Source organism: Kitasatospora sp. NPDC052868 (assembly GCF_044547105.1).
Lineage (GTDB): Bacteria > Actinomycetota > Actinomycetes > Streptomycetales > Streptomycetaceae > Kitasatospora.
Genome location: NZ_JBITZW010000023.1, coordinates 55,237 through 109,848, shown reverse-complemented (window position 1 = coordinate 109,848; position 54,612 = coordinate 55,237). Strand labels below are relative to the sequence as shown.

58 protein-coding genes (2 of these 58 cut by a window edge) are annotated in these 54,612 nt (G+C 71.6%); 29 read left to right on the top strand and 29 right to left on the bottom strand.

Features of this window, described 5'->3' with window-relative positions:
- From ACIGZJ_RS29650 to ACIGZJ_RS29625, 6 genes are all read left to right on the top strand, one after another.
- Positions 1–119, top strand: the 3' portion of a protein-coding gene (locus ACIGZJ_RS29650) for a bifunctional methylenetetrahydrofolate dehydrogenase/methenyltetrahydrofolate cyclohydrolase (protein ID WP_396460124.1). The gene continues 736 nt to the left of window position 1, outside the view; the window shows 119 of its 855 coding nt (coding positions 737–855); the start codon falls outside the window, past its left edge; the stop codon is at positions 117–119.
- A gap of 55 nt (positions 120–174) precedes the next feature.
- Positions 175–600: a DUF3017 domain-containing protein gene (locus tag ACIGZJ_RS29645; RefSeq protein ID WP_387948391.1), complete on the top strand. Its 426-nt coding sequence runs from the start codon at positions 175–177 to the stop codon at positions 598–600.
- A gap of 204 nt (positions 601–804) precedes the next feature.
- Entirely contained in the window at positions 805–1,797 is a 993-nt protein-coding gene (locus ACIGZJ_RS29640) for a malate dehydrogenase (RefSeq protein ID WP_396460123.1), read from the top strand.
- 132 nt (positions 1,798–1,929) lie between these two features.
- On the top strand, positions 1,930–3,252 hold the full coding sequence (locus tag ACIGZJ_RS29635; protein WP_396460122.1) for a hemolysin family protein: 1,323 nt from the start codon (positions 1,930–1,932) through the stop codon (positions 3,250–3,252).
- A gap of 30 nt (positions 3,253–3,282) precedes the next feature.
- On the top strand, positions 3,283–4,323 hold the full coding sequence (trpS, locus tag ACIGZJ_RS29630; RefSeq protein ID WP_396460120.1) for a tryptophan--tRNA ligase: 1,041 nt from the start codon (positions 3,283–3,285) through the stop codon (positions 4,321–4,323).
- The gene (locus ACIGZJ_RS29625; protein ID WP_396460119.1) at positions 4,320–4,916 is read left to right on the top strand and encodes a 2'-5' RNA ligase family protein; all 597 of its coding nucleotides are present in this window, start codon (positions 4,320–4,322) and stop codon (positions 4,914–4,916) included. Before trpS ends, ACIGZJ_RS29625 begins: the two co-directional genes overlap by 4 nt.
- 7 nt (positions 4,917–4,923) lie before the next feature.
- Here the strand turns inward: ACIGZJ_RS29625 and ACIGZJ_RS29620 are convergent, their stop codons facing one another.
- Both ACIGZJ_RS29620 and ACIGZJ_RS29615 read right to left on the bottom strand, forming a co-directional pair.
- Positions 4,924–7,422, bottom strand: a complete 2,499-nt coding sequence (locus ACIGZJ_RS29620) for a CDP-glycerol glycerophosphotransferase family protein (protein WP_396460118.1) — start codon at positions 7,420–7,422, stop codon at positions 4,924–4,926.
- Positions 7,423–7,706: 284 nt separating this feature from the next.
- A complete protein-coding gene (locus tag ACIGZJ_RS29615; protein ID WP_396460117.1) occupies positions 7,707–11,279 on the bottom strand; it encodes a CDP-glycerol glycerophosphotransferase family protein in 3,573 nt (1,190 codons plus the stop codon).
- A gap of 176 nt (positions 11,280–11,455) precedes the next feature.
- Here ACIGZJ_RS29615 and ACIGZJ_RS29610 point away from each other — a divergent pair, with 176 nt between their 5' ends.
- Positions 11,456–12,454, top strand: a complete 999-nt coding sequence (locus ACIGZJ_RS29610) for a glycosyltransferase family 2 protein (protein ID WP_392939776.1) — start codon at positions 11,456–11,458, stop codon at positions 12,452–12,454.
- A gap of 109 nt (positions 12,455–12,563) precedes the next feature.
- Positions 12,564–13,499, top strand: coding sequence for a YihY/virulence factor BrkB family protein (locus tag ACIGZJ_RS29605; protein ID WP_396460116.1), 936 nt, complete (start codon positions 12,564–12,566; stop codon positions 13,497–13,499).
- Between the two features lie 33 nt (positions 13,500–13,532).
- Here ACIGZJ_RS29605 and ACIGZJ_RS29600 read toward each other — a convergent pair whose 3' ends face one another.
- Positions 13,533–14,741, bottom strand: coding sequence for a D-alanyl-D-alanine carboxypeptidase family protein (locus tag ACIGZJ_RS29600; protein WP_396460115.1), 1,209 nt, complete (start codon positions 14,739–14,741; stop codon positions 13,533–13,535).
- 145 nt (positions 14,742–14,886) lie between these two features.
- Here ACIGZJ_RS29600 and ACIGZJ_RS29595 point away from each other — a divergent pair, with 145 nt between their 5' ends.
- Complete coding sequence (locus ACIGZJ_RS29595; RefSeq protein WP_392939772.1) at positions 14,887–15,144, top strand: SCO4848 family membrane protein; 258 nt, start codon at positions 14,887–14,889, stop codon at positions 15,142–15,144.
- 115 nt (positions 15,145–15,259) lie between these two features.
- On the opposite strand, the gene ACIGZJ_RS29590 is transcribed toward ACIGZJ_RS29595, so the two are convergent.
- The 4 genes from ACIGZJ_RS29590 to sdhC are packed head-to-tail and all read right to left on the bottom strand — an operon-like array spanning position 15,260 to position 18,710.
- A complete protein-coding gene (locus ACIGZJ_RS29590; RefSeq protein WP_392939770.1) occupies positions 15,260–16,033 on the bottom strand; it encodes a succinate dehydrogenase iron-sulfur subunit in 774 nt (257 codons plus the stop codon).
- Positions 16,033–17,775: a succinate dehydrogenase flavoprotein subunit gene (gene sdhA, locus ACIGZJ_RS29585; protein ID WP_396460114.1), complete on the bottom strand. Its 1,743-nt coding sequence runs from the start codon at positions 17,773–17,775 to the stop codon at positions 16,033–16,035. The genes ACIGZJ_RS29590 and sdhA overlap by 1 nt, the downstream gene beginning before the upstream one ends.
- A 54-nt stretch (positions 17,776–17,829) precedes the next feature.
- On the bottom strand, positions 17,830–18,321 hold the full coding sequence (sdhD, locus tag ACIGZJ_RS29580) for a succinate dehydrogenase, hydrophobic membrane anchor protein (RefSeq protein WP_396460113.1): 492 nt from the start codon (positions 18,319–18,321) through the stop codon (positions 17,830–17,832).
- Positions 18,322–18,329: 8 nt separating this feature from the next.
- Positions 18,330–18,710, bottom strand: coding sequence for a succinate dehydrogenase, cytochrome b556 subunit (gene sdhC, locus ACIGZJ_RS29575; protein ID WP_392939764.1), 381 nt, complete (start codon positions 18,708–18,710; stop codon positions 18,330–18,332).
- A gap of 192 nt (positions 18,711–18,902) precedes the next feature.
- Here sdhC and ACIGZJ_RS29570 point away from each other — a divergent pair, with 192 nt between their 5' ends.
- The gene (locus tag ACIGZJ_RS29570; protein WP_396460112.1) at positions 18,903–19,742 is read left to right on the top strand and encodes a hypothetical protein; all 840 of its coding nucleotides are present in this window, start codon (positions 18,903–18,905) and stop codon (positions 19,740–19,742) included.
- A 6-nt stretch (positions 19,743–19,748) separates the two neighbouring features.
- Here ACIGZJ_RS29570 and ACIGZJ_RS29565 read toward each other — a convergent pair whose 3' ends face one another.
- From ACIGZJ_RS29565 to ACIGZJ_RS29555, 3 genes are all read right to left on the bottom strand, one after another.
- Positions 19,749–20,234 carry a 2-oxo-4-hydroxy-4-carboxy-5-ureidoimidazoline decarboxylase gene (locus ACIGZJ_RS29565; RefSeq protein WP_392939761.1) on the bottom strand — a complete coding sequence of 162 codons (486 nt, stop codon included), beginning with the start codon at positions 20,232–20,234 and terminating at the stop codon, positions 19,749–19,751.
- A gap of 361 nt (positions 20,235–20,595) precedes the next feature.
- The gene (locus tag ACIGZJ_RS29560; RefSeq protein ID WP_396460111.1) at positions 20,596–22,266 is read right to left on the bottom strand and encodes an alpha/beta hydrolase; all 1,671 of its coding nucleotides are present in this window, start codon (positions 22,264–22,266) and stop codon (positions 20,596–20,598) included.
- Positions 22,267–22,333: 67 nt separating this feature from the next.
- On the bottom strand, positions 22,334–23,089 hold the full coding sequence (locus tag ACIGZJ_RS29555) for an SDR family oxidoreductase (RefSeq protein WP_396460110.1): 756 nt from the start codon (positions 23,087–23,089) through the stop codon (positions 22,334–22,336).
- Between the two features lie 179 nt (positions 23,090–23,268).
- On the opposite strand from ACIGZJ_RS29555, the gene ACIGZJ_RS29550 reads away from it, so the two are divergent.
- The 8 genes from ACIGZJ_RS29550 to ACIGZJ_RS29515 all read left to right on the top strand — a co-directional run bounded on the left by ACIGZJ_RS29550 (position 23,269) and on the right by ACIGZJ_RS29515 (position 33,749).
- Positions 23,269–24,858 (top strand): methylmalonyl-CoA mutase, encoded by a 1,590-nt coding sequence (locus ACIGZJ_RS29550; protein ID WP_396460109.1) that lies wholly within the window; start codon positions 23,269–23,271, stop codon positions 24,856–24,858.
- A 226-nt stretch (positions 24,859–25,084) separates the two neighbouring features.
- The gene (locus ACIGZJ_RS29545) at positions 25,085–26,347 is read left to right on the top strand and encodes an amidohydrolase (RefSeq protein ID WP_396460108.1); all 1,263 of its coding nucleotides are present in this window, start codon (positions 25,085–25,087) and stop codon (positions 26,345–26,347) included.
- 269 nt (positions 26,348–26,616) lie between these two features.
- A complete protein-coding gene (locus tag ACIGZJ_RS29540) occupies positions 26,617–27,672 on the top strand; it encodes a BMP family protein (RefSeq protein ID WP_396460107.1) in 1,056 nt (351 codons plus the stop codon).
- Between the two features lie 89 nt (positions 27,673–27,761).
- Positions 27,762–29,552: an ABC transporter ATP-binding protein gene (locus ACIGZJ_RS29535; RefSeq protein ID WP_396460106.1), complete on the top strand. Its 1,791-nt coding sequence runs from the start codon at positions 27,762–27,764 to the stop codon at positions 29,550–29,552.
- A gap of 4 nt (positions 29,553–29,556) precedes the next feature.
- Positions 29,557–30,720, top strand: coding sequence for an ABC transporter permease (locus tag ACIGZJ_RS29530; RefSeq protein ID WP_392939749.1), 1,164 nt, complete (start codon positions 29,557–29,559; stop codon positions 30,718–30,720).
- Complete coding sequence (locus ACIGZJ_RS29525; RefSeq protein WP_396460105.1) at positions 30,717–31,982, top strand: ABC transporter permease; 1,266 nt, start codon at positions 30,717–30,719, stop codon at positions 31,980–31,982. The genes ACIGZJ_RS29530 and ACIGZJ_RS29525 overlap by 4 nt, the downstream gene beginning before the upstream one ends.
- Complete coding sequence (locus ACIGZJ_RS29520; RefSeq protein WP_396460104.1) at positions 31,979–32,374, top strand: cytidine deaminase; 396 nt, start codon at positions 31,979–31,981, stop codon at positions 32,372–32,374. Before ACIGZJ_RS29525 ends, ACIGZJ_RS29520 begins: the two co-directional genes overlap by 4 nt.
- 97 nt (positions 32,375–32,471) lie before the next feature.
- A complete protein-coding gene (locus tag ACIGZJ_RS29515; RefSeq protein ID WP_396460103.1) occupies positions 32,472–33,749 on the top strand; it encodes a thymidine phosphorylase in 1,278 nt (425 codons plus the stop codon).
- A gap of 29 nt (positions 33,750–33,778) precedes the next feature.
- Here the strand turns inward: ACIGZJ_RS29515 and ACIGZJ_RS29510 are convergent, their stop codons facing one another.
- From ACIGZJ_RS29510 to ACIGZJ_RS29490, 5 genes are all read right to left on the bottom strand, one after another.
- Positions 33,779–34,333: a Uma2 family endonuclease gene (locus ACIGZJ_RS29510; RefSeq protein WP_396460102.1), complete on the bottom strand. Its 555-nt coding sequence runs from the start codon at positions 34,331–34,333 to the stop codon at positions 33,779–33,781.
- A gap of 42 nt (positions 34,334–34,375) precedes the next feature.
- On the bottom strand, positions 34,376–35,050 hold the full coding sequence (locus ACIGZJ_RS29505; RefSeq protein ID WP_396460101.1) for an alpha/beta fold hydrolase: 675 nt from the start codon (positions 35,048–35,050) through the stop codon (positions 34,376–34,378).
- Positions 35,051–35,170: 120 nt separating this feature from the next.
- Positions 35,171–35,464: a hypothetical protein gene (locus tag ACIGZJ_RS29500; RefSeq protein WP_396460100.1), complete on the bottom strand. Its 294-nt coding sequence runs from the start codon at positions 35,462–35,464 to the stop codon at positions 35,171–35,173.
- Entirely contained in the window at positions 35,451–35,804 is a 354-nt protein-coding gene (locus ACIGZJ_RS29495) for an AbrB/MazE/SpoVT family DNA-binding domain-containing protein (protein WP_396460099.1), read from the bottom strand. The genes ACIGZJ_RS29500 and ACIGZJ_RS29495 overlap by 14 nt, the downstream gene beginning before the upstream one ends.
- Positions 35,805–35,813: 9 nt before the next feature.
- Positions 35,814–37,115: an MFS transporter gene (locus ACIGZJ_RS29490; RefSeq protein ID WP_396460098.1), complete on the bottom strand. Its 1,302-nt coding sequence runs from the start codon at positions 37,113–37,115 to the stop codon at positions 35,814–35,816.
- A 131-nt stretch (positions 37,116–37,246) separates the two neighbouring features.
- Here ACIGZJ_RS29490 and ACIGZJ_RS29485 point away from each other — a divergent pair, with 131 nt between their 5' ends.
- From ACIGZJ_RS29485 to ACIGZJ_RS29475, 3 genes are all read left to right on the top strand, one after another.
- Positions 37,247–38,194: a LysR family transcriptional regulator gene (locus tag ACIGZJ_RS29485; RefSeq protein ID WP_396460132.1), complete on the top strand. Its 948-nt coding sequence runs from the start codon at positions 37,247–37,249 to the stop codon at positions 38,192–38,194.
- Between the two features lie 108 nt (positions 38,195–38,302).
- Positions 38,303–39,451, top strand: coding sequence for an adenosine deaminase (locus tag ACIGZJ_RS29480; RefSeq protein ID WP_392939740.1), 1,149 nt, complete (start codon positions 38,303–38,305; stop codon positions 39,449–39,451).
- Positions 39,452–39,652: 201 nt separating this feature from the next.
- A complete protein-coding gene (locus ACIGZJ_RS29475; protein ID WP_392939739.1) occupies positions 39,653–40,021 on the top strand; it encodes an ATP-binding protein in 369 nt (122 codons plus the stop codon).
- A gap of 164 nt (positions 40,022–40,185) precedes the next feature.
- On the opposite strand, the gene ACIGZJ_RS29470 is transcribed toward ACIGZJ_RS29475, so the two are convergent.
- Positions 40,186–40,368 carry a PspC domain-containing protein gene (locus tag ACIGZJ_RS29470; RefSeq protein WP_392939737.1) on the bottom strand — a complete coding sequence of 61 codons (183 nt, stop codon included), beginning with the start codon at positions 40,366–40,368 and terminating at the stop codon, positions 40,186–40,188.
- 294 nt (positions 40,369–40,662) lie between these two features.
- On the opposite strand from ACIGZJ_RS29470, the gene ACIGZJ_RS29465 reads away from it, so the two are divergent.
- Positions 40,663–41,502, top strand: coding sequence for a MerR family transcriptional regulator (locus ACIGZJ_RS29465; protein WP_396460097.1), 840 nt, complete (start codon positions 40,663–40,665; stop codon positions 41,500–41,502).
- A gap of 104 nt (positions 41,503–41,606) precedes the next feature.
- Here the strand turns inward: ACIGZJ_RS29465 and ACIGZJ_RS29460 are convergent, their stop codons facing one another.
- From ACIGZJ_RS29460 to ACIGZJ_RS29440, 5 genes are read right to left on the bottom strand one after another with little or no spacing between them, the layout of a single operon-like run.
- Positions 41,607–41,933 carry a hypothetical protein gene (locus ACIGZJ_RS29460; RefSeq protein ID WP_396460096.1) on the bottom strand — a complete coding sequence of 109 codons (327 nt, stop codon included), beginning with the start codon at positions 41,931–41,933 and terminating at the stop codon, positions 41,607–41,609.
- 40 nt (positions 41,934–41,973) lie between these two features.
- A complete protein-coding gene (locus ACIGZJ_RS29455; RefSeq protein ID WP_396460095.1) occupies positions 41,974–42,108 on the bottom strand; it encodes a hypothetical protein in 135 nt (44 codons plus the stop codon).
- On the bottom strand, positions 42,105–42,317 hold the full coding sequence (locus tag ACIGZJ_RS29450; protein ID WP_396460094.1) for a hypothetical protein: 213 nt from the start codon (positions 42,315–42,317) through the stop codon (positions 42,105–42,107). Before ACIGZJ_RS29450 ends, ACIGZJ_RS29455 begins: the two co-directional genes overlap by 4 nt.
- Complete coding sequence (locus tag ACIGZJ_RS29445) at positions 42,314–42,565, bottom strand: hypothetical protein (RefSeq protein ID WP_396460093.1); 252 nt, start codon at positions 42,563–42,565, stop codon at positions 42,314–42,316. Before ACIGZJ_RS29445 ends, ACIGZJ_RS29450 begins: the two co-directional genes overlap by 4 nt.
- A complete protein-coding gene (locus ACIGZJ_RS29440; protein WP_396460092.1) occupies positions 42,562–42,939 on the bottom strand; it encodes an ATP-binding protein in 378 nt (125 codons plus the stop codon). Before ACIGZJ_RS29440 ends, ACIGZJ_RS29445 begins: the two co-directional genes overlap by 4 nt.
- Before the next feature lie 259 nt (positions 42,940–43,198).
- Here ACIGZJ_RS29440 and ACIGZJ_RS29435 point away from each other — a divergent pair, with 259 nt between their 5' ends.
- The 4 genes from ACIGZJ_RS29435 to ACIGZJ_RS29420 are packed head-to-tail and all read left to right on the top strand — an operon-like array spanning position 43,199 to position 44,756.
- Complete coding sequence (locus ACIGZJ_RS29435) at positions 43,199–44,089, top strand: helix-turn-helix domain-containing protein (protein WP_396460091.1); 891 nt, start codon at positions 43,199–43,201, stop codon at positions 44,087–44,089.
- Between the two features lie 10 nt (positions 44,090–44,099).
- Positions 44,100–44,300, top strand: a complete 201-nt coding sequence (locus tag ACIGZJ_RS29430; protein WP_396460090.1) for a DUF397 domain-containing protein — start codon at positions 44,100–44,102, stop codon at positions 44,298–44,300.
- Positions 44,300–44,527, top strand: a complete 228-nt coding sequence (locus ACIGZJ_RS29425) for a DUF397 domain-containing protein (protein WP_396460089.1) — start codon at positions 44,300–44,302, stop codon at positions 44,525–44,527. Before ACIGZJ_RS29430 ends, ACIGZJ_RS29425 begins: the two co-directional genes overlap by 1 nt.
- 28 nt (positions 44,528–44,555) lie before the next feature.
- The gene (locus ACIGZJ_RS29420) at positions 44,556–44,756 is read left to right on the top strand and encodes a DUF397 domain-containing protein (RefSeq protein WP_396460088.1); all 201 of its coding nucleotides are present in this window, start codon (positions 44,556–44,558) and stop codon (positions 44,754–44,756) included.
- A gap of 73 nt (positions 44,757–44,829) precedes the next feature.
- Here ACIGZJ_RS29420 and ACIGZJ_RS29415 read toward each other — a convergent pair whose 3' ends face one another.
- On the bottom strand, positions 44,830–45,267 hold the full coding sequence (locus ACIGZJ_RS29415) for a hypothetical protein (protein ID WP_396460087.1): 438 nt from the start codon (positions 45,265–45,267) through the stop codon (positions 44,830–44,832).
- A gap of 135 nt (positions 45,268–45,402) precedes the next feature.
- On the opposite strand from ACIGZJ_RS29415, the gene ACIGZJ_RS29410 reads away from it, so the two are divergent.
- Complete coding sequence (locus ACIGZJ_RS29410) at positions 45,403–46,050, top strand: PhzF family phenazine biosynthesis protein (RefSeq protein ID WP_396460086.1); 648 nt, start codon at positions 45,403–45,405, stop codon at positions 46,048–46,050.
- A gap of 25 nt (positions 46,051–46,075) precedes the next feature.
- Here ACIGZJ_RS29410 and ACIGZJ_RS29405 read toward each other — a convergent pair whose 3' ends face one another.
- Complete coding sequence (locus ACIGZJ_RS29405) at positions 46,076–46,237, bottom strand: hypothetical protein (protein ID WP_396460085.1); 162 nt, start codon at positions 46,235–46,237, stop codon at positions 46,076–46,078.
- Between the two features lie 215 nt (positions 46,238–46,452).
- Here ACIGZJ_RS29405 and ACIGZJ_RS29400 point away from each other — a divergent pair, with 215 nt between their 5' ends.
- Positions 46,453–48,831 (top strand): tetratricopeptide repeat protein, encoded by a 2,379-nt coding sequence (locus ACIGZJ_RS29400; RefSeq protein ID WP_396460083.1) that lies wholly within the window; start codon positions 46,453–46,455, stop codon positions 48,829–48,831.
- Here the strand turns inward: ACIGZJ_RS29400 and ACIGZJ_RS29395 are convergent.
- From ACIGZJ_RS29395 to ACIGZJ_RS29380, 4 genes are all read right to left on the bottom strand, one after another.
- Positions 48,806–49,348 carry a VanZ family protein gene (locus tag ACIGZJ_RS29395; protein ID WP_396460082.1) on the bottom strand — a complete coding sequence of 181 codons (543 nt, stop codon included), beginning with the start codon at positions 49,346–49,348 and terminating at the stop codon, positions 48,806–48,808. The genes ACIGZJ_RS29400 and ACIGZJ_RS29395 overlap by 26 nt on opposite strands.
- A gap of 139 nt (positions 49,349–49,487) precedes the next feature.
- Positions 49,488–49,871, bottom strand: coding sequence for a hypothetical protein (locus ACIGZJ_RS29390; protein ID WP_396460081.1), 384 nt, complete (start codon positions 49,869–49,871; stop codon positions 49,488–49,490).
- Positions 49,868–51,373 (bottom strand): ATP-binding protein, encoded by a 1,506-nt coding sequence (locus ACIGZJ_RS29385; protein WP_396460080.1) that lies wholly within the window; start codon positions 51,371–51,373, stop codon positions 49,868–49,870. The genes ACIGZJ_RS29390 and ACIGZJ_RS29385 overlap by 4 nt, the downstream gene beginning before the upstream one ends.
- A 39-nt stretch (positions 51,374–51,412) precedes the next feature.
- Entirely contained in the window at positions 51,413–52,090 is a 678-nt protein-coding gene (locus tag ACIGZJ_RS29380; RefSeq protein ID WP_329487983.1) for a response regulator transcription factor, read from the bottom strand.
- A 558-nt stretch (positions 52,091–52,648) separates the two neighbouring features.
- Here ACIGZJ_RS29380 and ACIGZJ_RS29375 point away from each other — a divergent pair.
- Positions 52,649–53,350 (top strand): SigE family RNA polymerase sigma factor, encoded by a 702-nt coding sequence (locus ACIGZJ_RS29375; protein ID WP_396460131.1) that lies wholly within the window; start codon positions 52,649–52,651, stop codon positions 53,348–53,350.
- Between the two features lie 161 nt (positions 53,351–53,511).
- On the opposite strand, the gene ACIGZJ_RS29370 is transcribed toward ACIGZJ_RS29375, so the two are convergent.
- Both ACIGZJ_RS29370 and ACIGZJ_RS29365 read right to left on the bottom strand, forming a co-directional pair.
- A complete protein-coding gene (locus ACIGZJ_RS29370) occupies positions 53,512–54,162 on the bottom strand; it encodes an ATP-binding protein (RefSeq protein WP_396460079.1) in 651 nt (216 codons plus the stop codon).
- Between the two features lie 229 nt (positions 54,163–54,391).
- A protein-coding gene (locus ACIGZJ_RS29365; protein WP_396460078.1) for an aldehyde dehydrogenase family protein crosses the window boundary here: on the bottom strand, positions 54,392–54,612 show its 3' end. 682 nt of this gene lie beyond the right edge of the window; the window shows 221 of its 903 coding nt (coding positions 683–903); its start codon lies off the right edge, out of view; it ends in the stop codon at positions 54,392–54,394.

Sequence of the window (54,612 nt, the reverse complement as noted above, 5' to 3'; positions counted from 1 at the left end):
CGGGCGTGGCCGAGGTGGCCGGCTGGATCTCCCCGAACCCCGGCGGCGTCGGCCCGATGACCCGCGCCATGCTGCTGAACAACATCGTCGAGGCGGCCGAGCGCCGCGTCGGTCTCTGACCCCGGCAGTCCGACCAGAGGGGCGAGCCATGAGCGAGCGGAGCGAGGTGGACGCATGAGCGACCCACGACCGGCGCGATCCCGGCGCAGGCCGGTCAAGACCACCGGGACCCTGCCCCCCGAGGGCTCGGCCGCGGCACTGGGCCGTGACCACACCCTGCCGGTCCGCCAGTGGCCGATAACGCTGGTCCTGCTGGTGGTCGGCGCCGGGCTCGCCGTCACCTGGTTCGCCGACTTCAAGGACGGCTTCAAGTACGGCCTGCTGATCCTCGGCGGCGGGGTGCTGCTCGGCGCGGTGCTGCGCCTGGTGCTGCCCGAGGTCGGCATGCTGGCGGTGCGCAGCCGCTTCACCGACGTGATCGTGCTGACCTTCCTCGGCGTCTCGATCGTGCTGCTCACCCTGGTCGCCCAGCCCAACCCGTGGCTGGAGATCCCGCTGATGGACAACGTGGGCCAGCTGATCGGCCGGCCCCGGCACTGACGGCCCGGCCCCTGCGACGGCCCCCGCCCCGGCTCCCCGGGCGGGGGCCGCCGCCGTCTGTGACCTGTCAGTCACCACCGTCCACGCGGCGTACGCTTCGCTTTGCGATAACCTGACGCCGGTCTCTCGATGTCGAGAGACCATCCTCGGCTCCAGTGCGCCGGTGTGCCTGGGGCACCTGGCGATTTGCTGGAGAAGGTAGAAATGACCCGCACCCCCGTCAACGTCACCATCACCGGAGCGGCCGGCCAGATCGGCTACGCGCTGCTCTTCCGCATCGCCTCGGGCCACCTGCTCGGCGCCGACGTGCCGGTGAACCTGCGCCTCCTGGAGATCCCGCAGGGCCTCAAGGCCGCCGAGGGCACCGCGATGGAGCTCGACGACTGCGCCTTCCCGCTGCTGCGCGGCATCGAGATCACCGACAACCCGAACGTGGCCTTCGCCGGCGCCAACGTCGCCCTGCTGGTCGGCGCCCGCCCGCGCACCGCCGGCATGGAGCGCGGCGACCTGCTGCAGGCCAACGGCGGCATCTTCGGCCCGCAGGGCAAGGCCATCAACGACAACGCCGCGGACGACATCAAGGTCCTGGTGGTCGGCAACCCGGCCAACACCAACGCCCTGATCGCCCAGCGCAACGCCCCGGACGTGCCGGCCGAGCGCTTCACCGCGATGACCCGCCTGGACCACAACCGCGCGGTCGCCCAGCTGGCCCGCAAGACCGGTGCCGCCGTGGCGGACATCAAGAACGTCACCATCTGGGGCAACCACTCCGCGACCCAGTACCCGGACATCTTCCACGCCGAGGTCGCCGGCAAGAACGCCTTCGAGGCGGCCGGCAGCGACCAGGCCTGGCTGGAGGGCGACTTCATCCCGACCGTGGCCAAGCGCGGCGCCGCGATCATCGACGCCCGTGGCGCCTCCTCGGCCGCCTCGGCCGCCAACGCCGCCATCGACCACGTCCACACCTGGGTCAACGGCACCGCCGAGGGCTCCTGGACCTCGATGGGCATCGTCTCCGACGGCTCCTACGGCGTCGAGCCGGGCATCATCTCCTCCTTCCCGGTCACCACCAAGAACGGCTCCTTCGAGATCGTCCAGGGCCTGGAGATCTCCGACTTCTCCCGCGGGCGCATCGACGCCTCGGTCAAGGAGCTGGTCGAGGAGCGCGACGCGGTCCAGGCGCTCAACCTGATCTGAGCACCCGCCCCCTGAGCGCCGCCTCCGAGCGCCGCCGCACCACGGCACCCGGCCCGCCGCCTCCACCCGGAGGCGGCGGGCCGGTCCGTTCCTCCACCACCTGCTCCCCGGCCGGACCTACACTGACCCCCCGTGAGCGAAACCATCGAGGACGCGGCGCTCGTACTCGTCTTCATCATGCTGGGCGGCCTGTTCAACGTCGCCGAGATCTCGCTGATCTCGCTGCGCGAGGGGCAGATCAGGACCCTGGAGTCCCGCGGTACCCGGCGGGCGGCCCGGGCGGCGCACCTCGCGGCCGACCCGAACCGCTTCCTGGCGGCCGTGCAGGTCGGGGTGACCTGCATGGGCTTCCTGTCCGCGGCCTTCGGCGCGGACACCCTGGCGGGCAAGCTGGCCCCGGTGTTCGTCCGGGCGGGGCTCTCGGAGGGCCTGGCCGACGCGGTCGCCCTGGTCGGGCTGACCCTGGTGATCAGCTACGCCTCGCTGGTCCTCGGCGAGCTCACCCCCAAGCGGATCGGCCTGCAGCGCGCCGACTCCATCGCGGTGCTCGCCGCGCCGGTGGTGGACGTCATGTCGGTGGCGCTGCGCCCGGTGATCTGGCTGCTCGGCCACTCCACCGACCTGATGGTCCGGCTGCTCGGCGGCGACCCGGCGGCCGGGCGCGGCTCGATGAGCTCCGAGGAGCTGCGCGGTCTGGTCGCCGCGAACACCGAACTCGGCAGCGACGAGCGGGCACTGATCGCCGACGTGTTCGCGGCCGGCGAGCGCCAGCTGCGCGAGGTGATGGTCCCGCGCACCGAGGTGACCTTCCTGGACGCCGATCGGCTGCTCCCCGAGGTCCGCGAGCAGGCCGACTCCTCGCCGCACTCGCGCTACCCGGTGGTCGAGGGCAGCTACGACGCGGTGACCGGCTTCGTGCACGTCCGCGACCTCTACGGCGCGCGCGGCGAGCAGGCGGTCAAGGTCCGCGACCTGGCCCGCCCGGTCAAGCTGCTGCCGGGCACCAAGCGGGTGCTGGAGGCGATGGGCGAGATGCGCCGCGAGGGCCACCACCTGGCGATCGTGGTGGACGAGTACGGCGGCACCGCCGGCATCGTCACCCTGGAGGACCTGGTGGAGGAGGTGATCGGCGAGATCCGCGACGAGTACGACTCCCAGGAGCCGACCACCACCCGCCGGATGGCCGGCGGCGGCATCGAGCTGGACGGCCTGCTCAACCTCGGCGACTTCACCGAGGAGACGGGTGTCACCCTCCCCGAGGGCCCCTACGAGACGGTGGCCGGCTGCGTGGTGGCGGCGCTCGGGCGGCTGCCGGCCGACGGTGACCAGGTACGGATCGCCGACGGCGCGGACGGCGTGCTGCTGACGGTGGCCAAGCTGGAGGGCCGTCGGATCGCCCGGATCAGGGTGAGTGCCGTCACACTGTCGGAACCTCCGGGGGCGGAGGTTTCCTGAGCGGTCGGTGGAACTGGAACAATGGCCCGCATGGTCAACGCAGCGGTCACTGGTCCGGTCAAGGACCGTCCCCGGGTGCTCTCCGGCATCCAGCCCACCTCCGGCTCGTTCCACCTCGGCAACTACCTCGGCGCGGTGCGCCAGTGGGTCGACCTCCAGGAGGCCAACGACGCCTTCTACATGGTGGTCGACCTGCATGCGATCACCGTCGAGCAGGACCCGGCGACGCTGCGCCAGAACACCCGGATCTCCGCCGCCCAGCTGCTCGGCGCGGGCCTGGACCCGGAGCGCTGCACGCTCTTCATCCAGTCCCACGTGCCCGAGCACGCGCAGCTCGGCTGGGTGATGAACTGCCTCACCGGCTTCGGCGAGGCCTCCCGGATGACCCAGTTCAAGGACAAGTCCGCGAAGCAGGGCGCCGCGAGCACCTCCGTCGGCCTGTTCACCTACCCGATCCTGCAGATCGCCGACATCCTGCTCTACCAGGCGGACGCGGTGCCGGTCGGCGAGGACCAGCGCCAGCACGTGGAGCTCACCCGGGACCTCGCGGAGCGCTTCAACACCCGCTACAGCCCGACCTTCACCGTGCCGAAGCCGTACATCCTCAAGGAGACGGCGAAGATCCAGGACCTCCAGGACCCGGCCGTCAAGATGAGCAAGTCGGCCTCCTCGCCCAAGGGCCTGGTCAGCCTGCTGGACGAGCCGAAGGTGAGCGCGAAGAAGTTCAAGAGCGCCGTCACCGACACCGGCACCGTCGTCTCCTACGACGAGGAGGAGAAGGCCGGCGTCTCCAACCTGCTGCGCATTCACTCCGCGCTCAGCGGCCAGTCGATCGAGCAGCTGGTCGAGCACTTCGAGGGCCGGATGTACGGCGCCCTGAAGACCGAGCTGGCCGACCTGTTCACCGAGTGGGTGACGCCGTTCCAGCAGCGCACCCACAGCTTCCTGGACGACCCGGCCGAGCTGGACCGCGTCCTGGCGATCGGCGCGGAGAAGGCCCGGGCGGTGGCCTCGCAGACGCTGGAGACGGTGTACGACCGGATCGGCTTCCTCCCGGCCGCCAAGCGGTGACAGCGCTGACGAGCCTGCCCGGTGGTGGCAGCGGTTCGCCCTTCGCCTCCGAGCACTCGGAGGCGGAGGGCGGCCTTCCCGAGGTCGTCACCATCGGCGTGTCCGTGAGCGTCCCGGATCCGTACGGCTCGGCGATCCAGGACGCGCGGGCCGGGCACGGCGACCCGCTGGCCCGGTCGATACCCACGCACGTCACGCTGCTGCCGCCGACCGAGGTGCCCGCCGCGGAGCTGGCGAAGATCGAGGAGCACCTGGCGGCGGTGGCCCGGGCGCACCGGCCGTTCCGGATGCTGCTGCAGGGCGCCGGGACCTTCCGCCCGGTCTCCCCGGTGGTGTTCGTCCGGGTCGAGGAGGGCGCGCAGGAGTGTCGGCTGCTGGAGGCGGACATCCGCTCCGGCCCGCTGGCCCGCGAGCTGGCGTTCCCGTACCACCCGCACGTCACCGTGGCGCACGGGCTGTCCGAGGACGCGCTCGACCAGGCGTACGAGCAGGCCAAGGGCTTCCGGGCGGCCTTCCGGGTGCCCGGGTTCAGCCTGTCCCGCTTCGACGCGGACGAGGTCTGGCGGCCCTGGCGGGCCTACCGCTTCTGCTGACCGGTCCTCATCCGGCGCCGCCGAGTTCGAGCATCCGGTCCACCACCCGGCGGGCGGCGCCGCCGTCGTCGAGCCCGCAGTGCGTCGCCCGGAAGCGCCGGTAGCGCTCCTGGTACCCGGCGGGCGGCTCCCCGCCGCAGTCGGCGAGGTCGCGCAGCGCGTCCAGCAGGCCGGCCGAGTCGGGGATCAGCGGGCCCGGGGCCTGCGGCTCGAAGTCGAAGTAGAAGCCGCGCAGGGTGTCCCGGTAGTGCTCCAGGTCGTAGGTGAAGAACAGCACCGGACGCCCGGTGATCGCGAAGTCGAACATGATCGACGAGTAGTCGGTGACCAGCACGTCGGCGATCAGCAGCAGCTCCTGCACGTCGGGGTAGTCCCCGCAGTCGTACAGGAAGCCGTCCCCGGCGCCGGGCAGCGGCTCGCGGACGTGCGCGTGCGGGCGGATCAGCAGTACGTGGTCCCGGCCGAGCGCGCGCCGGGCCTGGTCGAGGTCGATCCGCAGGTCCAGGCGGAACCCGTCGCCGTCACCGTGCTGCTGGTCCTCGCGCCAGGTCGGGGCGTACAGCACGACGCGTCTGCCCTCGGGGATGCCGAGCCGGCGCCGGACCAGCGCGGCCGTGTGCGCGTCGGGCCGGGCGAGGACGTCGCCGCGCGGGTAGCCGGCCTCCAGGATCTCGCCCTGGTAGCGGAAGGCCCGGCGCATCACCGGGGTGGCGAACGGGCTGGGGGAGAGCAGCAGGCTCCACTGCGGGGTCTCCCGGTCGAGCGCCTCCAGGTAGCCGTGGTCGGCCAGCCAGGGGTTCTCGACGTCGTGGGCGATCCGCTTGAGCGGCGAGCCGTGCCAGGTCTGCACCACGACCTGGCCGGGGCGCCGGCGCAGGAAGTCCGGGAAGTGCGTGTTGCCGACCAGGTACCGGCTGGAGCCCAGCGCCTCGTACCACTCGGGGCTCCAGATCCGCACCGGCCGGACCCCGGCGGGCAGCCGGGCCTGGGCGTCGTCGACCACCCACAGGTGCTCCAACGGCGCGTCCCGCCGGGCGAGTTCCGTGTGCACGGCGCGCGGTGAGTCGGCGTAGCCGCGGCCGCCGAACACGTCGTAGAGCACGGCCTCGCGCAGCGGGCGGCGGCGGGCGGCCGGGTAGCCGTCGGTGCGCTGGCGGGCCTGCGTCCAGGCGCTGCGCTCGGCGGCGGTGAGGACGGGCGTGGAGTCCAGCAGCAGGGTGTCGTGCCAGCGCCGCTGGAGCAGGATCCGCTTGCCGCCGACCCGGGTGGCGGCGGGCAGCGAGCCCAGCGCGCCGGGGGCGGCGACCAGCGGCCGCCGCGGACCGGCTCCGTCGGCGGTCCGCAGCGCGGCCTCCCAGACGCCCTTGCGCAGCGGCAGGGCGGCGCCGTCCGAGCCGGTGCGGGTGGCGGGCAGCCGGATCCGGAACCGGCCGTCCTCGGCCAGGTCGACCGGGTGGCGGACCTCCCCGGCGTTGCCGGTGTGGCGCAGGACGAGTTCGAGCGGCCCCGGGGCGGGGCAGCGGCCGGTGAGCTCGAAGCCGTCCGGGCGGGTGGCGACCCGCTCGACCCAGCCGGCCGCGGGCTGGACGCAGATCTGGAGCCGGCCGTCGGCGAGGTGCTTGAGGTAGAGGACCCGGTCGGGCACGCCGGGCAGCGGGTGCTGGCCGGCCACCGGGCCGCCGCGCTCGTCCAGGGTGAGCTGCTCGGTGGAGCCGTCGGGGCGCAGCAGTTCGACGTCCCAGTGCTCCGGCTCCCCGGCGCCGCGCCCGTCGGCGGTGAACGGCCGGAACGGCAGGTGGGCGGCGAAGCTGTTGCCGGTCAGGGCGACGGGCGCGGTGAGGACGGCGTCGCTCTCGCGGTGGCGCAGCCGCAGGACGGTGCCGGGCGGGCAGTGGTCGGCGGTGCCGCACAGGGCGAGGCCGTCCGCACCGGGGTGGGCGGAGCCGAGCCGGACGCCGGGGCGTTCGAGGCGCAGCCAGAGCCGGCCGTCGTCGAACCGGGGCTGCAGCCGGACGTCGCGGTCGACCCAGCGGGCCGGCGGGTACTCGCCGGAGCCGCACCAGTGCGGGGCGAGGGCGCCGTACTGGCGGCGCAGCCGGGCCGCGCGGGGCCGGGTGAAGAGGGTGGTCTCGACCTGCCAGTCGCCGAGCAGCCACTCCTCGCCGCGGCGCAGCCGGCGCGGCTCGATCAGGGCGGTGAAGCCGGACCAGTCGTGGTTGTGCTCGGACTGGGCGCTGTCGTCGGTGACCTCGGGCAGCCGGCGGGGCCTGGAGCGCAGGTGGACCGGGGGCTCGTCCTCGGAGCGGCGCAGGGTCAGCCAGGTCCAGGCGGAGCCGGGCCGGGCGGTGTCGAGGCCGTCCGGGCGGGCGAAGCCGGTGAGTTCGAGGCCGCGGGCGCTCCAGCGGGCGCGCAGCAGGCCGAAGACGACGTCCTCGTCCCCGACGGGTGCGCCGTCCGTCCCGCGGGGGGTGGCGTGCGGGAGGACGAGCCGGGTGAGGACTGGCATGGGGGGTGCCCTTCGGGACGGGATCCCGGTCCATGGCGGTGGGCCGGGGGGCCCTTCGTACCGATGGGGGTCGGACGAGGGGCCGATTCGATATCCCATACCGAAATGACTGGTGTGGTCAACTGTGCAGTTCGGTGGATTCCCTGAGAAATTCGTTGACGAAACGTGAGTTCGATGGCAAAAGGGGCGCAAAGCACAGGCGGTGTCCAGGTAACCCCCGGAAAACCGAACAGGCGCCCGACGCGGATCGCGTCGGGCGCCTGACGGGCGGTACGGAGTCGGGGCTACTCCTTGCGGAGCATCGCGTCCACCACGCGGGCGGAGGCCTGGCCGTCGTCGAGGTCGCAGTACGCCTCACGGAAGGCCGCGTACCGGTCGGCGTACTCGGCGCCCACCTCGTCCAGCCGGCCCAGCGCGGAGACCAGCTCCTCGGAGGTCGCCAGCATCGGGCCGGGCGCCTGCCCCTCGTAGTCGAGGCTGAAGCCGCGCAGGTTGTCGCGGTAGTGCTCCAGGTCGTACGTGAAGAGCAGCACCGGCTTGCCGGTGGCGGCGAAGTCGAACACCGCCGACGAGTAGTCGGTGACCAGCACGTCCGCGACCAGCAGCAGCTCGGCCATGTCGGGGTAGCTGCCGACGTCCCAGACGTAGCCGTTGCCGGCCCCGGGGATCTGACCGCACATCACGCTGTGCCGGCGCACCAGCAGTACCTGGTCCTCGCCCAGCGCGGCCTTGGCGGCCTCCAGGTCGAGCCGCAGGTCCAGCTGGTAGCCGCCGTTGGGGCGCCGCCGGTCCTCGCGGAAGGTCGGCGCGTAGAGCACCACCTTCTTGCCCTCGGGCAGGCCGAGCCGCTCGCGGACCTGCTCCGCGGTCTTCTCCCGGTCGGCCGCGAACAGCAGGTCGTTGCGCGGCGAGCCGCTCTCCAGGATCTCGCCCTTGAAGTCGAACGCGCGGCGCAGGACCGGAGCCGAGAAGGTGTTGCCCGCGACCAGCAGGCTCCAGTTCGGGACCTCCTTGGCGACACCCTTCAGGTAGTGCGCGTCGGTGAACCAGATCTTCTCGAAGTCGTACCCGATCTGCTTCAGCGGCGTGCCGTGCCAGGTCTGCACGACCACCTGGCCCGGGCGGCGGACGAAGAAGTCCGGCAGGTGGGCACTGGTGACGATGTACTTGGCGGTGGCCAGCGCCTCGAACCACTCCGGGCTCCAGAGCCGGATCGCGTCGGCGCTCTGCGGCACCGCGGCCTGCAGGTCGTCGCTGCCCCACAGGTGCTCCAGCGGCAGGCCGCGGCGCACCAGCTCCTCGTGGACCGCCCGGGGCGAGTCCGCGTAGAGCCCGCCGAGCGCGGCGTTGTACAGCACCGTCTCGCGCAGCGGGTGGCGGCGGGCGGCCGGGTAGTCGACCGTCCGCAGCTGGCGCTGGCGGTAGCCGCTGCGCTCCTCGGGGAGCAGCGCGGAGTGCGACTCCAGCGAGAGGCCGTCGTAGTGGCGGCGCTCCAGCACGATCCGCTTGCCGCGCGACTCGACCTCCAGCGGCAGCGCGCGGAAGCACTCCGGCCCGATCAGGGCGTGCGAGTGGGCCGTCGCGCCGACCGGGGTGCCGACCTCGCGGAAGAAGACGTCCCAGGTGCCCTGGGCGAGCGGCACCCGGCCGGCGAAGGAGGCGGTGGGCACCGGCGGCAGCGCGGTGCGGAACCGGCCGTCCGCGATCTCCACGGGGTAGGCGTGCTCCTCCTCGCGCCAGTTGTGCCGGACCACCAGCTCCCAGCGGTGGCTGCCCGGCAGCGGGAAGGACCCGCTGATCAGGAAGCCGTCCTCGCCGCGGGCGGCGACCTCGTCCACCACGGGCTGCAGCACCTGGTCGGCCAGCTGCAGGTAGCCGCCGGGGGAGGGCTTGGAGTACAGCGCGCGGCGCTTGACGGCCGACGCCTGCGGGTTCAGCGCGAGGTGCAGCTGCTCGGGCGCGTTGCGGTCGTCCAGCGCCACCGGCACGGTGGTGCCGTCGGCGAGCAGCAGGGCGGTGTCCCAGCGGTCCCGGCTGCGGTCCTCGGCGACCGGGTCCAGCTCGGCCCAGGCCTCGCGGACGGCGGTCAGCTCGTCCACCGCGAAGGAGGCGCTGAACGGCTGGAGCAGGCCCGCGGGGGTGCCGAGCTCCAGCGGGTACACCAGCTCGCGGTCGGACTCGACGTGGGTGAGCTTCAGCCGGGCGCCGGCGAGGTCGGAGCCGGAGCGCGCCGCACCGGAGAGCTCGATCCGGCCGTCGTGCGCGGCCAGACCGGTCACCCGGGCCCGCACGGTCTCCACCCGCAGGTAGACGTGGCCGTCGCGGACCCACGGCACGATCCGCACGTCCTGCTCGACCCAGTGCGCGGGCAGGTACTCGGCGCTGTCGCTCCAGCCGGCGGAGATCCGGCCCTTGTAGACGCCGCCCTTGCCCATGCCGGCCACCAGCACCCGCCAGTTGCCGTCCTTCCACTGGCCGCGGTGCCTGAGCCGCTTGGGGTCGATGGCGGCGGTGAAGCCCGCCCAGTCGCAGTTGTAAAGGTCGTGCTTGGAGCTGGCGGTGGCCTCCGGGCTGTACTGCGTCTTCGTCTGCACGGCGAGCACCCGGCGGCCCTTGGCCTCGCGCAGCACCAGCACCTTGACCATGTCGTGCCGGCCCTCGGCGCCGAGCTGCTCCGGGTAGGCGTGCCCGGTCAGCTGCAGCTTGCCGTCGACCCAGGCCGACTCGTACAGCCGGCTGCGCATGACCAGCGAGTTCTCGAGCTTCAGCACGCCGCTCGGCACGCTCTTGCGGCCGCCGCGCAGGAACGGGTAGTCGGCGTACGGGCGCAGCAGGCCCTTCGCCGGGGCGCCGCCGTTGGTCTCGCCCTCGTACTTGATCTGCTCGACCAGCTCGTCGATCCGGCCCTGCAGGGTCAGGTGGTACTTGAGCCGCAGCGGCGCGCGCAGCTTGCGGACCTGCTCGGGGCCGATCGCCCGGAGCAGCCGGCTGACGCACTTGATGTAGGCGGCCCGGTACTCCTTGTCGCCGTCCACGACGGACCAGAAGAACATCGGGATCTCCTCGACGAGGGTGTTCTCGTCGTAGGAGTGCAGGTACTTGGCGAAGCGCGGGTCGGTCTGCTTCTTCAGCCAGCCGCGGACCAGCTCCACCGAGGTGACGCGGTCGATCAGGCCCTTGGGGTTGGTGCGCATCTGCGTGATCGACATCTCGCCGACCTCGCGCTCGCGCCAGTGGTAGATCGGCTCGGAGAGCACGTCCACGCTGTTGGCGAGGTAGTGGTGCGGCACGCTGACCGGGGCGTCCTCGTACAGGATGCCCTCGGGGTAGAGCAGGCCGGCCCTGTCGAAGAAGGTGCGGCGGTAGACCTTGTTCCACGCCGTGCGGTCGGTGACCAGCGCCGGGATCTCGGTGATGTGGGTCTTGAGCCTGGTCTCCTTGAACGGCTTGCTGTGGCCCCCGGACTGGTAGTAGCCGACGGCGCGGAACCGCAGCACGTTGCCGGTGGCGAAGTCGGAGCCGGTCTCGTCGAGCGTGTTGATCATCAGCTCGTAGGCGCTCGGCGGCATCGAGTCGTCGCTGTCGACGAAGCAGAGGAACTCGCCGTCCGGGTCGATGTGCCGGATGCCGGTGTTGCGGGCCGCGCCGAGGCCCTTGTTCACCTGGCGGACCAGCCGGAACCGGGAGTCCTTGGCCGCGTACGCCTCGGCGAGGGCCGCGCTGTCGTCCTTCGACCCGTCGTCGACCATGACGCACTCGAAGTCCGTGAAGGTCTGGGCGGCGATCGAGTCGAGGCATTCCTCGAGGTAGCGCTCGACGTTGTAGATCGGGACGACGATGGAGAGGCGGGGAGCCATCGGCTACGCAGGCCTTTCTTGGAGAAGGAGCGTGGCAGCCCGTTCGGGGTCTGGCCGCACTTTGAACCGGTGCGTACGTGCCCACCGATCCTACCGTCCGGGCTGCGGGCCCCTCCGGGTGCCGGTGGCCCGGGCACGGCGGCCGGGCGCGGACCGGTGACCGCTACTGTGTGCCCATGCCCCGCTTCAGCGTCATCGTCCCCGTGTACCAGGTGCAGGAGTACCTCGGTGAGTGCCTCGACTCGGTGCTCGGCCAGGGTGGACCGGACCTCGAACTGATCGCGGTGGACGACCGCTCCCCGGACGGCTGCGGCGCACTGCTGGACGAGGCGGCCGCCCGCGACCCGCGGGTACGGGTGCTGCACCTGCCGGAGAACGTCGGCCTCGGCCGGGCCCGCAACGCCGGCCTGGAGGTCGCCACCGGCGAGTACGTGCTCTTCCTGGACAGCGACGACACGCTCACCCCCGGCCTGCTGAAGGCCGTCGACGACCGGCTCGCGGCCGGCGGCGACCCGGACGTCCTGGTCTACGACTACGCCCGCACCTACGCCGACGGCCGGATCACCCGGGCCGCCTCGGCCAAGGTCTTCGACGCCCCCTCCGCGGACGTCTTCGACCTCGACGCCCGCCCCGACCTGCTGGACCTGCTGCAGGTGGTCTGGAACAAGGCCTACCGGCGCGACTTCATCGCCGCACAGGGCCTCGTCTTCCCGGCCGGCTACTACGAGGACACCCCCTGGACGTACCCGGCGCTGCTCTCCGCCGCGAGCATCACCCTGCTCGACCAGGTCGGCGTGCACTACCGCCAGCGCCAGGAGGGCGGGAACATCCTGGCCACCGCCAGTCGCAAGCACTTCGACGTGTTCGCCCAGTACGCGCTGGTCTTCGCCTTCCTGGACGCCCGCCCCGAGCTGGACCGCTGGCGCCCGGTGGTCTACGGCCGGATGCTGCACCACCTCAACACCGTGGTCTCCCGGCCCGGCCGGATCCCGCCCGGCGACCGCCGCGAGTACTTCCGCCGCGCCGCCGCGCACTGCGCCCGGCTGCGCCCGGCCGGCTACCGGCCGGCCCCCGGCGTCGACGGCGTGCGCACCGAACTGCTCAGCCACGGCCGCTACACCGCCTACCAGGCCGTCCGCGCCCTGGCCCGGGCCCGCCGCGCCCTGCGCCGCTGACCGTTCGACCGCCGCGGACCGCCGCCTTGGGCCGCCGCCGCCGGGCCGACTCCCGCCCGCCGCGTCGAGCCTGACGGCCGTTCGGAGGACGGCCCGGTATAAGGGGACGGTGGACTTCCTCACCCGCCTCCCGGTGATCGGCCCGCTCGTGGCGCGGGTGCTGCGCAGCCGCCCGTACCGGGTCTACGAGCACTTCACCGCCGCCCGGGGCAACCGGCTGGCCGGCGCGGTCACCTTCTTCGGCTTCCTGGCGCTCTTCCCGCTGCTCACCGTGGCGCTGGCGATCGCGGTGGCCACCCTCAGCGACAGCCGGATCGACGAGCTGCAGAAGCGCATCTCCGACCAGCTGCCCGGCATCTCGGACTCGCTCAACCTGCCGTCGCTGGTGGCCAACGCGGGCGCCGTCGGACTGGTCAGCGGTGTCCTGCTGCTGCTGTCCGGCCTCGGCTGGGTGGACACCATGCGCACCTCGATCCGGGACATCTGGCAGCTGCCCGAGGAGGACGGCAACCCGGTGCTGCGCAAGGCCTGGGACTGCGTGGTGCTGGGCGGCCTCGGCCTGATCTCGCTGTTCTCGCTGGCGGCCTCCACCGCCGGCACCACCCTGGCCGGCCGGATCGCCGACTGGATCGGCCTGGGCACCGGCGGACCGGGCGGCTACCTGCTGACCGGCGTCGGCCTGCTGATCGCGATCGCCTCGGACGCCGTGCTCTTCGCCTACCTGCTGGCGCCCTTCCCCCGGATCGGCGGCCAGCACCGGCGCGACGTGCTGCAGGGCGCGCTGATCGGCGCGGTCGGCTTCGAGCTGCTGAAGATCCTGCTCGCCTCCTACCTGGGCTCGGTCGCGGGCAAGAGCCTGTACGGCGCCTTCGGCGTGCCGGTCGCGCTGCTGCTGTGGATCAACTTCGTCTCGCGGCTGCTGATGTACTGCGTGGCCTGGACGGCCGTGGCCGATCCGGCGGCCGCCCGGGAGCGTGCCGTCGCCCGCGCCCGCGAGGTGCTGGCGGAGCCGGACGACACGGCGGGGGCCCGGTCCGGGAGCTGAAGCTCCGGGGGACCGGGCCCGTCCGCCCGGCGGTCAGGCCGTGCGGCCGCGCCTGCGCAGCACGACCAGCATCACCGTGCCGCCCGCGGTCAGGCCGAGCGCGATCCCCAGCCAGCCGGCCGGGCCGATCCCGCCGCCGCCCTCGACGGCGGGCGCGGCGGCCGCGGCGGCGGCCGTCGGAGAGGGGTGCGGCGGCGGCGCGGGCACCCCGGCGGCGCCGCCCGCCTGCCCGGTCGGCGCGGTCTCGGCCGCGGCGGGCGCCTCGTCGACCAGCCTCCCGATCGGCGTGACCTTGTCGGCGGCGGCGAACCCCCAGTCCAGCAGCGCCGCCGTCTCGTCGTACACCTTCTGGTAGGTCGTCGGGTGCATCACCGTCACCAGCAGGGTGCGGCCGCCCCGTTCGGCGGCGCCGACGAAGGTCGATCCCGCCTCGGTGGTGAAACCGTTCTTCACGCCGATCAGCCCCGGGTACTTGCCGAGCAGCCGGTCGGTGTTGGCGATCCCGAAGCTGCCGCGCTGACCGGTGTTCTTGTCCACCGCGCCGGGGAATATGGCGTCCCGGGTGGCGCAGTACATCCGGAAGTCGGGGTTGCGCAGCCCGGCCCGGGCGAACAGGGTCAGGTCGTACGCCGAGGAGAGCTGGCCCTCCATGTCGTAGCCGTCGGGGGAGACCACCCGGGTGTCGCGGGCCTGCAGCGCGTCCGCGCGGGCCTGCATCTCGGCGACGGTCTGCTGGACGCCGCCGTTCATGTGGGCGAGCACGTGCACCGCGTCGTTGCCGGAGCTGAGGAACACCCCGCGCCAGAGGTCCTCGACCTTGTAGTCGAGGTCCTCCTTGATGCCGACCAGGCTGCTGCCCGCACCGATCCCCTGGATCTCGGCGTCGGCGACCCGGTGCACCAGGTTGCGGTCGAACTTGGGCAGCACGGTGTCCGCGAAGAGGATCTTCAGCGTGCTGGCCGGGGCGAGCCGCAGGTGCGGATTGCTGGCCGCCAGCACCTCGCCCGAGGTGGCGTCGGCAACTATCCAGGACCGCCCGGTGAGGTCCCCCGGTAGCGCCGGGGCGCCGGGCAGCGGGGCCACCTGGACGCCCGACAGCCCCATCCGCTCGCCGCCGATCGCGGTCGGCGGCGGTGGCGGCTGCGGGGCCGCGGCGGCGGCCGGGGCCCCCAGCGCGAGCGCGGTGAGCGCGGAGATCAGCGGTGCGAGCGTACGGCGCGGGAAATGACGGCGTGTGGGCACCCGCAGACCGTACCCAGTCCGCGGCTGCGCCGTCCGCCACTCCGGATCCGTCCTCCGCAGGAGGGGTCCGCGGTGCTCCGAACGGCCCTCCGCGCATACTGGGGGAGCACGCCATCTTCACGCCGCCGCCCCGCCGAGGACCTTCATGAAGCTCAGCCGCCGCACCTCCTGGTTCCTGACCGCCTTCGGCGTCTGGTCCATGATGATCTGGGTCACCTTCGTCAAGAACCTCTGGAAGGACTCCGGTGGGCAGGCCTTCACCGGCGGCGACCACTCCCAGCCGACCGCGTTCTTCTGGATCCACCTCCTGCTCGCCGTGACGTCCTTCGTCCTCGGCGTCCTGGTCGGGTCCGTCGGTGTCCGCGGCCTGCGCGCCACCCGGCGCACCCCGGCCGTCGACTGAGCGGTTGCGCGCCCTGCCGCGGTCGGGGACGACCGCGGGCGCGGGGAGGGGCCGGGAACGCCGAAGGGCCCGTCCGATCGGAGGATCGGGCGGGCCCTTCGGCGTCAGGCGTGGCTCAGAAGCGGCGGGTGACCAGCGCCCGCTTCACTTCCTGGATCGCCTTGGTGACCTCGATGCCACGGGGGCAGGCCTCCGAGCAGTTGAAGGTGGTCCGGCAGCGCCAGACGCCCTCGCGGTCGTTCAGGATCTCCAGCCGCTGCTCCGCACCCTCGTCGCGCGAGTCGAAGATGAAGCGGTGCGCGTTGACGATCGCGGCCGGGCCGAAGTACTGGCCGTCGTTCCAGAAGACCGGGCAGGACGACGTGCACGCGGCGCACAGGATGCACTTGGTGGTGTCGTCGAAGCGCTCGCGGTCCTCGGCGGACTGCAGGCGCTCGCGGGTCGGGTCGTTCCCCTTGGTGATGAGGAACGGCATGACGTCCTTGTACGCCTGGAAGAACGGGTCCATGTCCACGACCAGGTCCTTGAGGACCGTGAGGCCCTTGATGGCCTCGATCGTGATCGGCTTCTCCGGGTTGACGTCCTTGATCAGGGTCTTGCACGCCAGCCGGTTGCGGCCGTTGATCCGCATCGCGTCCGAGCCGCAGATGCCGTGCGCGCAGGAACGGCGGTAGGTGAGGGTGCCGTCCTGCTCCCACTTGATCTTGTTGAGCGCGTCCAGGACGCGCTCCTTCGGGTCCAGCTCCAGCTGGTAGTCGACCCACACCGGGTCCGGGTGCTCCTCCGGGTTGAACCGGCGGATCCGGAAGGTGACGGTGATCAGCTGGACGCCGCCGGCCTCGGCCGCGTCCAGAGCGGACGAGTGCTTCTCCATCGTCGGAGTGCCCATCAGTACTTACGCTCCATCGGCTGGTAGCGGGTCGTGACGACCGGCTTGTAGTCGAGGCGGATGGAGGTGGTGCCGTCCTCGGCAACCTCCTGGTACGCCATGGTGTGCTGCATGAACTTCACGTCGTCACGGGTCGGGAAGTCCTCGCGGTAGTGACCGCCGCGCGACTCCTCGCGGGCCAGCGCGGAGACGGCCAGCACCTCGGCGAGGTCGAGCAGGTTGCCCAGCTCGACGGCCTCCAGGAGGTCCGTGTTGTACCGGAAGCCCTTGTCCTGGATGGAGACGTTCTTGTAGCGCTCACGCAGCCCGGCGATGTCCTCGACGGCCTGCTTCAGGGTCGCCCCGGTGCGGTAGACCATGGCGTTGGTGTCCATGGTCTCCTGCAGCTCCTTGCGGATCTGTGCCACGGACTCGGTGCCGGTGGACTCGCGCAGGCCGTCGACCAGCGTCTGCACCTTCTCGGCCGGGTTCTCGGGCAGCTCGGTGAACTCCACCGTCTGCGCGTAGTCGGCGGCGGCGATGCCGGCGCGCTTGCCGAAGACGTTGATGTCCAGCAGCGAGTTGGTGCCCAGGCGGTTGGCGCCGTGCACGGACACGCAGGCGACCTCGCCGGCCGCGTACAGGCCGGGGACGACGTCGGTGTTGTTGCGCAGCACCTCACCCTCGACGTTGGTCGGGATGCCGCCCATGGCGTAGTGCGCGGTGGGCTGGATCGGGATCGGGTCCGTGTAGGGCTCGATGCCGAGGTACGTGCGCGCGAACTCGGTGATGTCCGGCAGCTTGGCGTCCAGCTGCTCCGGCGGCAGGTGGGTGAGGTCCAGGTAGACGTGGTCGCCGTCCGGACCGCAGCCGCGGCCTTCGCGGATCTCGGTGTAGATCGCGCGGGAGCAGACGTCACGGGACGCGAGGTCCTTCATGACGGGGGCGTAGCGCTCCATGAAGCGCTCGCCGTCCTTGTTGCGCAGGATGCCGCCCTCGCCGCGGGCGCCCTCGGTGAGGAGGATGCCCATGCGCCAGATGCCGGTCGGGTGGAACTGGAAGAACTCCATGTCCTCCAGCGGCAGGCCGCGGCGGTAGACCAGGGCCTGGCCGTCACCGGTGAGGGTGTGGGCGTTGGAGGAGACCTTGAAGAACTTGCCGGTGCCGCCGGAGGCGAACACGACCGACTTGGCCTGGAAGACGTGGATCTCGCCGGTGGCCAGCTCGTAGGCGACGACGCCGGAGGTCTTGCCCTCGTTGATCAGCAGGTCGAGGACGTAGAACTCGTTGAAGAACTCGACGCCGTGCTTGACGCAGTTCTGGAACAGCGTCTGGAGGATCATGTGACCGGTGCGGTCGGCCGCGTAGCAGGAACGGCGGACCGGGGCCTCGCCGTGGTTGCGCGAGTGGCCGCCGAAGCGCCGCTGGTCGATCCGGCCCTGCTCGGTCCGGGAGAAGGGGAGGCCCATCTTCTCCAGGTCGAGGACGGCGTCGATGGCCTCCTTGCACATGATCTCGGCGGCGTCCTGGTCGACCAGGTAGTCACCACCCTTGACCGTGTCGAAGGTGTGCCACTCCCAGTTGTCCTCCTCGACGTTGGCGAGGGCGGCGCACATGCCGCCCTGGGCCGCGCCGGTGTGGGACCGGGTGGGGTAGAGCTTGGTCAGCACGGCGGTACGGCTGCGCTGGGTCGACTCGATGGCCGCGCGCATGCCGGCGCCGCCTGCGCCGACGATGACGGTGTCGTACTGGTGAATCTGCATGGGGGTTCTAACTCGCCTCTGGCCTCTGCCGATTGCCGATTAGATGCTGCGTCGTCAGATGTTGGGGTCGAAGGTGAAGATCACCAGGGTGCCGAGGAGCACGGTGAAGACCGTGGCGGCGCCCATGAGGCCCTTCAGCCAGAGCCGGGTGGAGTCCTTCTCGGCGTAGTCGTTGATGACCGTCCGCATGCCGTTGGCGCCGTGGAGCATGGCGAGCCAGAGCATCAGGAGGTCCCAGACCTGCCAGAACGGGGACGCCCAGCGGCCCGCCACGAAGGCGAAGCCGATCTTGGAGACGCCGCCGTCGAGCACCAGCATGATCAGCAGGTGGCCGAGGATCAGCACCACGAGGACGATGCCCGACAGCCGCATGAACAGCCAGGCGAGCATCTCGAAGTTGGTGCGGGTGCGGCGCGGGGTCTTCTTGCTCCGCTGGCGGGCGGGCTCGATGACGAACGCGTCCGCCGGGTTGCCGGTGCCGAGACCCTTGCCGGTGTGCGCCTGGGCGGAGGGGATCACCAGGGCGTCGGAGTATTCCGTGGACATGTCTCAGATCACTTCCCGAACCAGGTGGTCAGCGTGTGCTGCAGGATCGGGTAGAAGGCGCCGGCCATCAGCACGACCCACACCCCCACCACGGTCCAGAGCATCTGCCTCTGGTACTTCGGGCCCTTGGACCAGAAGTCCACGGCGACGACCCGCAGGCCGTTGAGGGCGTGGAACAGGATGGCGGCCACCAGGCCGTACTCCATCAGGTTCACCAGTGGCGTCTTGTACGTCTGAATGACGGTGTCGTACGCCTCGGGTGACACCCGCACCAGCGCGGTGTCCAGGACATGAGCGAACAGGAAGAAGAAGATGAGGACGCCGGTGACTCGATGAGCCACCCAGCTCCACATGCCTTCCCGGCCGCGGTACAGCGTTCCAGCCGGCACGGAAAAACCCTCCGGAAGCGGATCGGGGGCTCGGCCGGCTTCGGTGTCGGTCAGCCCGGCCGGGTACGGTCCACCGGCCGCCAGCATCCTATCGACGCGTTGTCGGGAACCGCCTCCGGGGGCCCGAGGTGTGATCAATCAGGCACGAGTGGCCTAGCCGGACCGGAACCACGGGCCGTTTGGTCGCTCTGGGTGACGGTCCGGCTGCGCTACGGTGGCGGCCCCTTCCGCCGCCGACACCCTGCCGAGGCCGCCGTGCCGCTCCGCCCGCCCCGCCCGTCCACCGTCCTCCTCGGCTGCGCGCTGCTGGCCGCCGTCGGCTGCACCACGGTCGACGGCTCCGCCGACCGGGCCGGGGCCGGGCGCGAGCTGTCCGCCGTCGAACTGCGGGCCGCGGCGGTGGCCGACGGCGACCTGGGGCCCGGCTACACGGTGACGGTGATGACGCCCGGTCACGGCGAGACCGGCTCCGACGGCGGGCGGGAGGTCTCGGACGTGCCCGCCTGTCAGCCGCTGCTGGACGCGGTGAGCCCGGCGGCCGGTGCCGGTGGGGCCTCCGCCTCACCCGGGGCCTCGCCCGGTTCGGCCTACCCGACCGCGGAGACCGATCTGAGCGTGGCGCGGGCGGCCGATCCCAAGGGCGGCGTGTACGGAGGACTGCTGGCCTACCCGGCGGGCCGGGCGGCGCTGCTGCAGGGGGAGCTGGAGAAGCTGTTCGGTCCGTGTGCCACTTTCACCTCCACCGCGCCGGCGCCGCCGAGTGACAAGGCGCGCAAGGGCGTGCGGACGAAGCACCGGCTGAGCCGGGACGACACGCCCACGCTCGGGGGAGCCGACGCGGTGACCGGGTTCACCCTGACGAATGAATCGGGCGCGGTGGTGCTCTCTCAGCGTGCGGTGCTGACCCGGGTCGGACCGGTGCTGGCGGTCTTCACCACCGTCGGCGTCGGCGCGGAGCGGGCCACCGCGCCGGACGAGCGGATCGTCCGGCAGCAGGTGGCCAAGCTCCGCGCCGCGCAGGCGCACAAGTGAGCCGGATCAGCGTGCGGCGGCCCCCGAATGGGTGGCGACCAGGTGCTCCAGACGGGTGAGCGCGATCCGGCGGAGCTCGTCCGCCGCGATCAGCCGCTCCTCGTCCGGGTCGTGGGCGAGTCGGGTGCGGATCGAGGTGAGCACGGTGTCGAGCATCTCCTCGGGGGCCACGCCCTCCAGGCAGACCACGAAGACGTGGCCGAACCTGGCCTCGTACGCCGCGTGGGCCGCCCGCAGCGCGGTGTGTGCCGCCTGACTGCCGGGTGCGCGCATGCCCAGGAGCGGCTGCGGCATCCAGCTCTCGTCGGCCAGCGCCTCGGCCAGGTCGGCCGGACGCAGGTCGTAGGAGGCCTCGCTCGCGGCGGCGAGCAGGGACTCTATGTCGGGGTAGGGCCGGTGTGCGGTGAGCCGAAGGGCCCACCGGTGGCTGCCGCAGCAGGCGAGGAGAGCCTCCTCGGCCGCCCCGGCGTCGGCCTCGTTGAAGCGGTGCAACCCGAGGAGGGTCGGCTCGGAGCTGGGATCGAGCCGCTGTGACGGGATGTCGCTGGCCAGCGGGTCCTCCTCGTGAGGGCGGAGAGGTGCCGGTGAAGTGTGGGTGGTGGAGCAGCTGAAGTATGGGCTGCGGGGCGGTGTCCTGATGCCCGCCGGGCTGCGGCTCCACGGTAGTTGAGCGGTCATCAGTTGGGGAGGGCGCACGCGGAATTCATCCGATCGAGCTATCAAGTTGTGACGTTGACACCTCGCTGTCAGCGCCCTCCCCATCCTCATCTGCTAATAATCCCGGCCTTGGCCCTCACCGCGGCCGGGCCTGACGCGGCTCGGTCAGGAGCAGCGCGGTCCAGGAGCGGCGTGGTCAGGAGCAGCGCGTCCCGGCCGCGGGCATCGTGCCGTCGACGAGATAGGCCGCCAGCGCGGCGTCGATGCAGGCGTTGCCCTTGCCGAACGCGCCGTGGCCCTCGCCGACCCGGGTCAGCAGGGTGGCGTTGGCGAAGCCCTTGGCCAGCGCCTCGGCGGAGGCGTACGGGGTGGCCGGGTCGCCGGTGGAGCCGACCACCAGGATCGGGGCGCTGCCCTCGGCCCGGACGGCGTGCGGCTGCTCCTTGGTCTTGAACGGCCAGTAGGCGCAGCCGGGGTCGCTGAAGTCGTCCACCGTGGTGCCCTTGGCGACCAGCGGGGCCTCGGCCTGGAGCTTGGCCACCGCCTGCTGGGCGCGCTCCGGGGTGGGCGCGGGCCGGGCGGCGTCGGCGCAGCTGATCGCGCCGTTCGCCTCCTCCATCGGGCTGTAGTGGCCGTTCTCGTCGCGGCCGTTGTAGTTGTCGGCGAAGGACAGCAGGGGGTCCGGCTTGTTGCCGACCATGGCCCAGCCGAGCCCGTTGCGCAGGTTCTGCCAGGCGACCTTCTCGTCGCCGTAGAGCATGCTGAGGGTGCCCGTCCAGGCGAGGTCGCGGCCGAGCTTGCGGCCGTCCTTCGCGGTCATCGGGTGGTCGTACAGGCCGTCCAGGAAGTCGGCGGCCTTCTTGGCGGCCTTGGCCGGGTCCTTGCCGAGCGGGCACTGGTCGGCGTGGTTCTGCACGCAGTCGGCGGCGAAGCGCTCGAAGGCCTTCTCGAAGCCGATCTGCTGGTCGATGCCGTGGTCCAGCCGGTCCTGGGCGGGGTCGACGGCGCCGTCCAGGATGAGCCGGCCGGTGTTCTGCGGGAACTCCTCGGCGTAGAGGGCGCCGAGGTACGTGCCGTAGGAGATGCCGAGGTAGTTGAGCTTCCTGTCGCCGGACACGGCGCGCAGCACGTCGAGGTCGCGGGCGGTGTTGCGGGTGCCGACGAAGGGCAGCAGCCTGCCGGACTTCGCCTGGCAGGCGGCGGCGTGGTCGGTGGAGGCCTTGACGTGCTCGGCCCTGCGGGCCGCCGGCTCCAGCGGGGAGTCGAGCTGGTTGGCCTCGTCGTGCTGCCTGTCGTCGTAGCAGACCACCGGGGAGCTCTCGCCGGTGCCGCGGGGGTCGAAGCCGATCACGTCGAAGCGGTCGTGCAGGGCGCCGTCGTACTCCTTGGCGCCGTACTTGACCATCTCGATGCCGGATCCGCCCGGGCCGCCCGGGTTGACCATCAGCGAGCCGAGCCTCTGGTCGGGCTTGCCGGCCGGCAGCTTGATCAGCGCGATGTCGAGCGCGTCGGCGGCGGGGTTGGCGTAGTCGAGCGGGACGTGCAGCCTGCCGCAGAGCATCCCGGAGAGGTCGATCTTGGCCTTGGCGGCCTCGGGGTCGGCCGGGCAGGCGGCCCAGGCGACCTGCTGGCCGTAGAACGGCTTGAGCGCCGGGTCCGCGGCGCCGGTGGGCTTGGGGGTCGGCGTCGGGGCCGGCGTCGGCGTCGGGCTCGCCGTCGCGGTGGCCGGCGGTGCGGCGGACGAGGGCGTGCCGAGCGCGTCCTGGGCGGGCTTCGCGGTGTCGTTGCAGGCGGAGACGAGGAGCAGGGTGCCGACCGCGAGCGCGGTCAGCAAAAGCTGCGGGCGGGCGGCCCGGGGAGATCTCATCGCACGTATGTATCACTGTCGGGTGACACGTTCGATCAGTGCCCCCGGGCCGCCCGGCCGCCGGGCGTCAGGCCCGGTGGACCTTGTGGTTGGCGGCCTGCGCCCGCGGGCGCACCACCAGCAGGTCGATGTTGACGTGCGAGGGCCGGGTGACCGCCCAGGCGACGGTGTCCGCGACGTCGTCCGAGGTCAGCGGCTCGGCCACGCCCGCGTACACGGCCGCGGCCTTCTCCTCGTCGCCACGGAAGCGGGTGACGGCGAAGCCCTCGGACTTCACCATGCCCGGCGCGATCTCGATCACCCGGATCGGCTCACCGCACAGCTCCAGCCGCAGCGTCGCCGCGATGGTGTGCGCGGCGTGCTTCGCCGCCACGTAGCCGCCGCCGCCCTCGTACGCGGTGATCGCCGCGGTGGAGGAGAGCACCAGCACCGTGCCGTCGCCGCTCGCCCGCAGCGCGGGCAGCAGCGCCTGCGTCACGTGCAGCACGCCGAGCACGTTCACCTCGTACATCGCCAGCCAGTCGGCCGGGTCGCCGGCCTCCACGGACTCGGCGCCGATCGCCCCGCCGGCGTTGTTGACCAGCACGTCCACCCGGCCCACCCCGGCCGCGAAGGCGTTCACCGCCGCCCGGTCGGTGACGTCCAGGGTGACCGCCCGGGCGGAGCCGCCGCGGCCGGCGATCTCCTTGGCCAGTTCCTCGATCCGCTCGGTCCGCCGGGCGGTGAGCACCACGTCGAAACCCTCGGCCGCCAGCCGCCGGGCCGTCGCCGCGCCGATTCCGCTGCTGGCACCGGTGACCACGGCCACCTTCTGCTCGGTCATTTGCCACTCCCTGGGGAACACGTCGGTTGGGGAAGCACTTCAGTCGCTCACCCGATCATCTCAATGGCGGTGGTCCGGACGGACGGGAGCGGGTGCCGTTTCGCCACCGGCCGCGGACCGCCGCAGGGTCTAGATTGCGAAGTCCAGTGCACCTGCCCGCCGATCCCGTGGAGAGACCCATGGCAGCCGAGCCGCGCCGCACCGAGTCGGGCTTCCCGATCGAGCCCCTGTACGGTCCCGAGACACTGGACGGGTGGGACGCGGCGCAGCGCCTCGGCAGCCCGGGGGAGTACCCGTACACCCGGGGCGTGTACCCCTCGATGTACACCGGCCGGCCGTGGACGATGCGCCAGTACGCCGGGTTCGGCACCGCCGCCGAGTCCAACGCGAGGTACAAGCAGCTGATCGCCAACGGCACGACCGGCCTCTCGGTGGCCTTCGACCTGCCCACCCAGATGGGCTACGACTCGGACGCCGCGGTCGCGGCCGGCGAGGTCGGCAAGGTCGGTGTGGCGATCGACAGCGTCGAGGACATGGGCGTCCTGTTCGACGGCATCCCGCTGGGCGAGGTCTCCACCTCGATGACCATCAACGCGCCCGGCGGCCTGCTCCTGCTGCTCTACCAGCTGGTCGGCGAGGCCCAGGGCGTGCCGTCCGCGCGGCTCACCGGCACCATCCAGAACGACGTGCTGAAGGAGTACATCGCCCGCGGCACCTACATCTTCCCGCCCAAGCCCTCGCTGCGGCTGGTCGCGGACGTCTTCCGCTACTGCCGGGCCGAGATCCCCCGCTGGAACACCATCTCGATCTCCGGCTACCACATGGCCGAGGCCGGGGCGAACCCCGCGCAGGAGATCGCCTTCACCCTGGCCAACGGCATCGAGTACGTGCGCACCGCCGTCGCCGCCGGGATGGACGTGGACGACTTCGCGCCCCGGCTCTCCTTCTTCTTCGTCTCCCGCACCACCCTGCTGGAGGAGGTCGCCAAGTTCCGTGCCGCACGCCGGATCTGGGCGAGGGTCATGCGCGAGGAGTTCGGCGCGCGGAACCCGAAGTCCCAGATGCTCCGCTTCCACACCCAGACAGCCGGGGTGCAGCTCACCGCCCAGCAGCCCGAGGTCAACCTGGTCCGGGTCTCCGTCCAGGCGCTCGCGGCCGTTCTCGGCGGCACCCAGTCGCTGCACACCAACAGCTTCGACGAGGCCATCGCGCTGCCCACCGAGAAGGCCGCCCGGCTCGCGCTGCGCACCCAGCAGGTGCTGGCCTACGAAACGGACGTCACCGCCACCGTCGACCCGTTCGCGGGCTCCTACGTGGTGGAGGCGATGACCGACGAGGTGGAGGCCGCCGCCGTCGCGCTGCTGGCCAGGGTCGAGGAGCTGGGCGGCGCGGTGGCCGCGATCGAGGCGGGCTACCAGAAGGCCGAGATCGAGCGCACCGCCTACCGCATCCAGCAGGAGACCGACTCGGGCGCCCGGACGGTGGTCGGGGTCAACCGCTTCCAGCTGGACGCCGAGGAGCCCTACCAGCCGCTGCGGGTGGACCCGGCGATCGAGGCCCGGCAGGCCGGGCGGCTGGCCCGGCTGCGCGCCGAGCGGGACTCCTCGGCGGTGGACCGCGCCCTGGGCGCCCTGCGGACGGCCGCCGGGGGGAGCGACAACGTGCTGTACCCGATGAAGGAGGCGCTGGCCGCCCGGGCCACGGTCGGCGAGGTCTGCGACGCGCTGCGCGCGGTGTGGGGGACGTACGCGCCCGTCGAGCGGTTCTGAGCAGGCGTCAACGCCGTTGTGGAAGGCTGTGGTTGGCCGTTGGGCCGGCCGGTCGGGGGCCGCCCCGTGACCCTTGCCGCGAGTGATCGTTGCACAGGGCAGGCACCCCTCGGAAGGCGGCTGAAACGAGATGTCATACCCACCTGCTCGGCCGGTATGCGCCCATCCGGGGATTTCTTTTGGGGAAGTCGGGCAAAATCCCCCCAACAGGCCTACCCTTGTTGAGATGAAGCGTTCGCAGCCCGCCGAGTCGGCCGTCACCCTCACCGCTGCCCGCCCCGCCGCAGATCTGCGTGCCAGGGTCGCCGGATTCGAGGCCGAGCTGATCGCCTTCCGCCGTGATCTGCACCGGCACCCGGAGCTGGGCCGCCAGGAGTTCCGCACCACCGGACTGCTGCGCGACCGCCTGGTGGCGGCCGGCCTCGCCCCCCGGGTGCTGCCGGGCGGCACCGGGCTGATCGTCGACATCGTCCCGGCGGGGGTGCCGCGCGGCACCGACTTCCTGGCCTTCCGCGCGGACATCGACGCGCTGCCGATCGACGACGCCAAGACCGACGCGCCGTACCGCTCGACCGTCCCCGGCCGGGCCCACGCCTGCGGCCACGACGTGCACACCTCCGTCGTGCTCGGCACCGCCCTGGTCCTGGCCGAGGCCGCCCGCACCGGCGAACTGCGCCGTCCGGTCCGGTTGTTCTTCCAGCCCGCCGAGGAGGTCATGCCGGGCGGAGCGCTGGACGTCATCAACGCCGGCGGGATGGAGGGCGTCGGCCGGATCTTCGCGGTGCACTGCGACCCCAAGGTGGAGGCCGGGCGGATCGCGCTGCGCACCGGGGCGATCACCTCGGCCTGCGACCGCCTGGTGCTGCACCTGGACGGCCCCGGCGGCCACACCGCCCGTCCGCACCTGACCACCGACCTGGTGACCGCGATCGCCCGGATGGCCGCCGACCTGCCCGCCGCGCTGGCCCGCCGGATGGACCCGCGCTGGGGCGTCAGCCTGGTCTGGGGCCGGATCGCCTCCGGCTCCGCGCCGAACGTCATCCCGCAGCACGCCGAGCTGGAGGGCACGGTCCGCTGCCTGGAGCTGGACGGCTGGCGCGAGGCCCCGGACCTGCTGCACGAGCTGATCGCCAAGCTGGCCGAGACCTACCGGGCGAAGTGGACCCTCGACTACCACCGCGGGGTGCCGCCGGTGGTCAACGAGGCCGTCTCGGTGGGCCTGCTGGAGGCCGCCATGACGGCCCGGTTCGGGCAGGACGGCCACACCGTGGTGGAGGACACCGAGCAGAGCCTCGGCGGCGAGGACTTCTCCTGGTACCTGGAGCACGCCCCGGGCGCGCTGGCCCGCCTCGGCGTCCGCACCCCGGGCGACACGACCGTGCGGGATCTGCACCAGGGCCGCTTCGACGTGGACGAGCGGGCGATCGCGATCGGTGTGGAGCTGTTCGCGGCCCTGGCGCTGGACACGGGCGAGGGGCCGGCGGCTTAGGCCCTGTCCGGCCGAGGAGGCTGGGAAAGCCCGGATGTCCAAGTTGTCCCATGTTGTACCGATCCGGGCTTTATCTTCGGTTGCGTAAACTGGGCTGCTCCAACAGCACCCGCCGTCCGCGCACGGCAATGGAGCCTCGGGAAGGCCGTGAGACCACGGTTTGATAACAACCCGAATGCTCCGGCGGCCCGTAATACAACCGTGTTCTACGCGCGTTACGGTGGCGTCCGACCACGCTAAACGGGTGCGTGTGAGAAGGAGATACTCCCTTGCGCCGTTCTACTAAGCTCGCTGCGGTTGTGCTCTCGGGTTCCCTGGGCATTGCCTCGCTCGCCGCTTGCGGCGCAAAGAGCAACGACACCACCGCTTCTGCCGGAGCCTCCGAGGGCAGCCTCAAGGTCGGCATGGCGTACGACATCGGCGGTCGTGGCGACCAGTCGTTCAACGACTCCGCCGCCCGTGGCCTGGACAAGGCCAAGGCCGATCTCGGCGTCGCCGTGACCGAGGCCGACGCCAAGACCGGCGAGGCCGAGGCCGACAAGGAGACCCGGCTCAAGAACCTGGTCACCGCCGGCTACAGCCCGATCATCGCGGTCGGCTTCGTGTACCAGGACGCGGTCAACAAGATCGCCAAGGAGAACCCGAACACCAAGTTCGCGATCATCGACTCGGCGTCCGACGCCCAGCCGAGCAACGTCACCTCGCTGACGTTCTCGGAGCAGGAGGGCTCGTACCTGGCCGGCGTGGCCGCCGCGCTCAAGTCCAAGACCAAGCACATCGGCTTCATCGGCGGCGTGCAGACCGAGCTGATCAAGAAGTTCGAGGCGGGCTACAAGGCCGGCGCGAAGTCCATCACCCCGGACATCACGGTCGAGACCACCTACCTGACCACGCCCCCGGACTTCTCCGGCTTCAACTCGCCCGACAAGGGCAAGGAGGCCGCGCAGGGCCAGCTCGACAAGGGCGCGGACGTCATCTACTCCGCCGCCGGCTCCTCCGGCAACGGCGCCATCGAGGCCGTCGCCAACAAGTCGGGTGCCCTCGCCATCGGCGTCGACTCCGACCAGGCCGCGCAGCCGGCCCTGGCGAAGTACAAGGCCAGCATCCTCACCTCGATGGTGAAGAACGTGGACAAGGCCGTCTTCTCCTACATCGAGTCCGCCAAGAAGGGCGCCATCTTCACCGGCGTGAAGAACTTCGACCTGAAGGCCGACGGCGTCTCGCTCGCCACCACCGGCGGCAAGATCGACGACATCCAGGGCAAGCTGAACGACGCCGCCACCGCGATCAAGAGCGGCGCCACCACCGTCCCGACCGCCCCGTAAGGCGCGCCCGGACGTAGCTCCCGCTGCCACCTGCCCGGCAGCGCAATGATTGACACGGCATCAGGGAGGGGCCCGGCTGGGTGCGCTCAATGCGTACCCCCGGGCCCCGTCCCGTACCCCACCGTTTTTTCTTGGCCCTCCAGCGCAACGACGCGCCTCCAGACCACCAGGAGATCGCCATCACCGCATCCGACCCCGCCCTCAGCAAGGGCGGTACCCCCAGCGCGGGGACGGCGACACCGGCCGTCGAACTGCGCGGCATCACCAAGCGCTTCCCCGGCGTCGTAGCCAACTACGACATCAACCTCACCGTCCGCACCGGCACCGTGCACGCCCTGATGGGTGAGAACGGCGCCGGCAAGTCGACGCTGATGAAGATCCTCTACGGCATGCAGAAGCCGGACGAGGGGACCATCGCCGTCAACGGCGAGCTGTGCGAGTTCAACACCCCCGGCGACGCGATCGGCCGCGGCATCGGCATGGTGCACCAGCACTTCATGCTCGCCGACAACCTGACCGTCTGGGAGAACGTCGTCCTCGGCGGCGAGGCCCTGTACGGCATCGGCGCCAAGGCCAAGGCGAAGATCAAGGAGATCTCCGACCAGTACGGACTGGGCGTGCGCCCGGACTCGCTGGTCGAGGACCTCGGCGTCGCGGACCGCCAGCGGGTCGAGATCCTCAAGGTGCTCTACCGCGGCGCCAAGATCCTGATCCTCGACGAGCCCACCGCCGTCCTCGTTCCGCAGGAGGTCGACGCGCTGTTCGACAACCTGCGCGAGCTCAAGGCCGAGGGCGTCACCGTCATCTTCATCTCGCACAAGCTGCACGAGGTGCTGTCGGTGGCCGACGCGATCAGCGTCATCCGGCGCGGCACCACGGTCGGCGACGCCGACCCGAAGAGCGTCAGCGCCCGCCAGCTCGCCGAGCTGATGGTCGGCGCCGAGCTCCCCTCCCCGGAGAGCCGCGAGTCCACCGTCACCACCGACGAGATGCTCACCGTCCGGGACCTGCGGATCGCGAAGACCGACGCCGAGGGCATCGAGCGCGTGGTGCTGGACGACATCTCGCTGCGCATCCACAAGGGCGAGATCCTCGGCATCGCCGGCGTCGAGGGCAACGGCCAGGCCGAACTGGTCGAGGCCATCATGGGCATGCTGCCGCTGGACGGCGGCACGGTCACCCTGGACGGCAAGGACCTCTCCGGCACCCTCACCCGGGCCCGCCGCGAGGCCGGCATCGGCTACATCCCCGAGGACCGCCACCGGCACGGCCTGCTGCTGGAGGCCCCGCTCTGGGAGAACCGGATCCTCGGCCACGTCACCGAGGCCCCGAACTCCAAGGGCGTCCTGCTCGACCCGGCCGGTGCCCGCAAGGACACCCAGCGGATCGTCGACCAGTACGACGTCCGCACCCCCGGCATCGAGGTCACCGCGGCCTCCCTCTCCGGCGGCAACCAGCAGAAGCTGATCATCGGCCGCGAGATGAGCCACGCCCCCAAGCTGCTGATCGCCGCCCACCCCACCCGCGGTGTGGACGTCGGCGCGCAGGCGCAGATCTGGGAGCACATCCGGACCGCCCAGCGGGCCGGCCTCGCCGTCCTGCTGATCTCGGCCGACCTGGACGAGCTGATCGGTCTCTCCGACACCATCCGGGTGATCTACCGCGGCCGTCTGGTCGCCGATGCCGACCCGGCCACCGTCACCGCCGAGGACCTGGGTACCGCCATGACCGGTGCGGCCAGCGGCCACATCGAGTCCGACGCGGAGGCCGTGGAGGAGTCCCACGCGGTCCGCGCGGAGGGCACCGAGGCCGCCGAGGCCGAGGACGGCACCCCGTCCGACACCCCCACCGACACCGCCGACCCGCAGGCGGGGGAGTAGCCACATGACCAGTCCCAACCCCGCCGCCAAGCCCCGCCCGGCGAAGCGGTTCGACGGCGAGAAGATCGTGCTCGCCCTCGCCGCACCGGTGCTCGCCGTCGTGCTGTCCGTGGCGATCTGCTCGGTGCTGCTGGCGACCTCCGGCAAGAACCCGTTCGACGCGTGGAACGTGATGATCACGTACGCCACCAAGTCGGACGGCCAGGTGGCGATCCTCAACCGGTCCACCACCTACTACCTGGCCGCCGCGGCCGCCGCCTTCGGCTTCCGGATGAACCTCTTCAACATCGGTGTCGAGGGCCAGTACAAGGTCGCGGCGCTGTTCGCGGCCTTCGTCGGCAGCCGGCTCGACCTGCCGTCGTTCATCCAGATCCCGCTGCTGCTGATCACCGCCATGCTGGTCGGTGGCCTGTACGCGAGCATCGCCGGTCTGCTGAAGGTCCTGCGCGGCGTCAGCGAGGTCATCTCGACCATCATGCTGAACGCCATCGCGATCGCCATCGTCGGCCTGCTGCTCGTCCCCGGCGTCTTCGCGCCGGAGAAGGGCACCACGAGCAACTCCATCCAGACCAGCCCGGTCTCGGAGTCCAGCCACTTCTTCGCGATCAACACCGACGGCGGCCCGCTCTACGGCTTCCTCTTCATCGCGATCCTGGTCGGCGTGGCCTTCCAGTTCACCCTGACCCGCACCCGCTTCGGCTTCGACCTGCGCGCCACCGGCCGCTCGGAGACCGCGGCCACCGCGTCCGGTGTGAACGTCAAGCGCATGGTCGTCATCTCGATGGTGGTCTCCGGCGCGCTGGCCGGTCTGATCGGCCTGCCCGAGCTGCTGCAGAACTCGTACAACTTCGGCCAGAGCTTCCAGGGCGGCCTCGGCTTCCTCGGCATCTCGGTCGCGCTGCTGGGCCGCAACAGCCCGATCGGCATGGCCTTCGCCGCCGTGCTGTTCGCCTTCCTGGACGCCACCGGCTCCCAGCTGCCGCTGCCGCAGAACGGCGGCTTCCCGTTCGAGATCGTCCCGGTCATGCAGGGCACCATCGTCATCTGCGTCGTCGTCGCCTACGAGCTGGTGCGGCGCTACGGCCTCAAGCGCCAGCAGCAGAAGGTCGGCGCCGAGCTCGCCGCCCAGGCCGCCGCGGCCAACGAGAAGAAGGAGGTGTCCGCATGAGCACGGCCACCGCTGCCCGCGCGAAGGCGCCGGGCGCTCCCGCCAAGAAGCGCAAGATGTCCTGGCCCGTGGTGCTGCTGCTGATCGCGGGCGCCCTGGTCCTCTTCTCCGCCGTCGGCATGATCACCGACAACCACTCGCTGACCTCCTCCGGGCAGGTCACCGCGGCGCTCAGCGCCGCCGTGCCGATCGGCATGGCCGGTCTGGGCGGTCTCTGGTCCGAGCGGGCCGGCGTGGTCAACATCGGCCTCGAAGGCATGATGGTCGCCGGCACCTTCTGCGGCGCCTGGGGCGGCTACCTGGTCAGCCCGTGGTTCGGCCTGGTGGCCGGCATGCTCGGCGGTGCGCTCGGCGGTCTGCTGCACGCCGTCATCACGGTGACCTTCGGCGTCGACCACATCGTCTCCGGTGTCGGCGTCAACCTGCTGATCCCCGGCATCTGCGCGTACGTCAACCGGATCTACTACAAGGACTACATCTCCGTCGGCGCCGGTGCGAACCAGTCCCCGCCGGCCGATCCGCTGCCGTACATCACCATTCCGGGGCTCTCCTCCGGGCTGAAGGACATCGAGCTCCACCACTGGTTCCTGGTCTCCGACGTCGCCGGTGTGCTCGGCGGCCTGGTCACCAACATCTCGGTGGTCGTGCTGCTGGCCGGCGCGCTGATCGTGGTCAGCTACTTCGCGCTCTGGCGCACGGTGTTCGGCCTGCGGCTGCGCTCCTGCGGTGAGAACCCGACCGCGGCCGAGTCGCTGGGCGTGAACGTCTACAAGTACAAGTACTACGCGGTGGTCGCCTCCGGTGCCTTCGCGGGCCTCGGCGGCGCGTACCTCTCGCTGGTCGCGGCGCACTTCTACAAGGACGGCCAGACCAACGGCCGCGGCTTCATCGGCCTCGCGGCGATGATCTTCGGCAACTGGATGCCCGGTGGTCTCGCCATGGGCGCCGGCCTGTTCGGCTTCACCGACAGCCTCCAGCTGCGAGACCCGGAGTCGGTGCACGTGCTGATCCTGGCGGTCGCCATCGCGATGCTCCTGCTGGCGTTCTGGCACGTGTACCGCCGCAAGCTGACCTCCGCGGCGGTCACCTTCGTGGTCTCCGGCGGCCTGTTCGCCTGGTACGCGACCACCGAGGAGGTGCAGCGCCCGCTGATCGTCGCGACGCCGTACGTGATCACCCTGGTCGTGCTTGCGCTGGCCTCGCAGCGGCTGCGGCCGCCGAAGGCCGACGGCCAGATCTACCGCAAGGGCCAGGGCAAGTGACGTCCGCTCCCGCCGTCGACTGGGACCAGCTGCGCGCCGCCGCCCGCGAGGCGATGACCCACGCGTACGCGCCGTACAGCAGGTTCCCGGTCGGGGCGGCCGCCCTGGTGGACGACGGGCGGCTGGTCACCGGCTGCAACGTCGAGAACGCCTCGTACGGGCTCGCGCTCTGCGCCGAGTGCGGGCTGGTCTCCAGCCTGCACGCCACCGGCGGCGGCCGACTGGTCGCGTTCACCTGTGTGGACGGCCAGGGGCAGCTGCTGATGCCCTGCGGCCGCTGCCGCCAGCTGCTCTACGAGCACGGCGGGCCGGAGCTGCTGGTCGAGCTGCCCTCCGGGGTGAAGCCGATGAGCGAGGTCCTGCCTGACGCTTTCGGGCCGGAGCGGCTCTAGCCCCGTCATTTGTTACGCGCGTAGAGTGTCGCGAGTGGGTCGATCACCGACCTTTCGCGACACTCTTCGCTTTTTGAAACCCTTCTTGGAGTACCCCATGGATGCCATCTCCGTCATCAGGACCAAGCGAGACCGCGGAGAGCTGAGCGACGCTCAGATCGACTGGGTGATCGACGCCTACACCCGCGGCGAGGTCGCCGACGAGCAGATGTCCGCCCTGGCCATGTCGATCCTGCTGAACGGCATGAACCTGCGCGAGATCAGCCGCTGGACCGACGCCATGATCCGCTCCGGCGTCCGGATGGACTTCTCCTCGCTGCCGCTGCCCACCAGCGACAAGCACTCCACCGGCGGCGTCGGCGACAAGATCACCCTGCCGCTCGCCCCGCTGGTCGCCGCCTGCGGCGCCGCCGTCCCGCAGCTCTCCGGCCGCGGCCTCGGCCACACCGGTGGCACGCTCGACAAGCTGGAGTCCATCCCCGGCTGGCGCGCGCTGCTCTCCAACGACGAGATGATGGACGTGCTGCGCTCGTCCGGCGCGGTGATCTGTGCGGCCGGCGACGGCCTGGCCCCCGCCGACAAGAAGCTGTACGCGCTGCGCGACGTGACCGGCACGGTCGAGGCGATCCCGCTGATCGCCTCCTCGATCATGTCCAAGAAGATCGCCGAGGGCACCGGCGCGCTGGTGCTGGACGTCAAGGTCGGCTCCGGCGCGTTCATGAAGAACCTCGCCGACGCCCAGGAGCTGGCCCGCACCATGGTCGGCCTGGGCAAGGCGGCGGGCGTCAACACCGTCGCGCTGCTCACCGACATGTCCACCCCGCTCGGCCTCACCGCGGGCAACGCGCTGGAGGTCCGCGAGTCCGTCGAGGTGCTGGCCGGCGGCGGCCCGGCGGACGTCGTCGAGCTCACCCTGGCGCTGGCCCGCGAGATGCTGGCCGCCGCGGGCGTGCACGGCAAGGACCCGGCCGACGCGCTGCGCGACGGCTCCGCGATGGACCACTGGCGCCGCATGATCTCCGCGCAGGGCGGCGACGTCGACGCCCCGCTGCCGGTCGCCCGCGAGCAGCACGTCATCCCGGCGCCCGCCTCCGGCGTGCTCACCTCGCTGGACGCCTACGCGGTGGGCGTCAGCGCCTGGCGCCTGGGCGCCGGCCGCGCCCGCAAGGAGGACCCGGTGCAGGCCGGCGCCGGCATCGAGATGCACGCCAAGCCCGGTGACACCGTGGTGGCCGGCCAGCCGCTGCTGACCCTGCACACCGACACCCCCGAGCGCTTCGAGTACGCGATCGAGGCCCTGGCCGGCGGCATCGAGGTCGCCCCGGCGGGTACCGCGTTCACCCCGAACCCGATCGTGCTGGACCGCATCGCGTGATGGCCTGAGGCCTGCTCACGTGCGCCGGGTCAGGCGTACGTGAGCAGACCGCCGGTGTCGAGGGTCCACGGACCGACTGCCACGGTGTCACCGAAGGCGAACTCCTTGCGCGAGGTGTAGCCGGGCTCCGCGTGCACGATGCCGGTACCCGTACGGGGATCGACGAGCAGGTAGAGCGGGATTCCCATGGCCGCGTAGTCGCGCACCTTGTCGCGGTAGTCGCTCTTGGGGTTCGACTTCGAGACGACCTCGACGACCAGCAGGACCTCGTGCGGCTGCAGTGCGGGCTGATCGCCTTCGAGCACCTTCTCGGAGAAGACCATGAGGTCGGGATTGCGCAGCCGGCCCAGCCCGGCGTCCTCCAGATCCGGGCCGCCGTGAGCGATGTAGCCGGGGTGGGTGTTCGGGAGCAGGGCGTTCAGCTGCCGGGCAAGCCGGGCGACGGCGAGCTCGTGCCGTTTCACCCGTGACACCGTCATGACGATCCGGCCGTCGGCGATCTCGACCCTGCCTATCCCCGGGATCTGCGGCAGCTGGTCGGCGATCTCGTGCAACCGGGCGTACACAGCGGGGTCGGTGCTCATGTTCCGGAGTGTATCGACGGCCTCCGACGCCCCGGGCGGTGCTCACTCGGCCGCGGCCAGGGCGATCTTCAGGAACTCCTCGGGGGCCTCGCGGACCAGGTCGTGGCCGACGGGGAGGGTGTGGACGGTCCAGGAGGGGTCCTCGCGCAGGCGCTCGTACGTCTCCGCGAGCGGGCTGTCCTCGAAGCGCTCGGCGTGGATGTAGGTGCGGCGGGTCACGGCGTCCAGGGCGCCGGTGAGGGAGACCCGTTGGAACAGGGTGGCCACCGGGTGGACGGTGGCGCGCGGGTCCAGGAAGGGGCTCAGCCCGAGGACGGTGGTGCCGTCGCCGACGGCGGCGCCGGCCAGGTAGCGCTGCTTCCAGATCTCGTTGACGATCCCGTAGGCCGACTCGCCGTCGCGCGGTGCGAAGGCGTCCGCGTACACCAGCGCCCGGATCCGCTCCGGCGCCCGGTCGGCCACGCCGGAGAGGACCATCCCGCCGTAGCTGTGCCCGACCAGCACCACGTCCGTGAGCCGCTCGGCCTCCAGGGTGGAAAGCACGTCCTGGATGTGCGTCTCCAGGTTGACCGCCCCGTTGTTCAGGTGTCCCCGCTCGCTCACCCCGGTCAGCGTCAGCGGGTAGACCTCGTGGCCGGCGGCCCGCAGCCCGTCGGTGATCGGCCGGTACCACCAGGCGCCGTGCAGCATGCCGGGGACGAGAACGAAGGTGGCCATGGTCGTTTCCTCTGGTCGAGCGGGCGGGACGAGAGGAAAGCTACGGCGGATACCTGACAGGCTGTGTCAGGTATCCGCCGCGAGAAGCCGACGGGAGGCCGACGGGAGGCCGACGCGAGGTCAGGGCCGCTGGAAGACCTCGTGGGTGCCGATCCGGCGCCAGACGATGTGCGGCTCGCGCTCCTGGACGGGCGTCGCGTAGCTGAAGGTGGCCCGGCCGTCGGGCGCCCAGGTCAGCTCCCAGACGTCCGGATGCCCCTGCATCTTCTTCACCCGCAGCCCCCGCCGGAAGCCCCGCCCGTCCCGCAGGTCGGCGACGAACTGGGCGACCGCGACCAGGAAGGCCGCCTTCTGGGCGGGGCTCAGGCCCTTCCAGTCGCGCAGGAAGTGCGCCAGTGACTCATGCGTCGGCACGGCGCTTGATCTCCTCCAGGTCCAGGCCGGCCTCGTCCGCGAGGGACGCCAGGAACGCGTCGCCGTCCTGGAACACCTCACCGCGCTCGCCTTCGGCGATGGACTCGTCCACCTCGGCCTCGCCGGCCTGCCACGAGGGACTCCAGAACCATGCCTGGTCGTCCGGGATGACGGAGGCCGGGGTGAGGACGATCCGGCCGTCCTCCACCGCGACGACCAGCTGGTCGCCCTCCTGGAGGTCGAGCTGCTCCCTTATCTCCTGCGGGATGGTGACCACGCCCTTCTTGCGGACAGGCGTGGACACCAGATGGGGGCGACGGCGGCGCTTGAGGTCTGCCATGGGGAAAGTCTACCGGGCGGAAAGTCTGCCCGGCAGATTGCCGGTGGAGCGGCGGGCGGTGATGGCCTGGCGGGTGGCGTAGAGGGTGACGGCCGCGGCGAGGGTCATGGCGGTCAGGCCGACGGCGGCGGCGCCGGGCCAGCCGGTGGAGTGGTAGGCGTCGGCGCCGATGGTGCCGCCGAGGCTGTTGCCCAGGTAGTAGGCGATCAGGTACAGCGCGGAGGCCTGGGCGCGGCCCTCGGTGGCGGTGCGGCCGACGGCCGAGGAGGCGGTGGCATGGCCGGCGAAGAAGCCGGCCGTGATCAGGACCAGGCCGAGCAGCGCGCAGAGCAGCGAGTCGGCGAGCGAGAGCAGCAGGCCGGTGGCGGTCACGCCGATCGCCGTGTACAGCGCGCCGCGTCGCCCGAGCCGTCCGGAGAGCCGGCCGGCCGCGGCCGAGGTGCCGGTGCCGACCAGGTAGACCACGAAGATCGAGGCGGCGACCGACTCCGGCAGGTTGAAGGGCGAGCCGATCAGCCGGTAGCCGACGGTGTTGTAGACCGCGCCGAAGACGGCCATGAACAGCAGCCCGAGCGCGTACAGCCGGACCAGCAGCGGGTTGCGCAGGTGACGGCCGACGGTGCGGGCCAGGGCGCGGGCGTCCACCGGTGCCGGGGTGAAGTGCCGGGCGGCGGGGATCAGCAGCCGGAAGGCGAGCGCGGCCAGCAGGGCGAGCGCGGCGGAGGCGGCCAGGCCCCAGCGCCAGCCGAGCCCGGCGGCCGTCCAGCCGGAGAGCAGTCGCCCGCCCATGCCGCCGATGCTGTTGCCGGCCACGTACAGGCCCATCGCGGAGGCCAGCGCGCTGGGGTGGACCTCCTCGGCGAGGTAGGCCATCGCGGTGGCGGGCAGGCCGGCGAGGGCGGCGCCCTGGACGACGCGCAGCACGACCAGGGTGGTGAGGTCGGGGGAGAACGGCAGCGCCAGCGCGAGCGCGGAGGCGGCGAGTACCGAGGCCGTCATCACGGCGGTGCGCCCGTACCGGTCGGAGAGCGCGCTGGCCGGGAGCAGTCCGAGGGCGAGGCCGAGGGTGGCGGCGGAGGCCGTCCAGCTGGCCTGGCCGGGGGTGATCCCGAGGTCGGCCGAGAGGATCGGCAGCAGGCCCTGGGTGGAGTACAGCAGGACGAAGGTCGCGATGCCGGCGGCGAACAGGGCGAGGTTGGCGCGGCGGAAGGCGCGCTGCCCGGGGCGGTGGCGGTCGTCGGCGAAGAGGGAGGACGGGTGGGTGAGGGCATCCGGCACGGCCACGGATGCCCCGGTACTGGCGGGCTGCATGTCCCTGAACCTAGGCCGGTGCGTTTGATGCGTCCAATGCATGATTGGTCGATAATCGATGCGCACCGGTATGAGTGCAGGTGGTGGCGGATCGATCGCGGTCGGAAGGGGCGGTTGTGACGTTCGACGGAGTGGGCGCGGAGCCGCCGCACCGGTTGGCGGAGCTGGGGTCGGAGCTGCCGGCCGCCCAACTGGCGCCCAGGCTGGCTCAGTTCGCCGCCGTGGCGCGGCTGGAGCACGTGACGCAGGCGGCCGCGCTGCTGGGGATGCCGCAGCCGACGCTGTCCCGTGCGGTGGCCCGGCTGGAGGAGGACCTGGGGGTCGTCCTGCTGGCCCGTCAGGGGCGGACGGTCCGGTTGACCAGGGCGGGCCGGCTGCTGCTCGCCTCGGTGGAGCGGGCGCTGGCGGAGGTCGAGCGCGGCGCCGAGGCGGCCCGGGCCGAGGTGGACCCGGCGGTCGGGCGGGTGGCGTTCGGCTTCCTGCACACCATGGGGACGGACGCCGTCCCGGCGCTGCTGCGCGGCTTCCGGGCGGCGCATCCGCAGGTGCGGTTCCAGCTGGTGCAGGACTACGTCGGGGCGATGCTGGAACGCCTGCGGGCCGGGGAGTTGGACCTCTGCCTGGTCGCCCCGGTGCCGGACGACCCGGCGCTGGTCGCCCGGCCGCTGGACGAGCAGCGGCTGCACCTGGCCGTCCCGGGCGACCACCGGCTGGCCGGGCGGCGCCGGATCCGGCTGGCGGAGGTGGCCGAGGAGCCGTTCGTCGGACTGGAGCGCGGCTACGGGCTGCGCGCGATCACGGACGGGTTCTGTGCGGAGGCCGGCTTCGTGCCGCGGATCGCGTTCGAGGGGGAGGACGCCGAGACGCTGCGCGGGCTGGTCGCGGCGGGGCTGGGGGTCGCGCTGCTGCCGCCCGGGCTGGTGCCCCGGCCCGGGGTGGTGGAGCTGGAGGTGACGGCGCCGCGCACCCGGCGGGCGATCGGCCTGGCCTGGGCGGCGGGCCGCCCGCTCACCCCGCCGGTGGCCGCGTTCCGGGATTTCGTGCTGTCGCGGCGCGGACGGCTGCTGCAGCACGACTGACCGGTAGGCGGCCCGGATCGTCCGTCCGGTGGAATTTCCGGTGGACATTGGCCGATTCGGCCCTGTTGGCGATAGTCGTTCTACGCGCGTAGGGGCTACACTCCCGCAATGGAGAAGCAGATCCCTGTCACCACCGCGGGCACCGGCCCCCGGATCCCCACCACCGACCAGATCGCCCGCGCGCCGAAGGTGCTCCTGCACGACCACCTCGACGGTGGCCTGCGTCCGGAGACCGTCGTCGAGCTGGCCGCCGCCTGCGGCTACGAGGGCCTTCCCACCACCGACCCGGTCAAGCTCGGCGAGTGGTTCCGCGAGGCCGCCGACTCCGGCTCGCTGGTCCGCTACCTGGAGACCTTCGCGCACACCTGTGCCGTGATGCAGACCCGCGAGGCCCTGATCAAGGTCGCCGCCGACTGTGCCGAGGACCTGGCCGCCGACGGCGTCGTCTACGCCGAGGTCCGCTACGCCCCGGAGCAGCACCTGGAGGCGGGCCTCACCCTCGACGAGGTCGTCGACGCCGTCAACGAGGGCTTCCGCCTCGGCGAGGCCAACGCCCGCGCGGCCGGCCACCGGATCCGCGTCGGCACCCTGATCACCGCGATGCGGCACGCGGCCCGCTCCTCGGAGATCGCCGAGCTGGCCAACCGCCACCGCGACCGCGGCGTGGTCGGCTTCGACATCGCCGGTGCCGAGGCGGGGTACCCCCCCACCCGCCACCAGGCCGCCTTCGACTACCTCAAGGGCGAGAACAACCACTTCACGATCCACGCGGGCGAGGCCTTCGGCCTGCCGTCGATCTGGGAGGCCCTGCAGTGCTGCGGCGCCGACCGGCTCGGCCACGGTGTGCGGATCGTCGACGACATCACGGTGAACGAGGACGGCGGCGTCGAGCTCGGCCGCCTCGCCGCGTACGTGCGCGACAAGCGCATCCCGCTGGAGATGTGCCCGACCTCCAACCTGCAGACGGCGGCCGCCACCTCGTACGCCGAGCACCCGATCGGCCTGCTCAGCCGCCTGAAGTTCCGGGTGACGGTGAACACCGACAACCGGCTGATGAGCGGTACCAGCATGAGCCGCGAGTTCGAGCACCTGGTGGAGGCGTTCGGCTACACGCTGGCCGACATGGAGTGGTTCACCGTGAACGCGATGAAGTCGGCGTTCCTCCCGTTCGACGAGCGGCTGGCGATGATCAACGACGTGATCAAGCCGGGCTACGCCGAGCTCAAGGCGGAGTGGCTGTTCAGCTCCGCCGGCTGAGTCGATCGCCTGATCGTCGGATGAACGGCTTTATCTGGCACGGACATTGGCGTTCATCCGACTACCCACTCGTGTGGGTTAACGCCCTTTGATCCTCGTGCGACCCAATCACTACGGTGTGCCAGTCACTGCTGACACGGTGCGGCGTTCACCGCCATGTCCGGGCGTCGGCCACCGACGAGGATCCAAGGGGACGAACTCATGAAGCAGGCCACTCTCAAGGCAGCCGGCACCGCGGCGCTCGGTATCGCCATCGCCGCGGTCGGCGCCGGCAGCGCGTCCGCGGACCCCGTTGCCGCCGGCGGCCTCGGGCTCCCCACCGGCGCGGTGACCAACCCGGCCGTGACCGGCGCCGTCACCAACACCGCGGCCAAGCTGCCGGGCGGCGACAAGGTCGCCGGCACCCTGGGCACCCTCGCCCCGAGCGCCGGCCAGGCCGCCGCCCCGGTGGCGGACGCCGCGCCGATGGCCGGAGAGACCCGGGGCGCCGTGCCCAGCGTCCCCGGCCTCGACAAGACCCCGCTCGGAGGGCTGACCAACACCCTGCCGCTGCCGGGCCTGGGCGGCTGAGCTCCGGCTCCGCCGTACACGGCGACGGGCCGTCCGCTCCGGTGACCCCGGGGCGGGCGGCCCGTCGGCGTTCGTGCCCGTCTGGTGCCTGCCTGGTGGTCGATGCGGGGAGCGGGTCCGAGGTGGCCTCAGGCCGTGGTGGCCTCGGCGTTCGGGCGGAGGGTTCACGGCTCCTGGGGGAGCAGCAGCCAGAGCGCCAGGTAGATCAGGAACTGCGGGCCGGGCAGCAGACAGGACACCAGGAAGATCAGCCGGACCGTCCACGGGGTCAGGCCGAAGCGCTGGGCGATCCCGGCGCAGACGCCGGCGATCACGCGGTTGTGGCGGGGGCGGGCGAGGCGGCTCATGACGGTCTCCGTGGTGTCGCGCCCCAGTGCCGGGCTCTCCGGTGGGCGTACTTCCATGCTCCGCCGCGGCCGCCGCCGGATCCTCAGCCTGGATGGCGATCCGGACCCCGACCCTTCTCATCGGGAAGGCGGACGCCCCGTCGGGGTTCTCCTCAGGGGCGGCCCGGAGAGGGGCCGGGCGCCGGGGGCCGGGCGTCGGGGGTGGAAAGTCGGCGGGGCCGACGTCCTGTGCGGGGGCTCGCACTGGGCGGACGCGATTGCCTCTGCCCCTGGGGGAGGGCGCAGAGTGGCGGCATGCACGAGGACTTGATCGGCATCGGGGAGCTCGCGGCCAGGACCGGGCTGAGCCACAAGGCGCTGCGGTTGTACGGGGACCGGGGGCTGCTGTCGCCCGCGCACGTCGATCCGCGGACCGGCTTCCGCCGCTACACCCCGGCCCAGGTCGAGCGGGCCCGCCGGATCGCGCTGCTGCGTGCCGTCGGGATGCCGCTGGCGCTGATCGCGGGGGTGCTCGACCCGGGTGGAACCGAGTCCGTCCGGCTGCTCGACGCCTACTGGCGCAAGGAGCAGTCCGTGCACACGGCCCGCCGGGAGGCGGTGGGCTACGCCCGAGAGGTCCTGGCAGGAAGGAATCCGCGCATGTACGAGATGGCCGAGCGCGACGTACCCGAGCAGAAGGTGCTGTTCATCCGGCGCCATGTCAACGCCGAGGGCCTCCTCGGCTTCCTCGGTGAGGCGACCGAGGCGATCTTCGCCCACATGCGGGCGACCGGCGCCTGCCTGTCCGGACCGCTCTTCATCATCTACCACGGCATTGTGAGCGACGACTCGGACGGCCCGGTCGAGGTCTGCGTCCCGACGATGAACACGGTCGAGCCGGTGGGGGAGATCGGCGTGCGGATCGAGCCCGCGCACCGCGAGGCGTACACGGAGCTGGGAAAGAAGCACCGGGACTTCGCGACGATCGTGGGTGTGCACGACGCGGTGCTCGCCTGGATCGATGAGCAGGGGTACGAGCGCATCGCGGGTTCGCGCGAGGTGAACTACCCGAACTGGGAGACGGCGGAGGAGGGTGAGCACGTGGCGGATGTCGTGGGGGTGTTCACCGTTCCCGCCCCTGCGGCCGGGCCCTGAGGTGCTGGCTCCCCGGGGGTGCCCGTAGCGGGTGGCAAGGATGCAAACGATGGGGGGTGGAGTGGGAAGTCGGACGGTCCGACTTCCTGCTCCGGGTGCGGTGGCTAGGTGCCGTGTGACGGTCTGGGGTTGAGGCGGGCGGAGTGCCAGTTGGCGTTGCGGCCGGCGCCCTCGCGGTAGGCGATGCGCTGGACGGCGGTGAGGAGTCGGTAGAGGTTGAGCGCGGCGTCGGACTCGTCGGCCTCGTAGCCGAGGCGGTGGATCAGGGCTTCGAGTTGGGGCCAGTCGAAGTCGTCGGGGCAGGAGGGGAGTTGGGTGGGGATGTGGTGGTGTCGGGCGTGCGTGAGGAAGGCGGCCGCGACGGCGTAGTGGGTGGCGGCGAGGGCGTTGGCGAGGAGGGTGTCCAGGGGCGGCGGGGGCGTTTTGGGCATGGCGGTGGCGCCCTTCCGGGATGGGGAGGAGGTGGCGGGGTCAGCGCGGGTCGTCGTCGTCCGGCCTGGTGGTGTTGAGGGCGGTGATGACGCCGAGGACGACGGTGGCGATCGCGAGGGCGAGGAGGAGGGTGAAGGCCGTGCCGATGAGGAAGGCGGCGGTGCCGGGCCTCATCGGGCCGCCCGGGTGGGGGTGAGGCGGGCGGCGAGGGCGTGGAGGAGCTCTTCGGCCTGGTCCCGGGTGAGCGGGAGGGCGAGGTGTTCGCCGGGGGCGGCGTGGATGTCGAGGTCGACGGCCACCCGGAGTTGGAGGGCGGCGTCGGGCACGGCCTCGACGGAGAGGTAGGCGATGGTGGTGCGCTCGGTGTGGGTGAGGAGGTTCACGGGTGGTCCTCCTCGTGGTCGAGGAGGAGGGTGTGGAGATTGAGCAGGGTGCTGGCGGGGGCGTTGCCGAAGTCGACCAGGATGCGGCCGTCGAGGTTGGTGTCGGTGCCCGTGGAGGGGAAGAGCAGGCCGAACTGGCGTCCGAGGGTGAGGACTTCGGCGAGGATTCCGGCGATCTGGGCCTCGGTGTAGGCGCGGAGCCCGGGGTCGGTGGGCTTGATGGGGTGGCGGCGGTTGATTCGGCTCACGCGGCGGCGTCCAGCTCGAACCAGACGCTTTTGCCGGTCTTGCGGGGGTCGGTGCCGAATCGGTGGGTGAGGGAGCGGACCAAGTGGAGGCCGCGGCCGCTGAGTTCGTAGGGGTCGGAGCTGTGGCGCTGCTCGGGGAGCGCGGGGCTGTCGTCCGAGACCGAGACCCGGAGGGTTCGGTTGAGGAGGAGAACGACCACGAGGGGCGCGGGGCTGCCGCCGTGCCGCCAGGCATTGACGAAGAGTTCATGAAGGGCGAGTTCGGCGTCGGCGATGACGTCGGGCGGCCAGCCGGCGGCGGTGAGGGCGTCCCGCAGCTCCTCGCGGGCGGCGGACCAGTCGGGCGGGGGCTGGGGGCAGGTGAAGGCACGCACGAAGAACCTCCGGGAGGGGATCAGGAGTTCGAGGCGGAGACGTGACCGTGAGCGAGGCCATGGGGCTGCTCTGCGGCGCCTGGCCAGGCATTACTGACGCTCCGTCATGTAATCGGTGCAACACTGAGAGTAGGGCCATGGGTTCCACGCGTGCAACACGATCGAGCAAGATGACCCGTGGGGGTGCGTAGCCTCACTCTTGTGAGTGGCGCCCGGCGCTCTGGAAGCGGGAAACTGCTCCGACACGGAAGGAAGACCCTTGGCGCTCAGGACCCAAATCAGCGAGCGGCAGAAGCGATTCGGCGCTGAGCTGAGGAGACTGCGTGAGGTTGCCGGGCTGGCGGTGAAGGATGCCGGTGCCACGATCGGCATGGGCGGTCCGCAGCTCAGCCACATCGAGGCGGCTCGAACCGGGCTCGATCCGGCGCGGCTCGCGACGCTGCTGTCCACCTACGGGTGCACGGATGAAACTTACGTCGCGATTCTGCAGGAGCTCGGCGCCAGCGACGGCAAGGGCTGGTGGACGGAGTTCAAGGGGAAGGTCCCGTCGCTCGCGCTTGATCTGGCGGAGGTTGAGGACCGGGTTGCGGCGTTGGCCAGCTATGACACCCTCTACATCCCTGGACTCCTTCAACTGCCTGCCTATACCGAAGCCATCTATGAGCACTCCTATCGCGACAGGGAGTGGGACGTGGCGACTGCCGTCCGGTTTCGCATGGAACGCCAGCGGATCCTGAGCGATGACAGGCAACGGCAGTTTCGGTTCGTGATTCATGAGGCGGCGCTGCGGATGCGATTCGCAGGCGACACTGCCATGCGAGCCCAATTGCTTCACCTTCTCGACATGGCGGAACTGCCGAACGTCACCATCCAAGTGCTGCCGTTCACGGCGCCGAAGCATGGACCTCTGTCGGCATCGTTCCTGTTTTGCGACCCCGGATGCGCGGATCTCTCGACGATTGTCCTGGCTGGGCCCAAGCGTGCCGAGCACCTTGGAGATCCTGCCGACCTCGCGGACTATCGCCAGACGTTTCAGCAGCTGAGTGACCTTGCCTTGCCTGCCATCGCTGAGGGAAGGTCTCTGCGAGAGCTTCCCTCCCGTGACTCATGGGGGCTCATCCACCATCTTCTCTACCAGCTCCAGAGTTGAAAGGCATCAGATGTTCCACCTCTCCTGGCAGAAGTCGTCATTCAGCGGCGCGGACGGCGCCGACAACTGCCTCGAACTCGCCTCCGGAGCTGGCGATCTTTGTCACCTCCGCGAGTCGGATGAGCCGGATGTCGTTGTCACGACCAGTGCTGCCAAGCTCCGTACGTTTCTGCTTGCAGCGAAGGCGGGGGAGTTCGACCATCTCCTGTGATGGGTAGTACCTCTGTGGTGGAGGTGGTCATGCGACAACTCGAGTGGCAGAAGTCATCCTTCAGTGACGCCGAAGGCGGTAGCACCTGCATCGAACTCGCCGTAGGCGGCGATCTCCGGCACCTGCGGGAATCGGATGACCCGGACGTCGTTGTCGTGACGGATGCCGCCAGGCTTCGAGCCTTCCTCCTTGCGGCCAAGGCAGGGGAGTTCGACCATCTCCTGTGACGGGTAGTAGCTCCGGGTGGAGGTGCTCATGCGACAACTCGAGTGGCAGAAGTCGTCATTCAGCGGCGGAGATGTCTCAAACAACTGCCTGGAGATCGCACGGGGCTCGGGGCGCCTTCGGTACCTCCGGGAGTCGGATGATCTGGGAGCCGTCGTCACTACTGACGAGGCCAAGCTCCGTGCCTTCCTCCTCGCGGCCAAGGCGGGGGAGTTCGACCACCTCGTCTGACCAAGCCCAAGAAACACCGATGCCCCGGCCCCTCGCAGTTCTGCGAGGGGCCGGGGCATCACCACTATGTCCCTCAGCCGGCCTGGGGCGGCTGGGCGGGCTGCTGCGGCGGCGCGACCGGCGCACCCGGCGCGGCCTGGTGCTGCGCGTTCGGGTTGTACTGGGCGTTCGGGTTGTACGGCATGGCCGGCGGGCCGAACTGCTGCGGGGCCGGCTGCGCGGCCTGGGCGGTACCGCGGGTGGCCAGTGCCTTCACCGAGTTGGCGATCAGGACCACCGGGAGGATGAACGCCTGGAAGAACAGCCGGTACTCGCCCCCCTCGAAGACGAACGCCAGGTAGTACGCGTATCCGGCGAACGCGATGCCCGCGAGGATGTTGATCACGCGCCAGCCGATGCTCAGGCTGCGGCCGAGGTTCGCAGCACCCAGCACGACCATCGCGATACCGCTGACGGCCAGCAGCACGACGTACCAGGAGAAAAGCGGCTCGGCGCTGAAGTCGAGGTTCAAAGAGGATTCCTGTAGGGAAGAAGTAAAAGCTTTGGGGACGACAGCGCACAGTACTGGAGCCCACTGACATCCGCGCCATCTTTTTCATCACGGAGTCGTTTCACTCCCGCCCGCACCCCGTGCTTGGCTGGGGGGATGACTGACTATGAGGTTCTTCGGGTCTTTTGCGCCCCCGACGGCTCGCACGGCAACGCACTCGGTGTCGTCCGCGAGGCCTCCGCCTTCCCCACCCCCGCCGACCGCCAGGAGTTCGCCCGGGAGCTCGGCTTCAGCGAGACCGTCTTCATCGACGATGCCGAAACCGGCGCCATCGACATCTACACCCCCAGCGCCCGCCTGCCCTTCGCCGGACACCCCTGCGTGGGCTCCGCCTGGCTCCTCGGAACCCCCTCCCTCCTCACCCTCGCCGGCACCGTGAACGTCCGCCGCGACGGCGAGTTCACCCGGATCGAGGGTCGCGCCGAGTGGGCTCCCGGCCGCACCACCAGGCAGTACGGCTCGGCCGCCGAGGTCGACGCCCTCGACGTCCCGCCGCCCGGTGAGTGGATCTACGCCTGGGCCTGGCAGGACGAGGCGGCCGGCACCGTCCGCGCCCGCGCCTTCCCCGGCCGGGGAGACGGCATCGACGAGGACGAGGCCACCGGCGCGGCCGCCATCATCCTGACCGCCGAACTCCAGCGCGACCTCACCATCACCCAGGGCCGCGGCTCGCAGATCGTGACGGCCGTCCGCCCCGGCGGACTGATCGAGGTCGGCGGCCGGGTGCGCCCGGAGAGCCGCTGAGCACGGCCCCCCGGGCGATCCGTCATCAGTGGTGGTCGAGCCACCACTTGATCACGATCACGACGACCGGACCGGCGGATCCGGCCAGCCCCCGCACCCCGGCGAACGCGGCGGTGTGCAGGAGACGGCGGGCGGTGGTGCGGCGACGGTTGCTGATACGGCGGCTGTTGCGGCTACGGCGCTTCATGCGGGTTGCCCCCTTGTGAGCAGTTCGGATGGTCGGCGCCGGGCCCGGCGTGCCGCCAACACTCCGCCCGCCGCCCGCCGCCCGTCCCAACCCCCGGGCACCGCGGGCGAATCCGCTCTAAGCTGCTGGCCAGCGCGTTGCCCGCCCTGCCCGCCGAGGGCACGGCGGGCACCGGGCAACGGCGGGCGGGCAGCACACGGGCAGGGGGCACGGGGTTGGGCGAGCAGGCGGCGCGGGAGCTGTACACCAGGCTGCGCGAGTTGAAGCAGGCCGCGCAGACGGCACGCGAGCGGGCCGGGCAGCCGTCCTCCGACCGCGAGGCCGAACGGCAGGTCAGGGGCCTCAACTCGGCCGCCGCCAAGAAGTTCACCGCCAAACGCGTCAGCGACTGGGCACCGGAGGACGCCGAGCGCGCCAAGGTGCCCAGCCCCGCCAGCAGCGGTCAGTTCATCGCCCTGGTCACCATCTGGAGCGCCTGGGCCGGCCGACCGTTCGACGAGCGCTCCTGGCGCACCCTCCTCGACGAGGCCCAGTCGAACCGGGCCGCCGCCGCCAAGGACCGCCCGTCCGCCCCGACGACCCCACCCCTCCCGCCGCTGCCGCAGCTGACCCGGGACTTCACCGGCCGTGACGGGGAGTTGGAGCTGTTGCTCCCCCTCCTCGACCCGGATGCGAGCACCGCCGACCCGGTACTGGTCGCCTCCGTGGCCGGAATGGGCGGCATCGGCAAGACCACCCTTGCCCTCGCCGTGGCCCACCGCGCCCTCGCCAACGGCTGGTTCGCCGACGCCCTCTTCTTCGACCTGCACGGCTACGACGAGAACCCGACCACCGTCGGCCAGGCCCTCGACTCCACCCTGCGCACCCTCGGCGTTACGGCCGAGCGGATCCCCCCGGACGACGACGGCCGGGCCGCTCTCTTCCGGGCCCTGCTGGACCTGCGGATCCAGCAGGGGCGTGGCATCCTTGTGGTCGCCGACAACGCCTCCGCCTCCGAGCAGGTCCGCCACCTGCTCCCCGGAGCCGGACCGCACCGCCTCCTGATCACCTCGCGGCACACCCTCGCCGACCTGGACGCGGAGCTCATCGACCTCGACGTCCTGACGCCGGAGTCCTCCGTCGAGCTGATGGCGACCACCCTGCGCACCACCAAGCGCCGCCCCCAGCAGATCACCGCCGATCCGGAGGGCGCGCTGCGGCTGGCCAAGATGTGCGGGTACCTGCCGCTCGCCCTCGAACTCGCCGCCGCCCAGCACGTCCTGGACCCGCACCTGACCCCGGGCGAGCTCGCCGACGACCTGGCGGAGGCGCTCGCCGAGACGGGCAGCAGGCTCGACCAGCTGGACGACGGCCAGCGGGCCGTCGTCCGCGTCTCCCTCGACCGCTCACGGCGCCTGCTGAAGATCCCGGAGGCGGAGCTGCTGGACTTGTTGGCCATCGCCCCGGGTACTGACATCTCCACCGATTCGGCGGCCCACCTCACCGGGCAGAAGCCTCGGGAGGTCCGCCGCCGCCTGAACGCCCTCGCGGCCACCGGGCTGATCCGGCAGAACACCGGCGGCGGCCGCTGGATCATGCACGACCTAGTCCGGGACCACGCCGTCGAGCATGCCGGCAGGGAGGGATCCCGTTACAAGGCCGCTCTGGAACGCCTCATCGGCTACTACGTGCGCAGAGCCTCGAGCGCGATGTTCCTCCTGACCGGGCGTCCGGGTCGGGACGACCGAACGGAGTTCAGGGATGTCGAGCATTCCCTCACCTGGCTCGACGACGAGCGCGCCAATCTCGTTGCCGCAGTCCAGACGGCCCGCACCTGTGGTCTCTGGCTGGATGCTCTGCAGCTCTGCTCGGATCTCGCCGACTACCTCCAGAACCGTCGCCACCTCGATGACTGGGAATCCGTCACGGTCGTCGGCATCGAGGTCGCCCAGGTGCGGGGAGAACGACGCTTCGAAGTCCTGATGTGGATCATGCTCGGGGCTTGCCGTAGGCGCCAGCGGCGTCTGGACGAAGCACTTGAGGCGTACCAGAGGGCTCTGGCGAGTGTCGGTGACATCGATTACCCAAAGGGTCTGAGTCTCTCGGAGAGTGGTCTCGGAGGCGCGTACCGGGATCTCGGGCGCCTCGACGAAGCCCGCGCGTTCTACGAGCGATCGTTGAGAGCCTGTCGGGAGGATGCGGATCGCATCGGCGTGAGCGAGGTTCTGTCCAATCTCGGACTGGTCTTCCGCGACCTCGGGCAGTTCGAAGAGGCGCTTGCCAGTCACGAGGAGTCCCTCTCCCTCTGCCCGGAACAGGGGCTTCCCCGCGCTGAGGGGATCAGATGGAACAACATCGGCAACGTCCTACGGCACCTGCACCGATACGAGGAGGCGGCCGCGATGGGCCGCCGCGCCGCGGAGCGGTTCCGGGAGCTGCGGGATCCCTACTACGAGGCGCACGCCCTCGGAGAGCTCGCGGACACCCTGGCGGCGGCCGGTCACCCCGAGGCGGAGGTGCGGGAGCTGCGCGAGCAGGCCTCCGAGGCCTACGCCTCCGTCGGCGAGACCGACCAGGCCGCCAAGGCGCTCACCGGCGAGGACTTCCGGGACTGAGGGCCGCCTCCGCGTACACCGGGGCCGGACTCGGCGCCGGCGCGGTGGCCCGCACCCTCGTGGCCCGCACCCCCTGCGGCCGCAGCAGCAGGGACCGGCAGGCCGGGACGACGGCCAGGTGGGTGATCCCCACGCCGACCACCGCGAACAGTATGTGGTCGACGTTCAGCACGTGCCCCGGCGTCCACGAGGAGAGGAACTCCAGCGCCGTCGCCAGCAGCGCGGACGCACCCGTGGTGCGCAGGAAGGACGGGAGCCAGGGCGCCTGGAGCCGGCCCCCGGTCAGCGGGAGCAGCGCTCCCAGCGGCGCCAGCAGCAGCAGCTCCCCGAGCACCTGCCACGCCGTGGAGGACCGCAGCGATCCCAGGGGCGTCAGGTTGGCGTCGTACACCCACGCCACCGGCGGCGGCCTCAGCACCAGCCAGCAGACCAGGGCCAGATGGAGGGTGAGTCCGACGACCCCCGCCAGCCGCAGGGGACGGTGGACGGCCGTCGCCGACCCTGTCGTGGTCCGCACGCCGGCACGCTCGTCGCGTGTGCTGGTGCCATCTCGCTGCACGCGGGGAAGGACGTGAGCCGGTGGCGCAACGGTTCCACGTGCGGCGCGAACATTCCGACGCGCACCCGGAACAGAGCCCGGGTGCGCGCGCCGGGGTTTACCGACAGGTCGGCGAGGGCGACGGCGGCGCGGTGAACGCGTTGTCGGGCGGCGGGGTGGACGGCACCACCGGCGAGACCACGGAGGGCGCCGCCGACGGGACGCCCGGAGCCGGGCTGACCCCGGCCTTCGCCGTCGAGCGCGCGGCCGTGGGTGCCGTCACGGCCGGCGCCGTGGGCCCGACCGGGCTCGGCAGCACCGGAGCCGTCGGGACGGCCGGCTGGGTCGGGCAGGCGGTCCGGCTGGCCGGCGCGCCCGCGTCCACGGGCACGGCGGTCGGGCGGATGCCGCACCCGGTGGCGACGGCGAGCAGCAGGACGATACCGGCGGTGCGGCGCAGGCGGGTACGGCTCAAGCGGGTACGGCGCAGACGGGAGGTCATGCCGCATCCTCCTCGGGGGAGACGGGCGGGGACGGCTGCGTGGTCGGCAGGGTCAGCGTGAACACCGCGCCCGCCTCCCCGTTGGCCGCCGTGATCGTCCCCCCGTGTATCTGCGCGTTGGCCATCGCGATGGACAGGCCCAGCCCGCTGCCCTCCGACCGCGCCCTCCCCTTGTCGGCCTTGTAGAAGCGGTCGAACACGTGCGGCAGCACGTCCTCCGGGATGCCGGGCCCGCTGTCGGAGACCTCCACCGTCACCGAGTCGTCCGTCTGCCGGACCTTCACCCGCACCGGCGAGCCGCCGTGCTTGAGCGCGTTGCCGATCAGGTTGGCGAACACGACGTCCAGCCGGCGCGGGTCCACCACGGCCCGGATGCCGCGCGGGGCGTCCAGCTCGACCGCGTCGTACCAGGCCCGGCCGTCGATGCAGGACATGATCAGATCGGAGATGTCCACCTCGTCGGCGACCAGCTTCGCGGTGCCGGCGTCGAAGCGGGTCACCTCCATCAGGTTCTCCACCAGGTCGGAGAGCCGACGCGTCTCGTTGACCACCAGCCGGACGGCCGGCTCGATCATCGGGTCCAGCGACTCCGCCTCGTCCTCCAGGATGTCCGTCACCGCCGTCATCGCGGTCAGCGGCGTGCGCAGCTCGTGCGACATGTCGGCGACGAACCGCCGGCTCTGCGCCTCGCGCGCGCTCAGCTCCTCAACCTGCTCGTGCAGGGACTCCGCGGTGCGGTTGAAGGTCCGGGCGAGATCGGCCAGTTCGTCCGACCCGTCGACCTCCAGCCGGGTGTCCAGGTGGCCCTCGCCGAGCCGGCGGGCGGCCTCGCCGAGGCGCTTGACCGGGCGCAGCACCGTCGCCGAGGCGGCCTGGGCGAGCAGCGCCGAGCCGATCAGGGCGAGCAGGGTGGCGATGGCCAGCGACCAGCCCAGCGTGTTGAGGTCGGCCCGCTCGTTCTCCAGCGACTTGAACATGTACGCCGTCGGGCCGGTCGGCACCACCTTGGTGCCGCCGATCAGGAACGGGCGGCCGTCCAGGTTCTGGCGCTGCCAGTACAGGTGGAACGCGTACGGGTTGTTCTCGGTGACCTCGCGCTGACGGGCCACGGTGGACCGCAGCCGGTCCGGGACCTCGGCCTCCGTATAGCGCCCCGGGTTGGAGGAGGCGACGCAGCCCGGGAGCGCGGCGTCGACCACGACCACGTCGTAGCCCAGGCCCGAACCGGAGACCAGGCTGGCCAGCTCGTTCAGCTGTAGGCAGGTGGCGTTCAGCGGCAGTTGGGAGACGTTGCGGGTGAGCGAGACCCGGAAGTCGTTGAGCGCGGTGTCCTGGGCGCGCTTGAGCACCGCGTCCCGGTTCAGCCAGTACGCGATGCCGGAGGCCGAGGCTGCGGCGAGCAGCGCGACCGCGGCGAACACCGCGATCAGCCGTACCCGCAGGGAGCGCAGCCGCCGCCACGGGCCCGAGGAGAACCGCCGGGTCGTCTGATGGTCAGTCACGTCAGCCTGTCGTTATGGAAGTCAGGAGCGGCGCGGGCGTCACGCCGGAGGGTCCAGCCGGTAGCCGACGCCGCGCACGGTGCGGATCAGGGTGGGCGCCGACGGGACGTCCTCGACCTTGGCCCGCAGCCGCTGCACGCACGCGTCGACCAGCCGGGAGTCGCCGAGGTAGTCGTGCTCCCAGACCAGCCGCAGCAGCTGCTGGCGGGAGAGCGCCTGGCCGGGGCGGCGGCTGAGCTCCAGCAGCAGCCGCAGCTCGGTCGGGGTGAGCTGGAGGTCCTCGCCGTCCTTGGTGACGGTCATCGCGGCGCGGTCGATCACCACGGTGCCGTACGCGGACGAGTCCGAGCTCTCCCGTTCACCGCGCCGCAGCACGGCCCGGATCCGGGCGTCCAGGACGCGCGGCTGCACCGGCTTGACGACGTAGTCGTCCGCACCGGACTCCAGGCCGACCACGACGTCGATGTCGTCGGAGCGGGCCGTGAGCAGGATGATCGGCAGCTGGTCGGTGCGGCGGATGCGGCGGCAGACCTCGAAGCCGTCGATTCCGGGCAGCATGACGTCCAGCACGATCAAGTCCGGCCGCTGCTCCTTGAAGAGCCTCAGACCGTCCTCGCCGGAGGCGGCGGTGGCCACTTTGTGGCCCTGGCGGGTGAGGGCGAGTTCGAGGCCGGTGCGGATGGCGTCGTCGTCCTCGATCAGAAGGAGGAAAGGCACGGCCTCATTCTGGCTCACCCGGGGCGCCGAATCACCCCCCGGCACCCTTCGCCGGCCGGGCTGGAACCGGAACCCGCGCCACCGGCGTCCGGGACGGCAGGAGGGACTGCGGGGCGCGGGCCCCCTCCCTGTGACAGCCCTGTGACAGTCGGCGGACAGCGCCATCACAACCGGCGGGCAGGATTTTCCATGTCGCCGCAGTACAGCGGGCCAACAGGCCGGCCGAACGGCGGCGACAGGATCCGCTCGTACCGACCAAGGGGGCGCATGATGAACGCCACGCTTCAGACCCGGACCAACCCGGCTGGGCGGACCCCGCGTTCGTCAGACACCACCCACCGGACCCGGTACGAGGTCAGGACCGATGAGGCCTCCGGTGCCGTGATCGTACGGGGGTGCGCACACAGCACCGGTGGAAACACTGCTGCCCGCCGGGTGAGCGGCGGCGGCAGGCAGGGGGAGCTGTACGGAATCGGCCGGACGGGGAGTGCGGCCGATTCCGCCAACACCCTCACGCTGCGGGGGATCCTCCCCGTCCGCGTCGAGGGCAAGGACACCCTGGGGAACGGGGGAACCCTGGGGATCGGGGGGAGCGGTCTTCGGACGGTCGATTCGGGGGAGTCGGCCGGCCGCGAGGCCGCGGGTACGACGCTGCTGCGGGTGTCCCCCGCAGCGGATCGCGCCAACGAGGCGGGACAGGGAGGCGCGCAGGGGGAGCACCCGGCCGTCGCGGAGGACCACACCAAGGAGTTCACCGCGTACGTGCGCGAGCGCCGCGCCTCCCTGTACGCCACGGCGTACCACCTCACGGGTGACCGCTACGAGGCCGAGGACCTGCTGCAGAGCGCGCTCTTCAGCACCTACCGGGCCTGGGGCCGGATCACCGACAAGGCCGCGGTCGGGGGCTACCTCCGCCGCACCATGACCAACCTGCACATCTCCGCGTGGCGGCGCCGCAAGGTCAGCGAGTACCCGACCGAGGAGCTGCCGGAGACGGCCGGCGACACCGACGCGATGGGCGGCACCGAGCTGCGCACCGTGCTGTGGCAGGCGCTGTCCACGCTGCCGGAGAACCAGCGGACCATGCTGGTGCTGCGCTACTACGAGGGCAAGACCGACCCGGAGATCGCCGATGTGCTCAACATCAGCGTCGGCACGGTCAAGAGCAGCATCTGGCGCGCACTGCGCCGGCTGCGTGACGACGAGCACCTGAACCGGTCGGGCGACACGGCCCGGGCGTTCGGCGAGCTGGTCGCGTAACGCGGCGAGAGACTCCCGTCGGGGGACGGGTAAGGACGGTTGGGGGACTGGCGGCGCCGGCTCGGGGGAGCGGCGCGGTCAGGGGAGCCCGGTGACCGTCCGGGAAGGCGGCGGGCCCGGTGCGGGGGAGACGCACCGGGCCCGCCGTTTGTTCTTCTCGGCTACGCGGTGGCCTGGACGGCCGCGAGGGCGCGGTGGTCCGCCGCGGCGCGGATCCGGCGGGCGGCCTCGGCGCCGCCGCAGGGCTGGGCGCCCAGCTCGACCTGGCGGCCGACGATGCCGCGCTCGGCACGCATCAGGCGCCAGCCGCGGCGGATCAGCACGGGCAGCGACTTGCGGCCCTCCCGGACGTCCCGGCGCAGTCGGCGCCAGGCGGTGGTGAGCGGGCGGTTGCGCAGGCACAGGGCGTCGCCCAGCAGGCCCTCGGCGGCGCAGTCGGCGGTGATCTCGGCGGCGAAGATGCCCTCGGCGATGAACGCGGGCGCGCCGGCCAGGTCCAGGACGCGGGTGTCGATCCGCCCGTTGTCCGGGATCGAGTACACCGGGACGTCGGCGCGGCCGGTGTCGTGCAGGCTGCGGATGGCCGCGACGGCCTGCTCGCGGTGCCAGGCGAGCGGGGAGTCCCAGTCGACCGCGCCGTCCGGCAGCAGCGGCAGGGTGGGGTCGTCCCCGTCCTTGTAGAAGTCGTCGAGCTGGAGGACCGGCAGGCCGCTGCGCTCGGCGAGCGAGGACTTCCCCGATCCGGAGGGACCGGACAGCAGGACCACCCGGGCACGGGCTATCGGCACAGGGTTCAGCGGGGAGACACTCACGGGACACCAGTCTGACGCATCAGGGCGGGATGCCGAAACCGGTCGTACGCGTGAACCTTTCGCTCAGGCCCGTTGCCGCGCGGCGCCCGGGAAAACCGACGGACCCGCGCCAGGGGGGGAGAGGCGCGGGTCCGTCCTATGACCGTCCGGGCCCTGGGGGGGAGAGGGCACTGGGGACGGCCAGTCTGTGGAGTTGTAACGCGGTCACGCGGTACTGCGGAGGGGACGGTCAGATCCCCATCGGGTGCCAGACCGTCTTCGTCTCCAGGAACGAGAGTAGCCGGTCCGTACCGGGCGCATTGGTCCAGTCCTGGGCGAACGGGTCCAGCTCCGGACGGACCACCCTCTTCAGGGTATCCGCGGCAGCGGCTTCCAGCGCAGCCGCCGCGCCGGGACCGTCGGCCGCAATGGCGCCGGTGAGGTCCACCGCGTTGACGTCCTGGTGGGAGG

Excerpts from the sequence above, each read along its gene's own strand:
- ACIGZJ_RS29590 (WP_392939770.1), bottom strand. The coding sequence starts at position 16,033 with ATGGGCACTCCGACGATGGAGAAGCACTCGTCCGCTCTGGACGCGGCC.
- ACIGZJ_RS29490 (WP_396460098.1), bottom strand. The coding sequence starts at position 37,115 with ATGCAGCCCGCCAGTACCGGGGCATCCGTGGCCGTGCCGGATGCCCTC.
- ACIGZJ_RS29465 (WP_396460097.1), top strand. The coding sequence starts at position 40,663 with ATGCACGAGGACTTGATCGGCATCGGGGAGCTCGCGGCCAGGACCGGG.
- ACIGZJ_RS29535 (WP_396460106.1), top strand. The coding sequence starts at position 27,762 with ATGCGTACCCCCGGGCCCCGTCCCGTACCCCACCGTTTTTTCTTGGCC.
- ACIGZJ_RS29470 (WP_392939737.1), bottom strand. The coding sequence starts at position 40,368 with ATGAGCCGCCTCGCCCGCCCCCGCCACAACCGCGTGATCGCCGGCGTC.
- ACIGZJ_RS29560 (WP_396460111.1), bottom strand. The coding sequence starts at position 22,266 with ATGAGATCTCCCCGGGCCGCCCGCCCGCAGCTTTTGCTGACCGCGCTC.
- ACIGZJ_RS29495 (WP_396460099.1), bottom strand. The coding sequence starts at position 35,804 with ATGGCAGACCTCAAGCGCCGCCGTCGCCCCCATCTGGTGTCCACGCCT.
- ACIGZJ_RS29550 (WP_396460109.1), top strand. The coding sequence starts at position 23,269 with ATGGCAGCCGAGCCGCGCCGCACCGAGTCGGGCTTCCCGATCGAGCCC.
- ACIGZJ_RS29620 (WP_396460118.1), bottom strand. The coding sequence starts at position 7,422 with ATGCCAGTCCTCACCCGGCTCGTCCTCCCGCACGCCACCCCCCGCGGG.
- ACIGZJ_RS29645 (WP_387948391.1), top strand. The coding sequence starts at position 175 with ATGAGCGACCCACGACCGGCGCGATCCCGGCGCAGGCCGGTCAAGACC.
- sdhD (WP_396460113.1), bottom strand. The coding sequence starts at position 18,321 with ATGTCCACGGAATACTCCGACGCCCTGGTGATCCCCTCCGCCCAGGCG.
- ACIGZJ_RS29425 (WP_396460089.1), top strand. The coding sequence starts at position 44,300 with ATGGGTAGTACCTCTGTGGTGGAGGTGGTCATGCGACAACTCGAGTGG.
- ACIGZJ_RS29595 (WP_392939772.1), top strand. The coding sequence starts at position 14,887 with ATGAAGCTCAGCCGCCGCACCTCCTGGTTCCTGACCGCCTTCGGCGTC.
- ACIGZJ_RS29405 (WP_396460085.1), bottom strand. The coding sequence starts at position 46,237 with ATGAAGCGCCGTAGCCGCAACAGCCGCCGTATCAGCAACCGTCGCCGC.
- ACIGZJ_RS29515 (WP_396460103.1), top strand. The coding sequence starts at position 32,472 with ATGGATGCCATCTCCGTCATCAGGACCAAGCGAGACCGCGGAGAGCTG.
- ACIGZJ_RS29525 (WP_396460105.1), top strand. The coding sequence starts at position 30,717 with ATGAGCACGGCCACCGCTGCCCGCGCGAAGGCGCCGGGCGCTCCCGCC.
- ACIGZJ_RS29510 (WP_396460102.1), bottom strand. The coding sequence starts at position 34,333 with ATGAGCACCGACCCCGCTGTGTACGCCCGGTTGCACGAGATCGCCGAC.
- ACIGZJ_RS29410 (WP_396460086.1), top strand. The coding sequence starts at position 45,403 with ATGACTGACTATGAGGTTCTTCGGGTCTTTTGCGCCCCCGACGGCTCG.
- ACIGZJ_RS29555 (WP_396460110.1), bottom strand. The coding sequence starts at position 23,089 with ATGACCGAGCAGAAGGTGGCCGTGGTCACCGGTGCCAGCAGCGGAATC.
- ACIGZJ_RS29455 (WP_396460095.1), bottom strand. The coding sequence starts at position 42,108 with ATGAGGCCCGGCACCGCCGCCTTCCTCATCGGCACGGCCTTCACCCTC.
- ACIGZJ_RS29475 (WP_392939739.1), top strand. The coding sequence starts at position 39,653 with ATGAAGCAGGCCACTCTCAAGGCAGCCGGCACCGCGGCGCTCGGTATC.
- ACIGZJ_RS29460 (WP_396460096.1), bottom strand. The coding sequence starts at position 41,933 with ATGCCCAAAACGCCCCCGCCGCCCCTGGACACCCTCCTCGCCAACGCC.
- ACIGZJ_RS29640 (WP_396460123.1), top strand. The coding sequence starts at position 805 with ATGACCCGCACCCCCGTCAACGTCACCATCACCGGAGCGGCCGGCCAG.
- ACIGZJ_RS29545 (WP_396460108.1), top strand. The coding sequence starts at position 25,085 with ATGAAGCGTTCGCAGCCCGCCGAGTCGGCCGTCACCCTCACCGCTGCC.
- ACIGZJ_RS29430 (WP_396460090.1), top strand. The coding sequence starts at position 44,100 with ATGTTCCACCTCTCCTGGCAGAAGTCGTCATTCAGCGGCGCGGACGGC.
- ACIGZJ_RS29505 (WP_396460101.1), bottom strand. The coding sequence starts at position 35,050 with ATGGCCACCTTCGTTCTCGTCCCCGGCATGCTGCACGGCGCCTGGTGG.
- ACIGZJ_RS29610 (WP_392939776.1), top strand. The coding sequence starts at position 11,456 with ATGCCCCGCTTCAGCGTCATCGTCCCCGTGTACCAGGTGCAGGAGTAC.
- sdhA (WP_396460114.1), bottom strand. The coding sequence starts at position 17,775 with ATGCAGATTCACCAGTACGACACCGTCATCGTCGGCGCAGGCGGCGCC.
- ACIGZJ_RS29615 (WP_396460117.1), bottom strand. The coding sequence starts at position 11,279 with ATGGCTCCCCGCCTCTCCATCGTCGTCCCGATCTACAACGTCGAGCGC.
- ACIGZJ_RS29480 (WP_392939740.1), top strand. The coding sequence starts at position 38,303 with ATGGAGAAGCAGATCCCTGTCACCACCGCGGGCACCGGCCCCCGGATC.
- ACIGZJ_RS29420 (WP_396460088.1), top strand. The coding sequence starts at position 44,556 with ATGCGACAACTCGAGTGGCAGAAGTCGTCATTCAGCGGCGGAGATGTC.
- ACIGZJ_RS29530 (WP_392939749.1), top strand. The coding sequence starts at position 29,557 with ATGACCAGTCCCAACCCCGCCGCCAAGCCCCGCCCGGCGAAGCGGTTC.
- ACIGZJ_RS29390 (WP_396460081.1), bottom strand. The coding sequence starts at position 49,871 with ATGACCTCCCGTCTGCGCCGTACCCGCTTGAGCCGTACCCGCCTGCGC.
- trpS (WP_396460120.1), top strand. The coding sequence starts at position 3,283 with ATGGTCAACGCAGCGGTCACTGGTCCGGTCAAGGACCGTCCCCGGGTG.